The organism is Blautia sp. OF03-13 (assembly GCF_003460685.1).
Classification (GTDB): domain Bacteria; phylum Bacillota; class Clostridia; order Lachnospirales; family Lachnospiraceae; genus Fusicatenibacter; species Fusicatenibacter saccharivorans.
This window is the reverse complement of record NZ_QTVR01000020.1, coordinates 1-56,504: the sequence shown is the minus strand read 5'-3', so window position 1 is coordinate 56,504 and position 56,504 is coordinate 1. Positions and strand designations below refer to the sequence as shown.

Sequence of the window (56,504 nt, the reverse complement as noted above, 5' to 3'; positions counted from 1 at the left end):
AGAGCGCGAATTGCAAGGAACAGATTTGAAGGCGTACCGGGGTACGACGAAAATCTGTGACGCAGTAATTCACGCTCTGCGGTGCTGAATTTTTTGCATTATTTTCGGGTCTTGCTATAAAAACAGGGAAGAAAAAAGCTCTGTCCATTTGGGCAGAGCCTTCTTGTTTTCCTTCTATTCTTCTATCTTCCCTCTCCAACATTTCCGCACCAGTGCAAACACCAGATACCCGATGGCTGCTCCAAGCGTATTCGTCACAACATCATCTAACTGGCAGTAGCCGCGCTCTGTTAAGAGCTGCACTGTTTCCAGCATCATGCTTGTGGAAAACGCCGCATAGACGCAGCACCATCCTTTCCGAAGAGACGGAACCGCCGCCGGCAGCAATACGCCGAACGGGAGAAACAGCAGAATATTTTCCACAAAATACCGGTCCGGCAGCCGCTGGTTTCCCCAGGTTTCAAACAGCTTCACATCCACGCCCGTTCTCGAACCCGGTTCTCTGGAAAACAGCGTAATAGAAAGCATCATCGCAAAATAGACTGCTACCAGAAACCACAGCAGAAGCTGGGTGCCAGGAACCGCATGCGCATGCTCCAGCCGTTTTTGTTTCTTTATCATCTGCTGGTTTTTCCACGCTGCTGCAACCGTCACAAAGCCGACACCGACTGCAACGGCATGCGGCAGATACCGGAATGTATCAAAAATATCCTGTTCAATCGTCGTCAGATAAAGAGGAATTGCCATCTGCATCACCTTCCATATTTTCTCGGCCGGTCTGAAACACCTGCCAGATAGTCGAGACTGCAGTCATACGTCTTCGCCAGCAGCATCAGCGAATCCAGCGGAATCTCACGAATGCCTTTTTCATACCGGTTGTAGGTGTCCGGGTGACTGAAAATCTTCCGCGCCGCCTGCGTCATCGAGTAACCGCGTTCCAGACGGAGCTCTTTCAGCCGGATCAGCATTTTCTCCCGCTCCGGCGTTTCTTCTATTTTTCTGTGCATAGAGTTCCTTCTTTTTATTCCGTCTCCGCCGCCGCTTTTTCTGCCTCCGGCACATACCCCGGATTGTCGTCGTATCCTTCCAGGAAATTGTGGCGGATGCCGTGCTGCTTGTAGCCGACCACGGTGTCAATGTTGACATTTTCGACACTGCGGAAAATATTGCTCTCCACGAACGGATTCACCTTTTTCAGGTTTTTGATCAGTTCCTTGATCTCCACGCGTTTCGAACGATTCTCCTCGTTATTGCAGGTCGTGCAGGTATCGGTAAACTTGCAGGCACACTGGATGAAATGCAGACCGTTATAATCTCTCCACGCCTTGATATCATCCTCGCGCACCAGATACAGCGGGCGGATCAGCTCCATGCCCTCGAAGTGGATGCTGTGAAGCTTCGGCATCATCGTCTGCACCTGCGCACCGTAGAGCATTCCCATGAGGATCGTCTCGATGACATCATCGTAATGATGGCCGAGTGCAATCTTGTTGCAGCCGAGCTGCTGTGCAAAATGATACAGATGGCCGCGGCGCATTCTCGCGCAGAGGTAACACGGCGAATTTTCGACATGGTAAACCGAATCGAAAATATCGGTCTCGAAAATCGTGATCGGAATATGGAGGCTCTTTGCGTTATCCTCGATCACCTTGCGGTTCTCCGGGCTGTATCCCGGGTCCATGACAACGAATTTTACTTCGAAATCAAATTTATTGTGAAGCTTTAACTCCTGAAAGCATTTCGCCATCAACATCGAATCTTTTCCGCCGGAAATACAGACAGCAATTTTATCGCCCGGTTTTACCAGCTCGTATGTGTTGATCGCTTTCGTAAATTTGGACCAGATCGACTTTTTGAATTTTTTGCGGAGACTCTTCTCCACGTCTGCCGCCTTGTCCTGCTCCTCCGGCGCGCTCATCACATCCATCAGCCAGGCGATGTAACCGCCCTCCAGGCTCACAGCGTCCCAGCCCTTTTCCTGTAATTCTTCCGCCGCTGCGACACTGAACCGGCCGCGGCTGCAGCAGATAATCGTCTTTTTGCTCCGGTCAATCGCATCACTTGTCTCGATTTCTTCTGTCTTCATCACAAGCGCTCCCGGAATCGCGCCGTGGGAGATCTCTACCGCATCGCGGATATCGACGATCTGATAGCTTGACGGATCGAGCTCTTTTAGTTCTTTTATTGAAATACTGGTACTCATGTAATTTTTCCTTTTCTAATTTAAAATGCCTTACTTTTCTTCATTCTTTCATTGTATCGTTTTTTCTGTGACTGTCAAGAAAAAACGCGCAAAAACGGGGAGTCTCTGAACATTCGTTTCAAATCCTCCCCCACTTTTTTATTTTTTCCGAATATCCGCCATCGTCTTCTGCAGAAGTTCTTTCTTCCAGAAGACCAGCCCTGCACTTGCGAGCAGAATCGCGTAACGCAGGATTCTGTACGGGAAAATAAGATTGCAGATGATGCTTGCTCCAATCAGAAAAACGGAGCACGCCACAAGAAATCCTGGACTCATCAGATTTTCCTGGATTCCTTCGTTCACCAGAATCCGTTTGCTCACAATATAATGGCCGACCGAATACAGCATATAGCATGCCAGCGTCGTGTAACCGGCCGCGATGTAACCGAACAGGCGGATAAAAATAAAGTTCAGCACCACATTCGCTCCAGCCGCCGCCATGGATGCAGCCATCAGAAACTGTGTTTTTTCATAATAAAACTGCGGCATCGAGAGAATATTATAAATGAAGATAAAGAACACACTCGCTGCCACCGGCGGAATGACGTACACCGCCTCGCGGTACTTCGGTGATCCGAAAATCAGCACCAGCTCCGGGCTGATCAGCATCAGCGCCACGGCTATACCGACCACTACAACACTAAGAAGCTGCAGCACCTTCCGCATTGAACGGATGTCGCCCTTTTTGATCTTGCTGTACATCCACGGTGTCAATGCACTGTTCATACCACTGATGAAAAGCTGCACCAGCATACCAATGCTGTACGCCAGCCCGTACAGCGCAACCTCCGTCTTTCCGACCATCTTGTCGATCATGATGCGGTCGCCCTGATTCAGGATAATACCGGACAGATAATGCGGCACAATCGGAATTCCGATCCGCAGTGCGTAGCCCCAGTATTCCTTCGAAAAGAACTCTTTTCCTTTGCAGAACTGGAACACAATAATCGGCACGCAGATACAGATCTGCACTCCGACGATACCCAGGATCCTCATCATGGCCGTACCGCCATTCATGCGGATCAGCACCAAGCTCGCAATCGGGTTCATCAGCGCCTGCAGAATCGTCACACAGACCAGAATCCGGTACCGATACTCAAACCGCTGCCGCCCCGACCAGTAAGAAAGCGCCGGACTCAGCAGCGCTTCCAAAAACATCAGCAGAATCATGGATTTCGGCAGATTTAAAATCTTCTCCCAGAAACCCGATGTAAAACAATACAATGCAAAAACCGCACCCGTAATCACAAGCGTCAGTCCCTGCATTGCAGATGTATATTCATCCCGCTGCTTCTCGTACTTTGCCATCGCATTGTCATAAACACCATTAAATAAATACAGCGATGTCATAATCGTCAAAATCTGCAGCCAGGACAGATAAACCGTATAGGTTCCGTACTCCTCGGTGCTCATCAGACGCGTGAAAATCGGAACTGTGATGAACGAAATGCCTTTCTGTAAAAAACTGCAGATCGTAAACCAAAGCGCCGCCTTCGCCTGGACGGAGAGAGAACGGTATTTTGAGGTAATGTTCATGTAAAATAGAACTCCTTGCTGTTGGTTATTTGCGTGTTTTATGGTAACACAAAATGGGGGGGACTGCAAGAGGAACATCCATTAAAATCCCCCATGTGAACGCTTCCATTCAACCATGGGGGATTCTCACTGCTTTATGTGTTTCGATTCCCAAATGTCATAGGTATCCCTTCTTATTTTTAAATCTTTAATGGATACCCATTCATTTCCAGCCAGCATCGCTTCTTTCACACGATTCTCCAGAACCGTATACAATTCATACTCCGTTCCGCTGAACTCATCGCCTTCATCGGCCCCGTATGTATCGATCCCGGACTCATCCTGCTGTGGTTCCATGGGTTTAATATCGCCCGTCGGCAATGTAACATCCTCATTTTCGTCCGCAAACGCCTTTTGCGGCATCACAAAAATGGATGCCGCAAGCAGAAACAAAAATGCTGTCAGTTTAACGATTCTCTTTTTTCTCCTCTCCATGCGCTTTTCCTCCCTGCAATTCTTCTAAATACAGTTTTGCATCTTTTAAGAAGCTGACCGCAATCATCACGATCACAATGCCGATCGGAAATGCCGCTACGATACTGACAGACTGCAGACTGTTCATGGAACTCTCTGCAAAAAGAAGTGCAATCGGAAGCAGGATCAGCAGGATACACCACATCAGCTGAATTCCTTTTGCCGGCTCTTCGCCGTCTTCCAGTTTCCGGTAGCTGTAGCACGATGCCGTCAATGCGATCGAGTCGAACGATGTCGCATAAAATGCAACCATCGTAACTAATACAACAACCATAATCAGCGGTGCACACGGCATGGTTTTGATCATCGACACGATCAGATGATATAAATCCCCATTTTCATTATACTGCGAAATGAAATCAATTGCACCTGAAATCTGCTTTCCCATCGAATAATTTCCAAGAATAATAAAGCTGACAAGCGTGGAACCCACACCAAAACCGTATCCGCCGAGAATTGTCTGGCGCACGGTTCTTCCGCGGGAAATGCTGCCAATGAAGAACGGTGCTGCCACACACCATACCATCCAGTATGCCCAGTAATAAATGGTCCAGTTCTGTGGGAAGTTTGTCGTACGCATCGGGTCCGTATACGTCGATAAGCCGATAAAGTTCTGAATCATTTTTCCAAGAGAAGAAAATCCAGTTTCAATAATATACCGCGTCTCTCCCCCAAACAGCAGGACGAAGGCAAGAAGTCCGAAAAACAGATAAATGCACACCTTGGCCAGAATGCTGATTCCTTTGAATCCATGCAGAAGAGAATAGGTATAAACACAGCAGGTGATCAGAAGAATGATAATATTAATCACAGTTCTGCTGACTTCCATATGGAACAGCTCACCGATGATTTCCGCCATCAGAGGAGTTGCCACACTAAAAGTGGTAGCAGTTCCGGCCAGCAGTGCAAAGACAGCCAGAAGGTCAATCAGACGGCCGCCAATTCCATCTGTCTGTTTTCCCAGAATCGGACGGCACGCCTCGCTGTATTTCTGACGGTTTCGTTTTCTTACATGAAGCATAAAGCCAAACGCAACAGCCAGTACCAGATAGAATCCCCACGGGATAAAGCTCCAGTGAAACAGTGGAAATACGCCTGCCCAGTCCTGAATGCTGCCAAGTTCTGCGATGTGAGGATCTGTTGCGTACAAAATCCACTCAGAGAACGAATAAAACAGAATATCTGCTGCCAGACCACAGGTAAACATCATGCATCCCCATGCAAAAAAGGAATATTTTGGCTTCTCATCCGGCTTTCCAAGCACAATATTTCCGTATTTGGAGCCTGCCAGAAACAGAGACAGAAAGAAAATGCCAAGTCCGATGACCAGGTAATACGTTCCAAAGGTGTCTCCAAACAGAAATCGAATCTGGCCAAGTACCTGATTCGACTGCTCCGGTGCAAAGAAAAATACGATACATAGAGCAACGATCAGCGCCAGAGGCACCAGCGTGATCATCCAGTCGATTTCTTTTTTCTTCTGTTGGTTTTTACTGTTCATTTTCTTCCCTTTCTGCGTAATCCGCATACGATGCATCCAGTGCAACGAGTTCGCTGAAATTATCTACCTCTATGATATCATCCGCCTTCATTGGCCGGATGCCAAGCTGATACTCTTTCGGGTAGCAGAACATTGCCACATCGTCCCAGTAAATCTGACGGTTTTTCTTTACTTCAAACTCCTGCTCCAGATGGCCTTTTAACCGCTTTCCATCTTCTGCTGTCCATCGGGAAATGCTGTAGAGCTGCCAGCCGCCCTTTCCGCCGGTTCTGCTGCAGCCTGTCACAATGCCGTTTTCCACGGTCTGCAGCCACTCGTCGGTCTCATCATCCGTCCACACGCTGTTGTAACCGGATCGCTCAAACTCCGGTGCCAGAATTTCCGGATGATAGATGATCTGGTCACCGTCAAGAATAAACGCATTTTCCAGATGTTCCCGCGCCACATACAGCGATGCGATGTTGTTGCAGGTATCGTACCACGGATTGTCGATCAGCTTCAGACCCGGGTACTCCTCTTCCAGTGTCTGGAACTGTTCCTTGAGGTAACCGACTACCACGTAAATTTCTGTGATTCCGTTTTTGTGCAGTCCATTGATGACGGTATCAATCATCCGCACACCGTTTACCCGGACCAGCGGTTTTGGTGTTTTTAACGTTACCGGCTTCATCCGGTTTCCGAGGCCTGCCGCCATAATAATGGCGCGCTCTACTTTGTACATATTTCTTTTCCTTCCTCTCCCAGTTCCTGCTGGACAATTTTGTAATAATCTTTTGCGTAACGGTACTGCCGCAGGGAATATTCTCCGAATTCCACGCCTAATTTCCGTTTATATTCGCACCAGTTGCTCCAGAGCAGACCGCAGACTGCGATGTAGCAGTAGATTTTTATGCGTGTTCTGTCGTCACAGTTTCCTTCAAAATAAAGATCAATCAGATGGTCCACCTGCTCTTTTTTGTAAAGAGAATAGATACAGAACATCGCAATATCCACATGCGGATCCTGCATTCCGGCGTATTCCCAGTCGATCAGGCGGATCTCCTCTTTTCCGTTTTCTTCCACAAACAGAAAATTGTCCGGCACAGCATCAATGTGAGTGAGCACCCACTCTCCGGCATTTGCTTCGATGTAATCCTTTAACTGAAGCACATGCGCTTTCGTCTTTTCGTAATCTTTATATGCTGACGGAGTTCCTTCCCAGAGGCTTTCATAGTATTCCATCTGTCCGAACAGGTCGAAGGAATGGTCTACTCTTAATTTCTGCCCGTGAAACTCCCGCAGTTTCTTCATGCATTTCTGAAGATCTTCCTCATTTTCTGCATCGCAGACCCGCGCACCTTCGAGATATTCTGTGATTTTGTAGCCGTTCTCCGGGTTAATATAGGCAATCTCATCACAGATCCTGCGGCCGGCGATCGTCTGATATACAGCGGCTTCCTGCCTGCGGTTGATCAACTGATCGGTTCCCTCTCCCGGAATTCGCATAATGTATTTTTTATCTTTACAGGAGAATAAAAAGGATCGGTTTGTCATTCCTTTTTTCAGAACTGTAATGTTTGTCACTTCGTTCTGCTGTGCTCCAAGTGCTTCACAGATTACCTGAATCGCATCCGTCTGCAGCTGGCTGGAATCGCTGTCAATCTCACGCAGCTGCTCATAGGTATTGATTTCTACGGCATCGGCAGCATGTACAACACGGGCCGTCACAATCATTCTGTCTTTCCGGTATAAGGTTTCCTCCCAGAACGCTCCGTCGTATCGGGAATCTCTTCCCAGTTCTTCCAGACGCTCCCGCACGATCTCCGCTTCTGTTTCCAGCAGATAACAGATGCCGATCATCGCGTTTCCGCCTGCCTGTTCTTTCTGTACGACCAGCTCCTGCTTCCGGTTTACGCGGACGGTACTGTCATCATCCACCAGATCGCTGACCATGTACCAGGAATATAATTCGTTTCTGCTGTATGGATTCTTTTCACACCAGATATCACAGGGAATGATGTAGCTGTTTGATAAATGGCTGCCGCCGTTTTCAGGGAATGCAGATTGTTTTTCGACACATAGTCCGGAGCGACGATCAATTCTACGCCGTATTCATCGATCAGATATTCATACTGCTCTTTCATAAATCCGACAACGACGTAAATCTCTGTAATGCCGACTTCATGAAGCTGACGGATTGTGCGCTCTATCAGCCGCTCTCCCTTGATTTCCAGAAGTCCTTTCGGTGTCTCTGTATTAATCGGAACCATCCGCATACCAAATCCGGCGGCAAGGATAATGGCGTTTTTCGGCGCTTTCTCTTTTGCCTCACGCAGTGTCTTTTCCGTCGGACGGATCTCTTCATCCAGGTAACCTTCTGAAATCAGTTCCTTGATCGAACGATTGACGATTCCAAGCGAATGGCCGGTCTGTGCGGCAAGGATACGCTGATTGATGAAGGGTTCTTTTATCAGGTTGTTCAATATATCTTGTTTTGAGTTGTTCATATACTTCCTTCTTTCATTTTTCATGAACTTTTGTTTTCGATTATACCATAACTTTATGACTTTTTCAATCCCCTGTGTGTTAGGATAGTTGTCAGTGAAAGATAATTACTTTTGTGGTAGTATATATGTGAACTTCCTATAAAATTAACTCTCATAAAATTCCTTTTAAAGTATGCTACAACTGGCTTAAAGCAAGAACATGTCGAAACGAGAGTTAATATTTCAGGAAGTTCACATAAAAAGGTCCAAATAATTAACATTATTTGGACCACCTGTCAAAGGAAGCCTTTTTCCTTTTCGCCGTCATCAGGACTTCTTTGCGCTTCCATTCATAAATTTTTCTTAAAATTTACCTTTATTTTACCACACTACTCCCAAAACTACAATATATCTCCATTTTTCATTTTTTTTACATAGAACCTTTCTGGCCTAATACAATCAGTACAGTTTTAAACAAAATCTTAATATCCAGCATAAAGGACCATTCTGAAATGTACTTCGTATCCAGTTTTACAACCTCTTCAAAATCTGTAATCTCGCTTCGTCCGCTTACCTGCCACATACCAGTCAGTCCCGGCTTGATTGCCAGTCTTGCTCTGTGATGGAGCTCATATTTCTCCCACTCATCCACTGTCGGCGGACGGGTTCCTACAAGGCTCATGTCGCCTTTTAACACATTGAAGAACTGCGGGAATTCATCCAGCGAGGTTTTGCGGATAAAGTTTCCGATTCCTTTGCCTGGTCCTTTTTCGCTTCCGATGACACGCGGGTCATTCTCCATTTTGAACATCAGACCATCGCTGACGCGGTTCTGTTTCATCAGTTCTTTTTTCCGCTCTTCCGCATCCATGTACATGCTACGGAACTTGTAAATTTTGAATTTTCTTCCGTTCTTTCCGACACGGTACTGTGAGAAGAAGATCGGGCCCGGAGACTTGATATAAATCGCAGGGGCAACGAACAGGAAGATGATTCCGGTCAGAATACATCCGGCAAGACCGCCGCAGATGTCCATGATTCGTTTCAGCACAAGCTGTCCTGCGCTTGCCATATTGATGCAGGTGGTGACCACGGTATAGTTGCCCATGCGCTCTACAGTCTGATTTTTTCCCTGCATTTCGTTCACGTCCGCAATTTTTACGTGGATCGTAATGCCCATCTCGGCGAATGCGTCGAATACTTTCTGCGGGATTTCTCTGCCTTCCGGCAGAACGATCAGCACTTCGTCGAACCACTCACGGCAGACATACTCAGCTGCATCTGCAAGGTTCGATACCACCGGTACGCCGTGGATTTTGTGTCCGGTTCTGTCCTGGTCTACGAGAACAACGCCAGTCGGACGAACGCCGATGTAATCGAAATCCAGCATGCTCTTTACAACGGACTGTGACTGTTTTTCGGTCGTGATGATCAGAAGCGAACGGCCGCTGTGTTCCCCGCTGCTGCGTTTCTTTACCACAGCCTTCCATCCGATGCGCATCAGATAGGAAAGCATTCCGTACAGAGCACCGGTCAGCATAATGGTTGCTCTGGAGAACTGATCTCCCTCCTGAATCAGGAACAGGTAGAATACACCAAGAACGATGATGTATACCATATTTTTTACAGTCATTCCGATTTCCACGAGGTATCCGCGCTTCATGACGTTTTTGAAGGAATCGTCAAAAAACATGATCATCAGCTGGATCAGAGCGAATACGATAGCCTCATTTCGGTAAATTGGGCTTCCATATGGCTTAAAACTGTGATGTCTTAAGAAATAACCCATGACGAAAGCCAGCTGAAGACAGATAATATCAAGAACCATAAAATCCAGATGCTTCAGCCATCCTGTGGATGATTTTTTGTACATACCTTTCTCCCCTGTCGTATTTTTTTCGCCGTACTCGTAACATTCTCTTGTTTCGCATAGTTTTTCTAGCTTTTATATTACCATTTTCACTAAAACCTTCTCATTTTTTCTGGTACTATGCATTTGCAATATCTTCTGTGACGAATACAGAACCATTTTTTTCTTTATTCCAAATATTCTATCCCATTTCTACTTATTTGTAAAGGTGTGGACACACTTTTGGACATAATTATTTCACATTTTTGCAAATTATTACATTTTATATTATTTCATCACATCCAGAATCTGTAATGTTTTCATCTTCTTTTCGACATAGCGATGGAGATATGCACGCAGCAATCGTTCCAGTTCGTCCAGGATCTCTTCATTTACGGTAAAACCATACAGCTTCGCGAGCGGTGCCGCAATGATATAGCGGCATGCCAGCACGGTGCCCGGCTGCAGCGGCCATGGATCTCTGATGGTTTTTCCACAGTTTGGGCAGTAGATGGCGCTGTCGCGCAGGGAGAAAACGGTCAGATTCTCTTTCGTGCCGCACTCCATGCAGGAGAACATCTGCGGTGCTTCTCCGCTGATTGTGATCGTCCGCAGTTCGAAGATGCACCGGATCAGGCGGAGGTCCTGTTTTCCGCTGCGGATGGCGTTCATCGTCACGTACAGAAGGTTCAGCATCTGGGTTTCATCGTTTCCTTCCTGGCCGAAATATTCGGCCAGTTCCAGAAAATAAAAGCCGTAATAAACGCCGGGCTGCATCTGCGCCAGGTCGAGGAAGTATTCTTTAATGTTTGCGCCGGAGAGGGTGTAGCTGTCACGGCCCTCGTAAACCTGAAACTCGCCGAAGACGAACGGATTGGAGACGGCCATCAGCGGGCTTTTCATGCGGCGGGCGCCGCGCGCGAAGGCGGTGATTTTGCCGAGCTCCCGGGTCAGGATCACGACGCGCTTGTCATACTCTCCGACCGGGGAGGCGGATAATACCATTCCGCTTACATTGATTGGTTCTCGCATGTTTCTTCCTTATTATAATGCAATATTATAAATCGAGTTTCTTTTTATCATATCCGAAGTTCTTCACGAGGAAATCGCTGTCGCGCCAGTCTTTTTTGACTTTGACCCAGAGCTTCAGGTTGACTTTCTGCTCCAGCATCTGCTCCAGCTCATACCGCGCGTTGCTTCCGATCTTCTTGAGCATCGCGCCCTGTTTTCCGATGATGATGCCCTTGTGGGAATCGCGCTCGCAGATGATGGTCGCATCAATATCAACGATTTTTCCGTTCGGGCGGTCTTTCATCTGGTCGATCACAACGGCGATGCCGTGCGGGATCTCTTCGTTTAAGGCGTACAGTGCTTTCTCGCGGATGATCTCAGCCACGATCTGGCGCATCGGCTGATCGGTGATGGTGTCCTCATCGTAGAACTGCGGGCCGTACGGCAGATATTTGAAGATGCTCGGAATGATGTCATCGGTGTTCTGATGGCGGAGTGCCGAGCACGGAATGATCTCGGCAAACTGGAACAGCTTGCGGTACGTATCGATGAATTCCAGGATTTTGTCTTTCTCCACGGTATCGGTCTTGTTGATAATGAGGAGGACCGGCGCATTGACTTTCTCCAGGATCTCTGCGATATGGCGCTCTCCTGCTCCAATGAAGTTGCTCGGCTCTACCAGCCAGAGAATCACATCGACTTCTTTTAACGTTTTCTCGGCTACATCGACCATGTACTCGCCGAGCTTATTTTTCGCCTTGTGGATACCCGGTGTGTCGAGGAACACGATCTGTCCCTCGTCACACGTATAAACGGTCTGGATGCGGTTGCGGGTGGTCTGCGGTTTCTTGGATGTAATCGCAATCTTCTGTCCGATCAGGTGGTTCATCAGCGTGGATTTTCCCACGTTCGGACGGCCGATCAGGGCTACAAAGCCGGATTTATAATTTGCATTGTTTTCCATTGCTGTCTCTTCTCCTCATTTATAAGTTCTCTACGTTCTTAAACAGTTCTTTCTCTTTCTGAATGGCTGCTTCGCTTCCGACAACGCAGATGTTGTTCTGTTTTAAGGCTGCATCTACAAGGTCTGCCAGTGCATGAATGTCATCCAGGGTTGCATCGAGGATCTGATCTCTCTCCTGCTGGAAGTCTGCTTCGGTGATGCCGTTGAACCATGCGCTCTCGGAGGTCTGGCCTTTTGCGGACGGGTTCATCGGGACGTCGAGTTCGCTGATCGTTCCGATGATGTATTTGGTCATCTGGCGCTCGTCTGCTTCGAAATTGCGCACGTAATCGCCGATACCGCGGTATACTTCAAGGGTTCTTCCGACGTTCGGGTCACGGTAGGAAGAAATGCACGCGTTTCCGCCTCTTCCGAAAGCTCCGCCGCAGCCGTAAGCGCCGCCTTTGACACGGATGTTGATCCACAGATAGTCATAGCTCAGCATGACACGCAGGATGCGCAGGGCTCCTGTGTAGTCGTAGCCTTCGCGCTCGAAGTTTCCACAGAGTGCCACGTACTGTACCTGGCCGGAGGTCTGGAAGGCTTCGTTTTTCTGTTCAAAGTCATACACAATGCTGCCCGGCTCCACTTCGTCGGTGTACAGATTCTCTTTGAATGCTGCGATTTTTTCTTCCAGCGGTGCGTAGCCTGTCTCGTCTGCGGTATAGGAGACGGTCAGATTCTCTTTGCGGAAGATGTATTTCATCAGGATCTGCAGATTTTTAATCAGTTCTGCTTTTTTCTCATCGAAGTTCTCGTCCAGATCTTTTAAGAGCTGGCAGAAGCCGATGCCTGCGATGCGGTCCTGGAAATTGCTCATCGGGGAGTAATAGGAAGCTGCACGCATCACAGCCGTTGCATTTCCGGCGGAAGACAGGCGGTTCTGCAGGCCGGATTTCATGCTGGAGATGATCTCGTGAAGACGTTTCTCGTCATCCAGGCGGGAGGTATTCAGGATTTCCTCGATCATTTTCATGACGAAATCCAGTTTGTCGTACAGGAATTTCGCGCGGATGCCGAACATTCTGCGGCAGTCGTCATCATTTTCCGGAATGCGGAATACCTGCAGTCCGCAGTTGATGCCGCCGGTCTGTGCATTGATCTCGTTGAACAGTTCGCCGTAGGTGTAGTGTTCGGTGTCCACATAGCCGAGAACGGATTTTAATACGCCCATGTACGGGATCAGATCGTTCGGCACATTTTTCGTATCAAACAGCAAGCTTAAGTAACCGATGCCGTTCGTGAATACGTTGTGATGAAGAACCGTCGTTCCATCGACTTCATGCTCGTCATTGTAAAGTTTGACAGACTCACGTTTGATATCGCTTCGTTTCAGGAGCGGAATCGTCTCGAGTGCTTCCTCGCTCTCCTCTTCTTCCTGATATGCTGCCAGCTCTTTGGTGTCAGCAATGATTTTCTCGATCTCTTCTTTTGACAGGCTCTCTTTGTATTTCTGCAGTTTTTCTGCGGTCTTTGCATCATTTTCTGCGGCAAGACCGGTCTTTGGAATGAGGGTCACGATGGAGGCATGGGTGTTGTCCAGCAGATACGTCTGGATCAGGTTTTCGAAATAGCCTTCTTTTGCCAGTTTTTTCAGCTCATCGTAGATCGCAAGCTGCTGCAGGTAGGCGAACGGTTTGTTCTCGTCATACAGCCAGCTGTCGAAGACGTCAATGCCGTACATCAGGCCCTTCGGGAAGCTGGAGAAGTCCGCCTCACGGAAACGGAATTCGAAATAGTTGATGCCTGCCTCGATGGCTTTCCGATCCATGCCGTTTTTCACGATATCCTTGAGGGTGCCGCGGATGATGGACAGGAATTTTTCTTTCTCATTTTCATCGGCGTTCTTGGCTACGATGGAGAAGAATGGCTGCAGGATGCCGTCCTCGTAGGAGCCGTAAACATCTTTTCCGATGTGTGCGTCAAGGAGTGCCTGTTTGACCGGGGCTCCCGGTGCGTCAAGGAGTGCATACTCCAGAACAGAAAATGCCACGTTTAATTTTACATCCAGACCGCTGCCGATGACCATGTTGTAGGACAGGTACGCATTGTTTTCAAGCGGATCGCCGTCGAGTACCGGGTACTCGTGTACAATGTCGAGGGTCTCTGCAAATGGTTTCTGATACGGAATTTCGGATTTTACTTCTTTTGCATCAAAATGGGACAGGTATTTTTCATCCATCCATGCCAGTTTTTCTTCCATATCCATGTTTCCGTACAGGTAGATATAGCTGTTGGACGGATGGTAATAGGTCTGATGGAATTTCAGGAAGTTTTCGTAGGTCAGGTTCGGGATGCAGGACGGATCTCCGCCGGATTCTACGCCGTACGGAGTGTCCGGGAACAGGGTGTTGAATGTTTCACGCTCCAGGACATCGTCTGCGGAGGAGAAGGCTCCTTTCATCTCGTTGTATACAACACCGTTGTAGGTCAGCGGGCCGTCTTCGCTTTCCAAATGATAGCTCCAGCCTTCCTGCCGGAAGATTTCGTCGTGTTTGTAAATGTTCGGGTAGAATACGGCGTCCATGTAGACATGCATCAGGTTCTGGAAGTCGGCATCGTTGGTGCTGGCTACCGGGTACATGGTTTTATCCGGGTAGGTCATAGCATTTAAGAAGGTGTTCAGGGATCCTTTGACGAGTTCTACGAAGGGATCCTTTAACGGGAATTCGCGGGAGCCGCAGAGGACGCTGTGCTCGAGGATGTGGGCTACGCCGGTGCTGTCGGACGGCGGGGTACGGAACGCGATGTTGAATACTTTGTTGTCATCCTCCGTCTCGAGAAGCAGCACGCGGGCTCCGCTTTTGTTGTGGCGAAGTAGGTAGCCATGTGCGTGGATATCATCAATCTGCTGTTCCTGCAGCAGGGTATAGGCTTTGCAATGTTCTGCGTTCATTTTTGTATATCCTTTCTTGTTTTTCTTTATTATTTCCGGTTTTATGCAGTCAAAAACGGACCGCAGTGCCCGTTTACTGGGATTTTCTGCGGCCCTGTCGGTTTTATTCTTCGTTGTCGTTTTCTGCTGCGGTGTTCTCTGTCTCGTCGACGTGTTCTTTTACTTCGTCGTTTGCAGCGTTGTTCTGTGCATTTTTCTGTGCCTGTGCTGCAGCGGCCTGTGCCATCATTGCCTCAAGGTTCGGTCGGACGCTCTGTGCCTGGGCTCCCATGATTCTCTGGAGCTGTTCTCTGGTCAACAGAAGGTTGAAGCCGGACGGGTTGATGACGAAGCCTTTGGCCTGTTTCATCAGGTACGGCAGAAGGTGCTGGAACGGGATGGCTGCCAGACGGAGTTTTGCCTGCGGATCCGGACGGAATTTCTGGAATTCACCAATATCGGAAAACAGCGGCTGGAAGATGTCTTCGTTCTGGTTTTTGATGTACGGGATGCGCACGTCTGGTCCCGGGTTGGCCGGATCGAATTCGCCCTGTACCTGGGAAATGTCGATGGCAAGGATGAATTTGCTTCGCATCAGGTTGACAAGCATTTCTTCCTCGAGTTCACGCAGGTGCTGCATGCGCTCGGCATCGTCTCTTCTCTGGTTTGGTTTTCTGAGTTCCTGCAGAAAGTATACGACGGTGAGCTGTACGCCCGGGTTCAGAACCGGGAGGTGCTGTTTGTTCATTTTCTCCATGTCTGGTTTCGGGAAGATCTGCTCCAGCTCGATGCGGCGGGTCTGATCGCCTTCGTGGAAGATGACCATGTTGACACCTTCTGCGTAGAGGCCCATATAGAAGTTCGGCATCTGCTTGCGCAGTACTTTTACGGTAAGCAGCGGGGTATTCTTCTCTACATAGGATTTTGCAAATTCTTTAGCTGCTTCTTCTTCGGTAAACATGTATACCTGATCATCAAAGGTTTCCGGATCGCACTCTACGTATGGGAGTTTCGTGATCTGGGAAAATGTGACATAGATGATTTCCATGCTCTGAAATTTCTTCATTGTGAAGCTGTTGTCTACTGTCATTTGTGGTTGAGTCCTTTCTTCGCTCTTAGAGGATATGGTATCCCCAAAATATCTATGTGACATTATATCATACTTTTGGTGGGTTGCCAAAGGTTTTCTTTGGGGGTAACGGACCGCGCAGACCAAAGCTGTCGAAACGGGGCCTGACTTTGCATGACGGCGGGAGAGGGATTTTTGTAGTCTGTAATTGGGGCGTGCAGACTACGGAAATGTTTTTTAACACATTCTAGTTAATCGCTTTGGCATTGGGGTAGATTTTTTCCATTCGGGCGTCCGGGAAATGGGCATCTATGGTCTGCTCGATGGCATTAGCTGCGGGCTTTTGGTGGGCGCGTTCGTCGTATCGGGCGAGAGCAAGGGTAGATACGAGCATGTTGGCCACCATGAACACGATCAGGATCCAAGTGATGATTTCTCCGAATTTCATCGGGATTTTTTCAATCCAGCGCGAAATGACAGGATAGAATTTTTTGAGCCAGACGACGGCGGCTATTCCCCAGAAGAAACAGTACAGGAGGTTGATACGGCCTCCGAGGTTGAAGGGAATGTCGCTGTAGTCCCAGAAGACTTTTCCGAATACGATTTCGGTGAACACACTGCAGATGTATTCGTAGGCTCCGCCGAGGAAGGTACCAAAGGCAAACAGGAATCCATCGGAGCGGTCGCGGTAGTTGTAGAGGAACCAGGTAGCGAGGGCGATGGCCAGGCCCCAGACGATGCTGAACGGGCCCCAGACAAGGCTGCTGCGGCTCATCCAGACACCGGCGGTGATGCGGCAGAATATGGCTTCTGTAATATCGCCCAAAAATGCGCCGATGATGAAGAGAAGAACGATTTTGTAAAAGCTGCATCCTTCGGCAAATACGCCGGTTTCTGTTTTCTCTTTTTTCTCCGGAACTGGCTGTACGGCCGGATAGGCACGTTCCACACGACGCTCCAGATAGCGGTAAACACGGACAGAAAGGCGTCTGGTGAAGGCGTCGATCTGATCGTTCATAGCGCTGATCCGCGGCATTTTTTTCGTGATGTGGTGCAGAACAGCATAGGAACCGACGGCATCTACTACCAATATACCAAAGAGAATCCAGGATGTGATATGCAGGAAACCGGCCGGAATTAAATGAAGAACTGTAAAGCAGAGGCGATTGCCGATTTTCATGGCAAGCAGTCCTAAAATTCCCCAGAGTACAGAATACTGGAGGCAGATATAGCCGTCCATGTTCCATTTTTTATTGGAATAGTCCCACCATTTGCCATGGCCAATGCGTTCCAGTGCGTGACCGGCCAGCCACTCGACTGCGGTAGCGATAATCATACAGCCAAGGAACAAAAAGACGGGGCTTGACTGCAGTTCATACAGATAACGTGTCATAAAGACAGCTGTGATTCCATAGATGGCGCAGAGCGGACCATTTAAGAATCCTCTGTTTACCATATGTTTTTTCCGGATCGCGGCCACAGAAGTTTCCAGAAGCCATCCAAGGAAGGCGTAAAAGAAAAACAGGCCGAGATAGTCATAAATTGTATAGTTCATGTTCTTCTCTCTATTCTTTCATTATTTTTGCTATTTTAAGGATTTTATTTTCCACTGAATCCCTTGTATACTCTCCAGTATTTTGTTTTTATTTTTATCCTGCAAATAAGATGGATTTAATTTTGCTTTTTTATACTGCAAATATGTTCCTTCTGTTTTCTGAATCAGCAATTTTGTAAAATATTGTTCCCAGCTAAAAAACTCTGTGCTGTCGATATAATCTTCTGGATTTTCCAGAATTTTACGAACCTCTTTGTCCTGTAAAAGATCTGAATTTAAAATCAGCCATTCAAAAGACTCCGGTAAATATAAATGTACGTTCTGTTTTTCCTCTATTTTATTGCTGAGAAGATTCATTTCTGCTCCAATTGCAGCACCGTCCGCAATAATACAGGTTTCTTCTGTTCCTGCCTTGCCGATCATTTCCGGTATTTTTGTTTTTCCACCAGCGCTTTCACATGTAATATTCCTTTCTGCACATACATTTTCAAAAAATTGATACCCAGAATTGGAATCTTCCGTAATTATTTTTTGTACTCTAACAGGAAGCCGTGCTGTTTTGGGATAGATCTGATACATTTTCTGATATATTTTTCTGGTATCTCTGTATTTTCCGGAAACATGCAATCCATAAATCTCTTCTACACTATACGGCAAATTATATAAGTTTTCTCTCGTAATCAATACAAAATAGTTTTCTGAACCCCGTATGGCAGAAGCAAATTCTTCTGTTTTTATAAAATAATTCTCCTCGTCTATGAAAAAGATGCTTTCCCGGCTGTTTTCCAAAATAATTTTCCAATTAACACCTTCCAGCACTCTGCACGGTACTTCACAGGAAACGTTGATTCCGCTGGACTCCCCTAAATTTTCTGCCTGCCGGATCATATTTACCAGTGTTGTTTTTCCTGATGCACTATCCCCCTGGATGATTGTAATATTACGCTTTATCACAAATTCATAATGAACTCTGTTATTTTGAATAATAACTCTTTTCTTTCCCTTCATACATCCACCTATACATAAGCCTCGGCAACATCTACAAATTCGGACATATTCCGCACAATAGTCCCTGTATTTAAAATCAGGATTTCAAAAGGATCTTTGCCAAACCGCATCACATGACGCAGATTAATCGTCAGATCCTTTTGCTCTCCTAATTTTAAAATCCATTTTGCACAATTATCTCCACATACGGAGGCATTAAAGATCTTTCCGTCTGTATCGTATGCCATCAGCAGCAACGTTTTGATTCCTCCGGATAAATCTTTCGGTGGAATCGGACCAAGCACCGGGCTGTCAATCAGATGCGCACTGATTACCTCCGAGCGATCCACATCGCGGATCATTTCTTTTGCCAGTGGCGTGGTCAGCCATTCATCTTCATAACAATTATCAAAATAGGTTGGCGGATGATAGATTGCACCTTTCATTTCTCCAAGATATATTTTCAACATAATAAAATTCCTCTCGCTAACGCTCATTATATCGTGATACGCACATTATACCATATCTCAAAGCCTTCTTGCTCAAAAATGTATCGTTTGTCAACATTTTCCGGGATAAAAATGTTGACAAACGATACAAAACTATTGCCAAATGTCGCTAATTCATTTTTTCTCCCAAAAAGAAAGAAGCCATACTCTCTCAAGTATGACTTCTCTCCTTTTTCAAATTCTTTTTAAGGAAAAAGAATTACTCTTCTTCTGCGCCGTACAGTTTTACGAGTTTGTTCAGGTAAGTGTAACGGTCTTTTGCTTCCTGCTCGTTCTTGCCGAACAGTCTTTCTGCTTTCGCCGGGTTTGCACGTTTCAGAGAGTTGTAACGTACCTCGCCGTTCAGGAATTCCTGATAATCTCCTGACGGAGCCTTGGAATCCAGTGTGAATGCGCTCTTGCCTTCTGCAGCGAGTGCCGGGTTGAAGCGGAAGCAATGCCAGTATCCGGTCTGAACAGCGAGCTGCTCCTCGGTCTGTGCTTTGCTCATACCTTTCTTGATACCATGGTTGATACATGGAGCGTAAGCGATAATGAGGGACGGTCCCGGATATGCCTCTGCCTCTGCGATTGCTTTGACTGCCTGATTGTAATCAGCGCCCATAGCGATCTGTGCTACGTATACATAGCCATAGCTCATTGCGATGCTTGCCATATCTTTCTTCTTGGTTTCTTTACCGCCTGCTGCGAACTGTGCAACTGCACCGGTCGGAGTAGCTTTGGAGGACTGTCCGCCTGTGTTGGAGTAAACCTCGGTATCGAATACCATTACGTTGATATCTTTTCCGCTGGCAAGTACGTGGTCTACGCCGCCGAATCCGATATCGTAAGCCCATCCGTCACCACCGAAGATCCACTGGGATTTCTTAGCGAGGAAGTCTTTGTTCTTAACGATGTCTCTGCAAACGTCGCAGTCAGCGTCTTTGATTGCTTCTACAAGTTTCTCGGTTGCAGTTCCGTTGGTAGCGCCGCAGTCAAAGGTATCCAGATACTCTTTGCATGCTGCTTTTACTTCTTCCGGAGCTTTCTCGGAGTTCATAACATCCTCAACTTTGGCTTTCAGGCCGCCGCGGATTGCTTTCTGAGCGAGAAGCATACCATAACCGAACTCTGCGTTGTCCTCGAACAGGGAGTTGGACCATGCCGGGCCCTGTCCTTTCTCGTTTACAGTGTAAGGAGTGGACGGTGAGGAGTTACCCCAGATAGAGGAGCATCCTGTTGCGTTTGCGATGTACATTCTGTCACCGAACAGCTGGGTGATCAGTTTTGCGTAAGGAGTCTCGCCGCAGCCTGCGCATGCGCCGGAGAACTCAAGCAGCGGTTTCTTGAACTGGCTGCCCTTTACGGTATTCTCTTTGAATTTTGCTACAACGTCTGTCTTCTCTGGAAGAGCTGCTGCATAATCGAAGTATTTCTGCTCTGCTTCGTGTGCTGCAAGGCTTTCCATAGCCAGTGCTTTCACACCCTTCTTGCCCGGGCATACGTTTGCACAGGAACCACATCCGGTACAGTCAAGCTGGGAAATAGCCATTGTGAAGGTGTAGTCCGGCATACCGGTCATCGGCATGGTCTGGATGCCTTCCGGAGCTGCTGCTGCTTCTTCTGCGGTCATGGCAACCGGACGGATAACAGCGTGCGGGCAGACGAAGGAACATCTGTTACACTGGATACAGTTTTCCGGATTCCATACAGGTACGTTTACGGCGATACCACGTTTCTCGTATGCGGATGTGCCGGACGGAGTTGTTCCGTCTACGTAGTCTGCAAATGCGGATACAGGCAGGTTGTTTCCTTCCTGGGAAGTTACTTTTGCCTGGATGGTATTTACGAATTTAACAGCGTCAGCGCGGCCGCTCTCTGCATGAGTTGTGGTCAGACCTTCGTCTTCTGCATTTTTCCAGCTTTCCGGAACTGCAACTTCTTTGATCTGTTTTGCACCCTCATCGATAGCTGCCCAGTTCTTTGCTACGACATCATCACCTTTACGGCCATAGGTAGCTTTTGCTGCTGCTTTCATGAGTTCGATGGCTTTTTCTTCCGGAATGATCTTCGCAAGCTTGAAGAATGCAGACTGAAGAATGGTGTTGATACGGGTCGGTCCCATGCCGGTCTCGATACCGATCTTAACGCCGTCGATCACATAGAATTTGATGTTATGGTTTGCGATGAATGCTTTTACCTGACCTGGCAGATGCTCTTCCAGTCCTGCTTCATCCCATGGACAGTTCAGAAGGAAGGTTCCTCCGTCTACCAGCTCTTCTACCATGTGATATTTGTTCACATAGGAAGGATTGTGGCATGCAACAAAGTTTGCTTTGTGGATCAGGTATGTAGATTTGATCGGTTTCTTTCCGAAACGCAGGTGAGACATGGTTACACCGCCGGACTTCTTGGAGTCATAATCGAAGTAAGCCTGAGCGTACATGTCTGTGTTGTCACCGATGATCTTGATAGAGTTCTTGTTCGCACCTACGGTACCGTCTGCGCCAAGTCCCCAGAATTTGCAGTTGATGGTTCCTTCCGGAGTTGTTACCAGAGGAGCGCCAACCGGCAGAGACAGATTGGTAACATCGTCTACGATACCAATGGTAAATCTTTGTTTCTCTGTATTTTCATATACAGCAACGATCTGAGCCGGTGTGGTGTCCTTGGAACCAAGTCCGTAACGGCCTGTAAATACCGGTGTGCTCTCGAATCTGCTGCCTTTTAATGCTGCTACTACGTCCAGGTACAGAGGCTCGCCAAGAGATCCCGGCTCTTTTGTTCTGTCCAGAACGGAAATCTGTTTTACGGTCTCCGGAATAGCGTTGATGAGTGCTTCTGCGGAGAACGGACGGTACAGACGTACCTTTACAACGCCGACTTTCTTGCCTGCTGCTACGAGGTAATCGATGGTTTCCTCGATGGTATCGCAGACAGAACCCATAGCGATGATTACGTGCTCAGCGTCTGCTGCTCCATAGTAGTTGAACAGTTTGTAATCGGTTCCGATTTTCTCGTTTACTTTGTCCATGTACTCCTGTACGATTGCCGGAAGAGCATCGTAGTACGGGTTACATGCTTCTCTTGCCTGGAAGAAGATATCCGGGTTCTGTGCGGATCCTCTCTGGCACGGATGGTTCGGGTTCAGGGCATGTTTACGGAATTCGTCAACAGCGTCCATATCTACCATATCTTTCAGATCTTCGTAATCCCATGTTTCGATTTTCTGGATCTCGTGGGATGTACGGAATCCGTCGAAGAAGTTGATGAATGGAACTTTGCCTTTCAGTGCTGCACAGTGTGCAACCGGTGTCAGGTCCATAACCTCCTGTACGCTGGATTCGCAGAGCATTGCGACTCCGGTCTGACGACAGGCGTAAACATCTGAATGATCTCCGAAGATGGAAAGTGCGTGGCTTGCAAGGGCACGAGCGGATACGTTGAATACGCCCGGGAGCTGCTCGCCGGCAATTTTATAAAGGTTCGGGATCATCAGAAGAAGTCCCTGGGATGCGGTGTAGGTTGTGGTAAGAGCTCCGGCTGCCAGTGATCCGTGTACTGCACCTGCTGCTCCTGCCTCAGACTGCATCTCAGTTACCTGAACTTCCTGTCCGAAAATGTTCTTTCTTCCCTGGGTTGCCCACTCATCGGTATGCTCCGCCATAACGGATGAAGGGGTAATTGGGTAAATAGCTGCTACGTCGGTATACGCATAAGACGCATGTGCTGCAGCCTGGTTACCATCCATGGTTTTCATCTTTCTAGCCATTTGATTTTATCCTCCTTAAAAAATGATGACCAAAAATTACTTTGGCTTTTCTCAGGTTGGTGTTCTGCCGGGTTTCGGTTGCCTCCGCGCTTCGAAAAACCCGGATAAGGGCATGGCAATGCCACTATGTCCAGTATTTGAATTATAACACCGATTGGGCATTCTGTCCAGATTTTCTGTGGGTGTTCAGGGAAAAATACAAGTTTTTTACAACTTCTGGTAATTCCGCGTCGAATTTCTCGATAAAAAAAAGAAGGAACGGCCCGCATATTTTTTCTCTTCTGCGGACAGTTCCTTTACTTCTTTTATTTCTGATTCTGCGCCTCAATCTGTTCTGCGAGGTCGGTGAGATAAACCCATCTCTCGGTTTTTTCTTCCAGAGCAGCTTCGGTCCTCTCTTTTTCCGCCATCAGTTCGGCGAGCTTTGCAGAGTTGGTGGCGTTTTTGAGCATCTGATCGTCAAGCGATGCAATCTTTTCCTCGAGTGCGGCGATATCGTCATCGATGGTCTCGTACTCGCGCTGTTCTTTGAACGTAAATTTCAGGCGGGTCGGACGGTTCTGCTTCCAGTCATTGTTCTTTGACTTTGCAGGTTCGTCCGCGGACGTTTTGGACGGCGCTGCTTTTGCCGTTTCTTCCGCACTTCCGCCGAAACGGCGTTCTTTTGCTTCGAGGTAATCGGTGTAGCCGCCCTCGTACTGCAGAAGATTTCCGTTTCCGTCGAATTCAAAGATGCGGTCCACGACGTTATCCAGGAAATAGCGGTCGTGGGAAACGGTGATGACGATGCCGACGAACGTGTTCAGGAAATCCTCAAGCACGGTCAGGGTCGGGATATCAACGTTGTTGGACGGCTCGTCGAGGATCAGAACATTGGCGCCGCTCACCAGGACGGATAAGAGATACAGTCTCCGTTTTTCGCCTCCGGAGAGTTTGGAAATCGGGGTGTACTGCATATCCGGTGTGAACAGGAAGCGTTCGAGCATCTGCGATGCGCTGATGCGGCCGTCACGGGTCTGGACATACTCAGCGATATCTTTCACGTAGTCGATCACGCGCTGATTCGTATCCATGTCCGGCTCTTCCTGTGCCAGATAGCCGATGCGGATCGTGTCGCCGATTTCGATGGTTCCCGCATCCGGCAGGACTTCTCCGGTGATCATCCGCAGCATTGTGGATTTTCCGCAGCCGTTCGGGCCAATGATGCCGACACTCTGGTTCCGCAGGAAGATGTATTCGAAATCTTTCATCAGCGTTTTATCGCCGAAGGCTTTGCTGACGTTATGGAATTCAATCGTTTTCTTTCCCATGCGGGTCTCGACAGCATCCATCTCCACGACAGCGTCTGCGGTCGGTGCCGTGCCATTTTTGAGTACTTCGAGACGTTCGAGTCTGGCGCGCTGTTTTGTGCTTCTTGCGCGGCAGCCGCGTTTCGCCCATTCGAGTTCCATGCGCAGGATGCTCTGGCGTTTCCGTTCAGAGGCGAGTTCCATCTCCTCGCGCTCAGCTTTCAGTTCCAGGAAACGGGAATAGTTGGAATCGTAGCTGTACATTTTTCCGTGGCTGATTTCGAGGATGCGGTTCGACACTTTATCCAGGAAATAACGGTCATGGGTGACCATAAAGACGGTTCCGCGGTAATTTTTCAGGTAATTCTCGAGCCAGGAGAGCATCGCATTGTCGAGATGGTTTGTCGGCTCGTCGAGGATCAGGACGTCAAAATCGGACGCAAGCACTTTTGCCAGGGCAACCTTGCGGCGCTGGCCGCCCGAGAGGGTGTCGAGTTTTGCGTCGTATTCGGTGATACCGAGCTGTACAAGGTTGCTCTGCACCTGCCAGTCCTCCTCATCACCGGAAAGGGCGTAGGACAGCACGGTGGCATCCTTTGGAAATTCCGGTGTCTGCGGAAGATAGGCCATTTTGAGGTTGTTCTGGCGGATAATCTGGCCGGAATCCGGGGTCTCCTCTCCTGCTGCCATGCGCAGCAGCGTGGATTTTCCGGTTCCGTTGATTCCGACGATGCCGACCTTGTCGCCCTCCTGCAGGCCGAAGGAAGCATCGTCAAAAATCAGTTTATCGCCGAACAGTTTGCTGATGTGTTCGATGTTGATGATATTCATTTGCACAGTTCTGCAACGGTCTGGTTGATGACTTTTCCGTCTGCTTTACCTTTCATATCTGCCATAACGGCCTTCATGATGGCACCTTTGTTCTTGGTTGCCAGAACGTCTGCGAATTTCTCCTTGATGTAGGCTTTGACTTCGTCTGCACTCATCTGTTTCGGTGCATACTCGCTGATGACGTCATAGCGGAACTGATACTCTGCTTTTAAGTCCTCACGGGATGCCGGGCAGGTATCGATCTGCTCTTTTACGGTCTTCAGCTCTTTTAAGATGACGCGGTCTACCAGCTCCGGTTTGATGTCATCGCGGCAGCCCTCGTCGATGGCTACTTTCTTTGCTGCGGAGATCAGGGAAGAGATGGCCTCTTTTCTCGCTTTGTCTTTGGCTTTCATTGCTGCTATCATATCACTTCTTAAAGTTTCTAATTCCATGGTGTTGTTCCTCCTGTACTAAATTTTGTCCGGTTTCAAGTATAACACTTCTCTTTTTGCTTTTCCAGTCACTTTGTAGGATAGCTCCCTTATTTTTCCCACGGCAGACGGTGTTTCTTTACCTGGATTGCCTGATGCGGGCACATTTCCTGACAGCAGAAACAGCGGATGCACTTTTTATAATCGTAGACCGGCGGATTTCTGCGGCCGTTATCAAAGCGGACGGCTTTCCCTTCCACCGGGCAGTTCTCGACGCAGACGCCGCATTTTTTACATTTTTCTTCTATGATATAGGGGCGGCTCTGGAAGACCCCGAGGATCTCGAGCAGGTCGAGGGCTCCTTTTTTGCGGGCTTTGCGGCGGTCGACGTTGAAGTTTGGATTTCCGTACTTTCTTTTCAGTTCTTTCTCGGATATGGTGCCATCCGCTGTCACGATTTCGATGCGGTCGTCGTGCCACGTTCCAAGGCCGAGCGTTTCCCCGTAGAGATTTGTCGGCACATACGACGGATCAAGGTTCACCAGATGGCAGAACACGGTATCCAGTGCGATCGGATCGGTGGACATAAGAAGAACTCCCATCGAAACCGGGTCGCCGGAAGTCGGACCATTGCCTTCCATTGCTACGATGCCGTCGCAGATATAGAGGCGCGGGGCGACTTTCTGGTTCAGCTCGATCAGCATGTGTGCGAAGCTCTCAGCGTTCGGATACTGCGTGTGGCCGAGTTTTTTGTAGACGCCGCTGATGCAGCCGTACTGGTTCTTGACAGCTCCGGTGATGCGTTCCAGCGCGTGGGTTTTCATTTTGCTGACGCTGATGAGGGCGTCGCAGTCGAGTGCATCTTTCGCAATCATCAGAAATTTGCCATCGGCGGTTTCTACGCGCTCGCTCGTAAGGAAATCTTTCAGCGGAACGTTGTGTTTTTCCAGCACCTCTTTCAGCCCGGCTTCCTTTGCAATGCCCTCCGGGGTGCCAAGGCCGCAGGAATCGCCGCAGGAAATATTCTCATAGCCATTTTCCTGCAAAATCGTGATCAGGGCATCCATGACTTCCGGGTCGGTCACGACGGCGCGTTCGCGTTTTGCGGAGCGGACGAGGTTTGGTTTTAATAAGATATTCTCTTCTTTTCCGATCAGAGATTCCAGGCCGCCAATTGCTTCCAATCCCTTTTGCAGGCTTTCCTTTACGCGCGCCGGCTCATAGTCGGGACAGGCAACCACTGCCACTTTGCTTTTTTCCATATTCACCTCATATTTTTCTATATTTCAAAAGAAGCTGCGATCCCCTTACCGGTTCTCACAGCTTCTTCGTATATTCACACAGAATATGTTTTTACTTATGCTACTTTGCTTTTTGCAAGCTCAGCCAGTGTTGCAAATCCTTCTGCATCGTTAACTGCCATGTCAGCCAGAACTTTACGGTTCAGCTCAACGCCTGCCAGTTTCAGACCATACATAAATTTGCTGTAGGACAGACCGTTCATTCTTGCTGCTGCGTTGATACGAGCGATCCACAGCTGACGGAACTGACGTTTTTTCTGTTTTCTTCCTGCGTAGGAGCTGGTCAGTGCGCGCATTACGGACTGTTTTGCTACTCTATACTGTTTGCTTCTGGCTCCTCTGTAACCTTTAGCCAGTTTTAATACTCTGTTATGTTTTTTCTTAGCGTTCATGCCGCCTTTAATTCTTGCCATTTCTTATTTTCCTCCTTGATCTGTTGGGCGTAACTCTACCTTGCAAAAATTACATGTAAGGTAAGATTTTCTTCATGTTCTTTACGTTTGTTGCATCAACAGTAGTCTGTTTTCTCAGGTTTCTTTTTCTCTTCTGAGATTTCTTGGTTAAGATATGGCTCTTGTAAGCTTTATTTCTTACTAATTTTCCTGTTCCTGTTGTTTTAAAACGCTTTGCAGCTGCTCTGCTTGTTTTTACCTTTGGCATTTTAATTTCCTCCTTGATATTGATTCAAATGTATTTTAACGTTTAGCCGTCAAAAACATGGTCATGCTTCTGCCTTCCACCTTCGGCGCTTTGTCAACCGTTGCAATATCGGACAGACTCTCTGCAAATTCATCGAGGATGTATTTGCTGCTGTTCATATGTGCCATCTCACGGCCGCGGAAACGAAGTGTTACTTTTACTTTGTCTCCCTTTGTAATGAACTTGCGGGCTGCACCTACTTTGGTATTAAGATCATTGGTGTCAATGTTTGGAGAAAGGCGAACTTCCTTGATTTCAATTGTTTTCTGTTTTTTCTTTGCTTCTTTTTCCTTGCGGGCCAGTTCATATCTGTACTTTCCGTAGTCGATAATTTTGCAAACCGGCGGTTTCGCTGTCGGAGCAATTTTCACAAGATCCAGACCTGCTTCCTGTGCTTTCAGGTACGCATCTCTGGCAGACATAATTCCAAGCTGTTCTCCGTTCTGACCGATCAGACGAATTTCTCTGTCTCTGATCTGCTCATTAATCATTAATTCGCTAATTGTAGTGCACCTCCATCATTATAAAAGACTGTGTTCCCGCTTTTGCGGTGTAACGAAATCAAACTCGGCTCACCGGACCGGATTTGACTGATAACGCAAGAAAAGTGGATAGACAGACTATCCACTTAACATTGTACATAAATCTCTACACAAAGAGAACTTAAGATCAATATTGGACCGTAGTCGCGTGTTTGCGCTAGGGTGAGAGTGGATACTCTACTTTCTTTTTCTCAGACTATTGCAGTATAGCACTCTCCCATCCTGTTGTCAATACTGATTTTCGCATTTTTTCGTATTTATTTCCCGCAGCCACAGCGGAAGGAGCTGCACTCGGTTTCCTGGCAGCTGCATGCGCTGTCTCCGGCGATATGGATATCTCCGGCTTCGCATTTACAGTTGTCGTTAAAGGTACAGTTCTGCGCCTTGCAGTCGACACCGATTTTCGTACAGCCGCAGCCGGTGGAGTTGGACATCGTGCCCTCACCGCGCTCCTTGAAGCTCTCGCAGCACGTTTCCATGGAGCTTTTGGCTCCGCTTCCGCCTACGCGGATATCTCCTTTGGAACAGAGCTCGTTCTGGTTGTAAACACAGGTCATAGCGGAACAACTTAATGCTGGCATAATAAATTACCTCCTGAAATTTAGTTTTCTGCGGTTTCGCCCGCATAGAAACCATTATTTCCAAGAGGTAATTTTTTATGCTTTATTATTTATTTTCTTTTGTTTCAACAGTAACCGGGCGGTTAACGCGGCCTGCGATTTCTTCTTTGATATCTGCGATAAACTGCTCCAGGCTTCTCTGGCCTTCATCACCTGCAAAACGGCTTCTGACAGATACAAGACCTGCCTCTTCCTCTTTTGCTCCGGCGATCAGCATGTATGGAATCTTCTGTCCCTGTGCCTCACGGATCTTATATCCGATCTTCTCGGAACGGGTATCCATCTCTGCGCGGATGCCTGCCTCGTGAAGGGCGTCCAGAACCTTCTTGCCGTAATCTGCGTATTTGTCGGAGATTGGCAGAACCTTTACCTGTACCGGTGCAAGCCAGGTTGGGAATGCACCTGCAAAATGCTCGATCAGGATACCGATGAAACGCTCAACAGAACCGTAAACAACACGGTGGATCATAATCGGACGATGTTTCTCGCCGTCTGCTCCTGTGTATTCCAGTTCGAATCTCTGCGGCAGCTGGAAGTCAAGCTGGATGGTACCGCACTGCCACGTTCTTCCGATGGAGTCTTCCAGATGGAAGTCGATCTTCGGGCCATAGAATGCGCCGTCGCCTTCGTTGACTACATAGTCAAGGCCAAGATCATCGAGTGCGCCACGGAGACCTTCGGTTGCTACCTCCCAGTCCTCATCGCTTCCCATGCTGTTTTCCGGACGGGTGGACAGCTCTACGTGATATTTGAATCCGAACAGTTTGTAAACCTGGTCAATCAGGTTTGCAACGCCTTTGATTTCATCTTTGATCTGCTCCGGTGTCATGAAGATATGGGCATCGTCCTGGTTGAAGCAGCGTACACGCATCAGGCCGTGCAGCTGGCCGGATTTCTCATGACGATGTACCAGGCCAACCTCTGCCAGACGCAGCGGCAGATCACGGTAGGAACGAGGCTCGGATTTGTAAACGAGAACGCCGCCCGGGCAGTTCATCGGTTTGATTGCATAATCTTCATCGTCGATGACGGTGGTATACATGTTTTCTTTGTAGTGATCCCAATGACCGGAGGTCTCCCACAGGCGACGGTTCAGGATGATCGGTGTGGAGATTTCTACGTATCCTGCTTTTCTGTGGATTTCACGCCAGTAATCCATCAGTGCATTTTTCAGATCCATTCCTTTTGGAAGGAAGAACGGGAATCCCGGGCCGTCCTCACTCATCATAAACAGGCCGAGCTCTTTTCCGAGTTTTCTGTGGTCACGTTTCTTTGCTTCCTCGATCATGTGGAGGTACTCTTCGAGCTCTGCTTTCTTTGTGAATGCAGTTCCGTAGATTCTCTGCAGCATCTTGTTTTTCTCGCTGCCTCTCCAGTATGCACCTGCAAGGCTGGTCAGTTTGAAGGCTTTGACCGGCTTTGTGCTCATCAGATGAGGGCCTGCGCACAGGTCCGTGAATTCACCCTGGCGATAGAAGCTGATGACTGCGTCTTCCGGCAGATCTTCGATCAGTTCTACTTTATATGGCTCTTCTTTTTCTTTCATGAAGGCGATGGCTTCTGCTCTCGGCAGCTCAAAACGCTCCAGTTTCAGATCCTCTTTTACAATTTTCTTCATTTCTGCTTCGATTTTTTCAAGGTCTTCGCTGGTGAGTGGAGTTTCTCTGTCTATATCGTAGTAGAATCCGTCTGCGATGGACGGTCCGATTGCAAGCTTGGTCTCCGGGTACAGTCTCTTGATTGCCTGTGCCATGATATGGGATGTGGTGTGACGGAATGCTGCTTTTCCGCCTTCATCGTTGAAGGTCAGAATGGAAAGATTGCAGTCCTTGTCGATGACGGTACGAAGATCTTCTACTTCACCGTTTACTTCACCTGCACAGGCCATTCTTGCAAGGCCTTCGCTGATGTCTGCTGCGATCTCAATGATGGATTTCGGTTCGGAGTACTCTTTGGTACTTCCATCTTTCAGTGTGATGATCATTTGCTTTACCTCTTTCTTTGTATATTTTTCGCAAGCGTGTTTCAGAATTTTTATACTTTTTACAGCAACAAAAAAGTCCCTTCTGACACGCTTATGCTGTCAAAAGGGACGATGTATTTTCATTCACCGCGGTTCCACCCATTTTGTTTTTTCAAACCACTTCATTTGACGATAACGGAATCACCGGGCCGGATTGGGGCCGCTCAGAGCTGGTCTTCGATCACGTTCCTGTTAAAACCCTTGCACCACAAAACGGGGTTTCTCTCTGTCACATTCGCTGTGATTTACTCGTCTCTTCTACGCTTTGTTTTTTGTGTTCGGTGCTTTTTGGCTCCCGATAGTTTTAGATTATATCACCCAATGCGTGGTTGTCAAGACCTACATGGGCGGAAAATTTATTTTTCCGGCGATTTTTGTCCTGCTGTCTGCAGAGCAATTTTTTCTTTTGCTTTTTCCGGCATTTCCAGCAGGGCAAACTCGTAAAAGATGCCGTAAATATACGTGATTCCACGGATATCGCCCAGCGCTTTCGGGCGCTCGACAACCGGTCTTTCGCTCTCCTGCTGTAATTCCAGCACTTTCTGATATGCACTCCGGACGGAGCTCCAGACAAGACTTTTGCTTTTTTCTCTGCGGTTGATCCAGAGCTCTTTTGTATAGGTGCCGCTTCTGCCGTATTTCATATGGTAGGAATACGGCAGGCCGGAATAGGTATGAAATTCAAAATCCTGGAATGTGAGTAAGCACTCCCACAGGGCTTCTTCTGTCCGCTCCTTGCGGAGCCGCTGCAGGGCCTGTTCTCTTTTTCGCTGTAATCTTTCCTGTGTTTCTTTCGTTTCTTCCATCTTGTTTGTCTTCTCCATCCTGTTTTTAATCCACCAGAAATTTATCCAGCTCCGCCGTCACGACCGGATTACGTTTTACCTGCGGATGGTCGATTTTTCTTCCCTTCGCGACAACCATTTCGATCTGGCGCAGAGCACGGAGATCTTCGAGCGGATTCTTTGCGGTGACGATGAAGTCTGCACATTTTCCCGGCTCGATCGTTCCGGTTTCGGCTCCGATTCCTGCCATCTCGGCGGCGCGGGCGGTTGCGGATGCTTATTTTTCGAGGATTTCCCGCATCTGCTGTATAATTTTTTTGATTTCATAAACCGATACGCTGTTTACGACTTCAAAATTGATCTGCTTTTCTTTTCCACTGTATTTCGCTTCATACTCTCTGGCTCTTTCTTCGTCATGGTCTTTGTACCGTGCTTTGCCGATCAGATAGGCATCTGAATTGGCCGTATCGGGGTAGCCTGGGCCTTTTTCCAGTTCAAACAGTTCTTTCTCTTCTTTCAGATCATTTTCCAGTCTGCTTAAGTCTTCCAGAAATGCGGCGCAGACCTCGGATAATGTTTTCTGATGTATACCAGATTTTTGTGCAGACATGTCGCACTTTTTTCCATCAGATGACGCTCTGTTTCTTTTGTCAGATAGTCAAATTCCCCCCGCTGCACTTCATCCCCCTGAATGGACCGCGCAAGCTGTTCGAACCAGTACATCTGCCGCGGCATGCTGTCCGGGAACATGAAATACGTAGAAAACTCGTGATCGATCATCGGCGCCAGACGCAGAATCTTGTCATCCTCATCGCAGACAAACGCAATATTTTCATAGTGATAATTTTGATCCCCTTTCAAAATCGAAACCAGAATCTGCATTACCAACTCCTCCGCCATCGCCGTGTTGTTCTGGAAGTAGTCCGATTCGAGGATTTCGGTATAATCGTAGAACATCTGGCAGTAATTGACGTAATCATCGATGTGAACTTTGGGATCTGGATATTTTCGAAAAAATTCCAACAGATTCAGCAGATGCTCTCCCTTGTTATAAATCATCGGCGAAACGGTTCCATAGTCATAATACTTTTCCACCTCCGCCTCATACCCTTCACAAAACGCAAGCCGATACTGCGGTGCCGGCATAAAATACGCCCCAATCACCCACGACCAGAAAACTTCCGCATAAGCAAAAAGCGGCGTAGACAGCGGTTTCGATTTTGTGAGCGGTTTGAAAACAACAGCCCCCTCGAAAACCGGAAAATGCTTCTCCCCTTTCACAACTCCAACCGCCTCCGCCTTCAGATTTCCGGTGCGGGCGACGTAGATATATTTCTTCGGTATATACGATGGTTTCTGCATCGTGTTTCGCCCCCTTAATTTTTTGCTGAAAACATTACGTCATTTTTTGAAAGAAGATACACGCAATACTGATTCATACTGATGCCTTCCCGTTTCGAATGTTCTGCCAGTGCTCTGTGCAGACTTCGCGGCACTCTCAGCTTAAATTGACCGGAATACGCTTCCAGACCATCCGGCTCGGAGATTTCGATTCCTTCCTCCAAAGCTGCCTCCAGCCATGCCTTTTTTGCATCCGCCGCATTTGCCACTGCACTTTCTATGGTCTCCCCGCAGGTAATACAGCCTGGCAAATCCGGATAAGACACTACAAATCCGCCTTCATCCTGATCTTCTACAATCTCCATACGATAGGACATTTTCATATAATCATTCAACGTTTTCATGTTTCTTTTCCTCACGTTCTATCACCTGTCTTACCATTTCCACATACACTTTTCGCAGTTCATCAAATCGTAGATCCTTTGATAATCCACAGATACGTGCAATCATTTTATCCCATTCTGACATACGATTTCTACCTGCTTTATTTTTCTTCCTGCAACGCCGCCAGATACCCCAGAACTCTCTCTTTCTGTCTGCCCGGCAGATTGCGGAAGCCTTCCAGAATTACTTTTTCCTCGGAATTTACTGCGCGCAGTTCCAGATCTACCGCGTTTTGTTCTGTTTCGCTCTCTCCCAGAAGTTCATACGGCGTAACCTTCAGCACTTCGCAGATTTTTAATATTTTATCCGCCGACGGATTCGTGCCCTTTCTTTTCCAGTCGCTGATGGTGCTCTGGGAGATTCCGGTTTCTTCAGAGAATTCCTTCTGCGACATGCCGTTTTTGAGAATTAATTCAAAAATTTTTTCACTAATCATTTTTCATTCCTCTTTATTTTTTCATATATTTAAAAAATATCCTCTTCTTCTAGCTCCATATCTGATTCTTCCCATGGCGTACCATATAGAAATCCTCCTGCCGTATATCCTGCAATGAAACTGAAATTTTCATCCTGGCATCCCTGTCCCTTTTCAAGTCCTTCTTTTGCCAGCTTCAGCGCCTGCTTCTCATTTTTTGCAGTATTCAAGAAATGCCTTCTGTGCCATTATATTTTTTTCAACCAACAGACAGATCAATTCTCTTAATTGCTTATCTTGATATTTTGAAATTAACTTTCTAATTTCTGCTTTATTCATATCTTCTCCTGCTTTCTCATGCAGCTCACGACTTTATTATAACGGTTCTTTCTTCTAACCACAAATGTTTTCTGAATCCCGTAAAATTTCATCACTTCCTCCAATGCTGAAAAAACGCCTCTTCCTGCCCGGTGCGGATACCGTATTTTCTTCTTGCAATGTAGAATTTTGATTTCCAGCTTGAGGTCTGCACCGGGATTGCAGTGATGTGGTGGAGGCGGACGATGTCCATGTAGGGGAGGATGGAAATGCCGAAGCCGTTTTCCACGATGCCGATTGTCCCGACCGATATTTTTCCGCGCGATCTGTCTGAACTGCTGCACAAAAAGTACCACTGGATCAAGACAACGTTCGACCTCACCTGTCTGACAACGACCGTACTTCTTTCCCTTTTGATCCTTCATCATCTTTATGGAATCGGCATCGGTACTTTCTTCTGTGCCTTTATAACAGGACGAACCGTTGCTCTGGTTCAGAAATTTATTGGAAATCATGTGGAATTTTACCGTCTGACCCCCAAAAATATGGTAACGTCTGGAAAAAAATGCGCCATGCATAATCTGCTAAACTGTTTCTTTCCTCTGGACCAATTATTGATATGCTTGGCAACGCAGAAACTGCCCGAATTCCAGTTTTTGTACTGAAACTCGGGCAGTTTTCCTGCCAACATTGATGCAATGGTTCCATGTTGATTTCCGCGCACTGAACCGTCCTTCTCTTTTTTATGCGTTCTGTTCCGCTTCCACTTCCCGGTTGATCTCATCCTCGCTGTCGGCCATTGCCTGCAGGGTCATGGTCAGTAATTTTTCCAGCGGCCAGCCAAGCTGATCGGCGCCCCTCTCAATGACCTCTCTCGAACATCCTGCTGCAAAGCCTTTGCTCTTATATTTCTTCTTTAAGGATTTCAGTTCCATGTCTTTTGTGCTCTTCGAAGGCCGCATCAACGCAGCTGCCCAGATCAGTCCCGTCAGCTCATCTGCTGCAAACAGAACTTTTTCCATCTCATGCACCGGCTCCACATCCAGTGTGACGCCGCACTCAATGGTAATGCCGCAGCCATGGGAAACGACACCATGAATGATATCTTCCGACACGCCGCCTTCCCGCAGAAGCTCCGGTGCTTTCAGGCAGTGCTCTGCCGGATACAGCTCAAAATCAATGTCATGCAGCAGTCCGACAATACCCCAGTGCTCCTCTTCTGCCCCATAGCCAAGCTCTCTTGCATACCATTTCATCACGGCCTCTACGGTAAGCGCATGCTGAATATGGAAGGGATCTTTGTTGTATTTTTTTAATAAAGTAAATGCCTCATCTCTTGTAATTTCACTCATGCTTAATTTTCTCCTTCCCTTTTCTCTTTCCAGAATCACCTGGATTGGATTTGAATTATAATTTCGTTCATTATAATTCTATATTCATAGCAACTCAATAGGTTTATCAAGACTTTTTTGTACATCATATAAAAAGGCGCCGTTCCCTCACCTTTCAGAGAGAGGGCACAGCGCTTTTCTTATTTTTCAAATTCTACACTTTACAGCAGTTCCGGTTTCAGCCGCACATCGAAGCTGATTTCGGTTTCTTTCAGCTGATATTTTTCCAGCAGCATCGGTCCGCAGCTTGCCGATCCGATCCCGGCCTGGCGGTAGTCGATGCAGAAAACAGTGCTTCCGCACGGCCGAAGCTCATAGTTGTGGGCTTTCGCGGTCAGCTCCTCCTGCGTGTAAATAGATGCCTGGAATGAGAAGGTTTTCTCGCCCACTGCCGTCAATACCGCACGATCACTGGCAAGACTTGCATAATCGCAGTCGTAGTGGCTGCCGTTCTCCTGCGGGCGGATATAGTCTTCCTGCTGTTCTGCCGGTGTGCTGTGGAAAACGCCGTGATAGCTTGCCTGGTGCTTATCCACGTAGCTCTCCACCGGACCGAGACCGCAGTAGGTCAGTTTTGCAAACGATTTCGGCAGGAACAGGCGCAGGCCAAAACGCGGCAGAACCGAGAATACCGGGTCTTTCTTTGCTTCTACATGGACATCGGTCGTTCCGTCGCTATAAATTGTCCATTTGATCACACCTGCAAGGATCCGCTGCAGAGCCGGCGACGAAATCGAATAGCTTGTCTCGATCTCCACGCAGCCGTTTTCTTCTTTTGCCGTTGTCTCATACGCCCGCGTCACGGTGCGGTCATACTGAGCACGCATCCAGGTATTCTTGATATTGCGGTCATTGTCTGTCGGCGCACGCCAGATGTTCAGCTCCATCGGGCGGTCGAGCAGATTCTGGTTGGCATAGCACATTTCCTCGAACAGGCCGGTGAACTTATTATAGGTATAGCTGAACTGTTCCGTCGATACCGTCAGATAATGATCGTCCTCTTTCCATCCAAACGAAGCCGTTCCATCCGGGCGCTTCATCATCTCTTTTGCCTTCTGGTTCTGATTATCTTTCGTTTTCACCGGAACTTCTTCAAATCCCAGTTCGAACTGCTCCGGCAGCACCTCAGTGGCCTGTTTCTGATACCAGGTAACCTTCAGCGCACATTTTCCCTGCTCCGACACGGAAATGGCAAGCGGAATCGTCTTCTCACAGCCTGCCGCAAGCTCCAGCAGTGCTTCATCTGTAATCTTGCCGCTCTCCGTCACTTCACCGTCCACAAGCACTTCATAGCCGAGCACAGCGTAATCTTTCAGATTCACAAAATTCATATAGTTTTTGATGGTCAGTGTACCCTTTTCGGCATCATATCCCGTCACGCGCACCGGACGATACACGTTTTTAAATTCCATCAGACCCGTATGCGGTGTGCGGTCCGGATAAACAAGTCCGTCCATGCAGAAGTTGCCGTCGTGCGGATACTCGTTGTGGTCGCCGCCGTACGCGTACATCTTCTTTCCCTCGATCGTTTTTCCCATATCAATCGCGTGGTCGCACCACTCCCAGATAAAGCCGCCGCACATCTTCTCCTCGCTGTGGATCAGTTCAAAGTAATCTTCAAGATCTCCCGGGCCGTTGCCCATCGCATGGCAGTATTCGCACATGATATACGGCTTATCCCCGTACTCCACCAGCTCTTTTTTGATCTCCTCGAGTGATGGATACATGCGGCTGTAGAGGTCGAGGTTGCTGTAATCGTATTTCTTCGGATCATCCACATACCGTGCCGACTCATAGTGCGTCAGACGCGTCGGATCAAATTCCTTCGTCCACTTTAAGGCCGCCTCGAAGGTACAGCCGTATGCGCACTCATTTCCCATCGACCAGATGACAACGCTCGGGCGGTTTTTATCGCGCTCTACGCAACGCTGTGTGCGGTCTACGGTTGCCTCGGTAAATACCGGATTGTTCGCAATTAGTTTATTCCAGTTCTTCGCATACTCTTCCCAGCTCGTGTAATTCGCATAAATTTCCTCTGTGCCGTGACTCTCATTGTCCGCCTCATCGATGACATAAAACCGAGACGGTCATAAAGCTGATAACAGTACGGCGCATTCGGGTAATGGCTGGTCCGGATCGCATTGATGTTGTGCTCTTTCATTACCTTCAGATCTTTTTTGATCTGTGCAAGGCTGATTGCAAATCCCGTCACCGGATCGCTGTCGTGGCGGTTTGTTCCGTGGAATTTGATCTTCACGCCGTTCAGGTACAGCACACCGTCCTTCGCGTGGATCTCACGGATGCCGACATGATCATTGATCACCTCACCCGCCGTCTCCAGCACCAGCGTATACAGATACGGCTCCTCGGCATTCCACAGATGTGCATCTTTTACATGCATCTGAACCGTATCGCCGTCAAACGCTGCCTCTGCCACAAGATGATTTTCTGCATCAAACAGCTTTGCCGTTCCTTCCTGCGGTTCCCCGTCATTCCAGGTAATCGCAATCGAAACTTCTCCATTCTGGTACGATGCATCCGGCGCTGCCTTTACAAAGTAATCGCGGATGCCTTTTTCTGGTCTTGCAAGCAGATAGACATCGCGGAAAATGCCGCTCATGCGAAATTTGTCCTGATCCTCGAGATAGCTTCCATCGCACCATTTCAGCACCAGTACGGCGATGGTGTTGGTGCCATCTTTTAAGAAGTCTGTTACATCAAATTCACTCGTAGAATGAGACACCTGGCTGTAGCCGACGAAGCTGCCGTTCATCCACACGTAGAAACAGGAATCCACGCCCTCAAAATTCAGGAATGCCCTCGGTGCTTCCTCCTGTTTTTTCCACTCGAACGTTCTCACGTACGCACCGCACGGGTTCTCATACGGCACATACGGCGGATCCACCGGGAACGGGTAGCGGACGTTCGTATACTGATGGTGGTCATGGCCATAATTCTGCCAGACGGACGGCACCGGAATCGTCTCGAATGCAGAAGTGTCGTATCCTTCTGCGAAAAACTCCTCTTTTACATCGTAAACACTGGTAAAATAGCGAAATTTCCAGTCGCCGGAAAGCAGGAAAAAGCGGTCCGACGCCTCCCGGTTCTCCACCAGATCCTCCATGCGGCGGGATGCCGGAATGTAGTAGGCACGGTTCGGCATGGTATTCACATGCAGGTGATCGAAATCTTCGAAATATTTTGGAACAATCATCTCTTTTTAAGTCCTCCTTATTCTGTCTTTTGTTTCCAATATCGGCACCGAAACACACGCGGTCCCGGTGCCGATCAGGTTTTCTGTTATTCTTTTACTTTTTCCATGCAGGAAGAACGCCTTCGTAATTCATGCCATAACCGTAGTCATAGTTATGTCCTTCGCTGTCAATATAGGTTTCCATATCCAACGCACGGTCCTCGCTCTGCTCCTCAACCGCATCCATATCCTTCGGCATCTGGATCGGCAGACGGCCGGTCGGGTTGTAACCGCCGAAGACAACGTCGAGCACAGCGGCTCTCGAAACACCGAACTCTGCGACGATCGCATCGGCTTCGGCTTCAAATTCATGCATCACCATCGGGTTGTTGACGGTTGCGCAGACGATCACCGGCTTGTCGCCCATCGCGCGGCGGCATTCGAGAATATTGTCGAGATCAGCCTCGTTGTAGGCAGTGTTTGTCTTTCCAAAATAGCTGCGGTTCGTGAAATTCTCGCGGAAATCACCGCCGGCAATGCTCACCTCACGCGCTTTTTTCGCCGTATACGGGCGGTACTGCAGTGTAATCGGCAGATAGCCGTTGCCGCCGTTCGCAAGATCTTCGGTGGAATACGGGTTGCATGCCGGGCTTTCGACAAATACCAGCGCCACATCGGCCTCCTCCGGTGATGATACGCGTGTACCGTACTTGGACGGCAGTCCATCCGGCAGCGGATCTTCGGTTTTTGCCGGCAGATCGATGCGGAAGAACGCTTTGGACGGTCCGATCTTTCTCTCCGGAATATAAACCTTCAAACCTTTCTTCAGCGGAAGCACACCCTTCTGTCCTTCCGGTGCGCGTTTCGCACTGTTTTTCAGCAGGACGATGGATTTCTGCTGTGCCTCATAGCCATGGCGGCAGAACTCTTCGCATCCTACAATCTTTGCGGATTCTTCCGGATCAAGATACGGGTCCTCAAACAAGCCGCAGTGGAAAATGTTGATCAGAAGACGTTTGGCGGACAGCTCCATGCGCTCACGCATCGCTTTCTCGCCGTATTTCTCACAGCCGATCTTATACGCCTCGACAATCGGACCGGACTCGCTGTTTCCGCCGAACTGGTCAACGCCGTTTGTGATCGCCAGCAGACACCGTTCTGCCTCGGTCATATCCTGCACGCCGTAGCAGCGGCTTCCAAATCCCTCAATCGTCTTCTCCGGATCCTGGGTGATGCCCCAGTCGGTGCAGACAATGCCTTTAAATTCATATTTTCCGCGCAGCAGATCCTTGATCAGGTACTCGCTGTAGGAGTTTCCGACGTTCTTGCCGTTTTTCTTGTCCACGCCGTAGGATACGGTGTAGTACGGCATAACCGCGGATGCGCAGTCGGTCGGTCCGTCCAGGTGGAAGGCTGCCTCGGTAAACGGTTTTAAATGCTCCTCAAAATTTCCGGTCGGATAAACGGCAAACTGTCCGAATGCATAGTGTGCATCGCGTCCGGCCTCTCCGGTGCCGCCGCCCGGCCAGTGTTTGACCATCGTGTTGACGCTGTCTTTTCCCCAGCCGTCTGCTTCCCCTTCCGTTGTCTGCATACCGTCACAGTACGCTTTGGTAAGCTTTTTGGACATCTCCACTTCTTCGCCTAACGTATCGACAAAGCGCATCCATCTCGGCTCGGTGCAGAGGTCGATCTGCGGTCCGAGTGCCGTTGTGATGCCGAGTGCCCGGTACTCACGGGAGGCATCCTTTGCAAACTGTCCGGCTACTTCCGGGTCAAAGCATGCTGCAAAGCCGACACCCTCCGGCCATTTGCTGATCTCGTTTCCGCCGCTCTTGAACTCTGCGCCAGAATCCTTTGCTCCATTCCGCGGATCAGAGGAGAGGTTGATCGGAATACCATACGGCAGTGTCTCTGCCCGTTTCTGCAGCTCATTGCTCCATTTTGCGGAAATCTCCGGGCTTTCCACGTTCGTCAGCAGGATATGGCGGATATGCTCGTCCTCCAGAAATTCTTTCTGCTGATCTGAAATCGCATACGGTTCTTTGCCGGATTCCAGATACGTTTTTCCGTCAAACGTTCCCTGGAACGGACCGCCCGGCATCGGCGGTACGGCCTGGTGCGGTGAGTACAGCATAAGGCCAGCGATCTCCTCGATGGAAAGACGGCCCGCAAGGTCTGCGGCTCTCTCCTCATCGGAGAGGCGCCAGTTCTCATACGGCAGCAGTTCGCCGGTTTTTGCCAGGTCTTTAAAGTAATACCCGTCTTTTTCCAGTACCTTAACTCCGGACTCCTCTGCCCAGGCGATCGTTTTTCCGCCCTCCTGGCGGATCCGGTGGATTCCGTTTTTCGTTGTTTTCTCCATAAATTTCACCCTTCTTTTCCCAATTTATTTTGTTTCAACTCACAGTAGGTATTTTCACGGAGTCTGACATGTCGAGAATAGTTCGACTGTGATTTGCCTCATGTCAGTGGAGGATACCGATTTCTCTCCGCCTGCCACTGCCGTTATGTTTCTTTTAACAATTCATCCCACCGCTTTAGAAGCGGGGGACTTCTTGTCTACTGGTGTTAAAGTAAATACTGCACTGTTTTCCGTCGTGCTGCTGTTGCCGATCATCACCGTAAAGGTACCCGGCTCGCTGCCGAAGGTTCCGTCGAGCCGGTAGTAGCGCAGATCCTCTTCGGTAATATAGAACGTAACCTCCTGCTCCTCACCCGGGGCAAGCTCTACTTTCCGGAAACCTTTCAGCTCTTTCACCGGACGAACCACATCGGAATAATCATCGCGGATGTACAGCTGAACAACCTCGCAGCCTGCAGCATCACCGGTATTCTTCACGGTTACTTTTGCTGCAATTCTGCCATTCTTATCCATCTCGTTCTGGTCAAGCACGACATCCGAAACGGCAAATGTCGTGTAGGAAAGACCATAGCCGAACGGATACAGCGGTGCATTCGGAATGTCAAGATATTTGGAACGGAACCGCTCTTTCATGCCCGGCAGATTCGGTCTTCCGGTGGAATACTCGTTGTAGCTGACCGGTGCCTGGCCCACGCAGTATGGGAAGCTCATCGGCAGCTTGCCAGACGGATTTTTCTTTCCGGTCAGGACATCCACAACAGCGCTTCCGCCCTCGGTTCCCGGGAACCATACCTCGAGAATGGCTTTTGCTTTAGCGCTGATTTCCCGCAGATCCAGCGGGCGGCCGTTGAACAGAACGACAACCACATTCGGGTTAACGGCCAGCACTTTGTGGAACAGCTCCATCTGGATTTCCGGCACATCGATCATGGCACGGCTGGTCGCCTCGCCGCTCTGCAGATAATGCTCACCCATCGGCATTACCACGAGATCGGCCTCTTTTGCTGCCTGTAGTGCGCTCTGCTCCATGGCAGCAAGCTCTTCCTCACTGTATTTTTTCGGTGTCGTCTCGGTAAATCCGATCAGCTCCACATCGTTTCCGATAACCGGGCATCCTTCTGCATACGTGGTGCGTGATGCGTCGAAGACTTTCTCGGCTGCTTTCTGAATCGTCACGCAGTCCTTGCTGTCGCCGGTGAAGGACCAGCTGCTCTTGATTTCATGATTGTTGGTATACGGGCCGACAAATGCGATTTTTTTCGAAGTGTCAAGCGGCAGTACGCCGTCGTTTTTCAGCAGGACGAAGGATTCCTCCGCTGCTTTTTTCGCCAGTGCACGGTGCTCCGGGCAGAGGTTGTATGCTTTCTCTTTCTCGGCATCTGCATCTTTATATGGATTTTCAAACAGTCCCAGTTTGTTTTTCAGCTCCAGAATCCGCAGGCAGCACTCGTCAATCAGATGCTCGTCCACTTCACCTTCTTCTACGAGACGGCAGAGGTTTGCGGCGTAAACGGATGTCATCATATCAATATCCACGCCTGCCTCCAGCGCTTTTTTCGCTGCATCGGCGGCATCTTTCGAGCTTCTGTGGGCAACGGTTTCCAGAATGGCTGCAAAGTCAGAAATCAGCACGCCGTCAAATCCCATCTCGCCGCGCAGGATATCGCGCATCAGCCATTTGTTGGTGCTCGCCGGAACGCCGTTGATCGTGTTGAATGATGTCATCACCATCGCTGCGCCCGCATCGATGCCTGCTTTGTATGCCGGAAGATAGAATTCACGGAAGGTATGCTCTGAGAGCTCTACGGTGTTGTAATCTCTTCCTGCGACTGCTCCGCCGTAGCCTGCAAAGTGTTTGATGCAGGAGGCAACTTTTCCCGGTGTTTTTAAATCATCTCCCTGGAAGCCTTTTACGATCGCCTCGGAAAAGCGGCTGTTCAGGTACGGATCTTCGCCTGTGGATTCCACAACGCGGCCCCATCTCGCATCGCGCACAAGGTCAACCATCGGAGAAAAGGTAACGTGAAGTCCGGCCGCGGATGCTTCTTTTGCGGCTGCAGACGCGCACTCGCCGGAGAGCTCCGGATCAAAAGTGGCTCCCTGCGCCAGCGGCGCCGGGAAAATGGTCTTCATGCCGTGAATGACATCCATCATGAACAGCATCGGGATGTGATGCGGCTGTTTTGCCATGTAGTCATCCTGCAGTTTTTTCATCGTATCGGCACCGGCTGCACCGAGAATGGAACCGGCCATCTCCAGGTCCTCTTTTCCGATTCCCATGTCATTTGCCGGGCCGGTCAGGACGCTGTTTTCATCCCCGAGGTAAAATGCTCCGCTTAACTGAAGCATCTGATCTACTTTCTCTTTCAGCGACATATCCGCCAGCAGTTTTTCCAGATCCGTCTGTTTCATTGAAAAACCTCCCTGTTGTTATTTTCAGAATTTTCCTGTTTCTTATATCATTTGTTTCTATTTTACGGCATAACTCTGCATAAAACAATCACTTTTTTTGACCTTTTCCTCAACGATTTTAACAAAAGAAGCGGGTTCCGCCGTTTTTTGATTTTCGGCAGAACTCGCTCCCTTTTTTATAATTTAATTCCTTTTAATGCCGCGGCAAACGCATTGTTCACCGGCTCTTCGGCCTCTTTTTTCTGTTTCTTCATATAAGCTGCCACATCGCGCTTCGTCACGCCGCCGCCCTCTTTTTTGCGGCGCTCCTGGAATTTTGTCATGCGCTCTTTGTGGCCGCAGGCGCAGACAAACGTCGCATCCTCGCCCTTTCCGATCATCTCCATGCGCTTATGGCAGACCGGGCATCTCGCATTCGTCGTGCGGGAAACCGTCTCGCGGTAGCCGCACTCTCTGTCCTGGCAGACGAGCAGTTTTGCGTTCTTTCCATTCACCGCAAGCAGCCGTTTTCCGCAGTTCGGGCACTTCTTGTTCGTCAGGTTGTCGTGGCGGAACGTTCCCTCTTCCGTCTTGATCTCATCGATCAGTTCCACCGTGTAGCTGCGGATCTCCTCCATAAACACATCGCGCCGCTTCTTTCCCTTTGCAATGTCGTTTAACTGCATCTCCCAGCTTGCCGTCAGCTCCGGCTTTTTCAAATCCGCCGGAACCAGCTTCAGAAGCTGGCGTGCTTTCGAGGTCAGATAGATCTCATTGCCTTTTTTCTCCAGCAGAAAGCTGCGGAACAGCTTCTCGATGATATCCGCACGGGTCGCAACCGTTCCAAGGCCGCCCGCCTCACCGATCGTTTTTACCAGGCTGCTGTCGCGGTTTTCCATGTAGCGGACCGGATTTTCCATCGCGGAGAGCAGCGTGCCTTCCGTGAAGCGTGCCGGAGGTTTTGTCTTTCCTTCGCGGAGACTGATCTTCGGCTGCCCGATCTTCATGCCTGCCTCCAGAAGCGGCAGATTCTGCTCCCGCACCTCTTCTTTCGCCTCATCCTCTTCGTCGTACCGGTTATCCTCGTACGCCTCCTGCCAGCCTTTCTCGACCATGCGCTTTCCGCGCGCAGTAAAGCATTCCTTTTCGATGGAAGCCTGGATCACCGTCTCTTCATATACACACGGCGGCAGCAGTACCGCAAGAAAGCGGCGCACAACAAGATCATAAATGCGGCGCTCCTCGTTCGAGAGTGCGGATAACTGCACGTACTGCTCCGTCGGGATAATGGCATGGTGATCGGAAACCTTCGCATCATTGACAAAGAAGAGCTTTCCGTTCAGCGGACTGCGCTTCGCCTGCTGGGCCAGTGCTTTGTACGGGCCGATGCTGACCGCATCCAGCCGCTCTTTTAACGTCGGCACAATATCTTTCGTCAGATACCGTGAATCTGTCCGCGGATACGTAAGGACTTTATGGGTCTCATAGAGGCTCTGCATCAGATTCAGCGTCTGTTTTGCCGAATAGCCGAACCGTGCGCTCGCATCGCGCTGCAGCTCCGTCAGATCGTAGAGCAATGGCGCTTCTTTCTGCTTTTTCTTCTTTTCTACGTTCTGTAAGACAAGCGGATACCGTTTTGCCTTCTCTGCGATCTGCTTTGCCTTTTCCGGATCGGAGATTCTTGTGCCGCCCGATTTTTCATCTTTCCAGGTGTAGACCACACCGCCCGCCGCGGCCGTCACCGTGTAATACGGTTTCGGGACAAATTCACGGATTTCCTGCTCGCGCTGTGCGATCATGGCAAGTGTCGGCGTCTGCACACGGCCGCAGGAAAGCTGTGCATTGTATTTACAGGTCAGCGCTCGCGTCGCATTGATGCCGACGAGCCAGTCCGCCTCGGCACGGGAAACGGCAGCGCGGTAGAGATTGTCGTACTCTTTCGCATCCTTCAGATTGGCAAAACCCTCACGGATCGCCTTGTCCGTCACAGAGGAAATCCAGAGACGCTTACACGGCTTCTGGTTATGTGCTTTGTCGAGAATCCACCGCGCCACCAGCTCACCCTCGCGTCCGGCATCGGTTGCAATGACAATCTCATTCACGTCCTTCCGCGCAAGCTGTGTCGTCACCGCATGGTACTGTTTTCCCGTCTGCGGAATGACCTTGATCTGCAGTTTTTCCGGCATCATCGGCAGAACTGCCATATTCCATTCCTTATACTTTTTGTCATAGTCTTCCGGATCTTTTAACGTCACCAGATGGCCGAGCGCCCAGGTAACGATATACTTGTTTCCCTCCAGCGCTCCGTTTTCTTTTTTGCTGCACCCCAGTACGCGCGCAATGTCGCGTGCCACGGATGGTTTTTCTGCAATTACCAGAGTTTTCATAAAATGTCTGCTCCTTTTATAGCTCTTTATACTGTTTTACAATTTCCTCCCGGTCTTTTCCGAGAATGAAGTAATAATCAATCTGTCCGTCCCCTGCGGTGTGAAGATACGTTCCAAACGTCCGTACATTGCACAGCAGTGCCGTCCGGGACGCGGCGGCCGCAATGCCGTAGCCGCGGTTCGAAACAAGCAGCGGCATCCGCGCCTGCTTTCCGCCAAAAGAGACGTAGCGCGCCCTCGCGGTCAGATCCAGCCACTCGGTCGAAAGAATGCCTTTTGCTTTCAGCTTTTCGGAACCGCTCCAGTCGAAGAACGTCCATGTCATGCCGCCGTCGATCATGCGCGGCTCGTCACGCTTCTCGGAAAGGATTGGTTTGTTGTCCGGCGTCAGGAACTGCACCGCGCCGTCCTTTTTTTCTACCATGACGCGCAGCTTTTCCGTCTCGACCAGAACCGCCGTCTTCGATTCTTTCGCACTCCACGAAAACGCGGTGTCTGCCTCGGCTTCCAGTACGTGTCCTGCACTTTTGCGGTCACACTCTTTACGAAACTGATGCGGATCACCTCCGGCGCGATCGGGGTGATGCGTAAGATGCCGTACATGCTGGCAATCTCAACCGCCGATTTTCCTTTCTTCGCCCATTTCACCGCACACTTGATCTTCGAATGGCCCTTGATGCGCAGCAGCTCGTTTTCCGGGATTGCACCGAAAGCGTAAGGTGAGGTATTCAGGCGCTCCGTCTTCTCGGCTTCTCCTGGTACCATACCTGCTCCGCCCGGTCTTTTTGCACTCTGCACTCCGGCCGTGCCCATTCCATATTGCATTCCTGCCTGTGTTCCTGCACTCCGTCTGCTTCCCGGCGCTTTGCCGCCTGCCTTTCCATGATAAGCCGCACCAGCAAAAATAGATGACACCCCTTCCGGTGCACGCTGCTGCATTGTCTTTGCGGCAATTTCTTCTCCCGTTTCTACCGCAGCCCTCCGCGTTGCCGTACTGCCTTTTGCCATCACCGCTGTTCCGGTCGTGCTTGTATTTCCAAGCGCCATTCCCGGCCTCTGCTCCGGCTTGATCACAATCCGTTTCGGTCCATGGCTGTTCCGCTCGTCCATCTCCTGAATGCCGATCGCGCGGTTCTCCTCACGCACCTCCTTCTGCGTCAGCGAAACCTTCTCATACTCTTTCGCCTTCGTCAGCGTCTCCATGGCAAATTCCTGATTGTGACGGCCCTTCGGCGCTTCTTTGGCAAGGATTCCCGTCAGTTCTCCTGTATACAGCACCGCCAGCTCATGCAGTGCCCGCGTCGCCGCCACGTAAAGCAGCTTCACCTGCCCGTCATTTTCAGGATATTTTTCTTCCGTCGGATCAAGAAGCAGCACCGCATCGAACTCAAGACCTTTCGTATATGCCACCGGGAGCACCATCACGCCCTCGCCGAACTCTGCCGTCTCGAGATCCTCCTCCACAACCGGCACGTATTGTTTCAGCTTCCGCGCCGTATCCGCCGCTTCTGCCTCATCCCGGCATACAACGGCAATCGTCTCATATCCCTGCGCCTGCCATGTCTTGATTGTCTGAACACCCGCGGCGAGCAGCGCCTCTTCATCGTCAAATGCTTCTTTCCGCACCGCCGTTCCGTGCCGCAGCACCGGCTCCACCGGATAGATCGCAAAGTCCCCATGCCGCAGAATCTCGTTTGCAAAATCGGAGATCTCCACCGTATTCCGGTAACTCTTCCGCAGAACGCCGAACGCATCGTACGTGCCGGTCAGAATCAGCTTTTTCAGCTCCTCCCAGTCGTTCAGGCCGTAGGAAAAATGGATATTCTGCGACGTATCTCCCATAATGGTATACGTACAGTCACGCAGACAGTAATGAAGCACCTGGTACGCCATCATCCCGAAATCCTGCGCCTCGTCGATGACCACATGGCTCGCCTCGCGCACGGGATCGTTTTCCTTGATCCGCTTATAGAGGTATGCCAGCGCCGCCAGATCATAGACATCAAAGGAGTTTTCCGGCACTTCCACCGCTTTTCCTTTCTCCTCCTGCTGCTCCAGAAACTGTAAATAGAGATCAAAAATGGATCCCCGCCATTTTCCATCTCCAAAATATTTCTCGTATTTCCGCTTCAGCGCCTTTTTTTCGCGCGCCGGAAACGTCACTTCTTTTCCCGAAACCTCGTTCTCAAATTTTGCCAGCAGGATCTCGTTCAGCATGCACATCTTTCCTTCCATGGAAAGTGTGGACTGCTCCCTGCAATAGTTATCAATATACTCGGCGTCCAGAAGCAATGTTCCCGTTTTTTCCAGCCGCACCGGCTCCCGCGGAATCTGCTCTGCCTCGTACGTACGGCAGAAATTTTCCAGATCGAAAAACCAGCCGCTTCCGCCCTTTATGCTGTTTTTCTCATCCGCGCGGTCGATGGTGTGTACCGTGTACTTTTCTTCGTCCCAGTCCTCGTACAGAAGCCGGATAAAAAGCTGCTCCATCGTCATCTGACGGATGCCGTACACATCGAGTTCCGGCAGAACGCTGGTAATGTAGTTCAGCAGAATGCGGTTGCTTCCAATGATATAGAAATCCTCCGGCCGGAAGTCCTCCTCGTAATTATAGAGGATGTACGAAATCCGGTGCATCGCCACCGTCGTCTTTCCGGAACCAGCCACGCCCTGTACGATCAGATTCGTCTTCGGGGATCTGCGGATAATGAGGTTCTGCTCCTGCTGGATCGTCGCAATGATCTCACCGAGCACCGCTTTTTTGTTCTTCGCCAGATACTTTGTCAGCAGCTCATCGTTCGCTACCACATCGGAATCAAAAAAGTCTTTCAGATGGTCATTTTCAATCTCATACGTCCGCTTTCTTTTCAGATCAATCGAAAAAGTACCCTCTGAACTCACCGTATAGCTGCACGGCCCGGTGCTGTTCTCATAATAGACGGAGGAAATCGGCGCCCGCCAGTCCAGCACAACCGGTTCCGCCTTCTCATCGGAAATGCCGACGCGCCCGATGTAATAGGACTCTAAAAACGAAAGCCGCGGATCCTGAAAATCAATCCGCCCGAAATACGGCTTCTTTCTCGCTTTTTCCAGCCGCGCCATGCCGTGCTGGTACGCATTCAGCTTCGCCGTCGCGTTGTTCCAGAGCGCCAGGCCTTCCGCCTCTTTTGCGTCATACGTCTCCATCAGATCCGCCAGATCCTCATTCGCCGACCGGATATCCGCCTTCGCCTGTTCCAGATTCTGCTCGGCAATCCCGATCACCTTCGCAAGCTGTGCTTCCTCCTCTTCCCTCGTAAGTCCGGGAATCTCTGATTTTCTGATGCTTCTTTCCAGTTTCTCTTCTTCCACTTTGTGCCTCCTTTTTTACGAAAAACTTCTTCTACATCAGCCCGTTCTTTTGATTCTCTTATTTCCATCCCAATAGACTTTATTTTACCATGCACACGTCTCCCCGGCAAGATACTTCACCCGCTTTTTCGTGCATCAAAAAAGACACCATGCATCTTACACACAGTGCCTTTCCGACTTTTTTTCTTACTGAAGGTAATCCTTAAATTTCTTTTTAAATGCTTCGATATCGTTCGTATGGGCTTCCACAACCGCATCCGGGTTTCCGGCGATCATCAGGACACTCATCAGGGATTTCGCATCAAAGACGCATCGTCCTATTTTTACGTCAACGTCGTAATCCAGGCGTTTCACCATATTTACAAATTCTTCTACACTCTCTACTTCATCAAACTTTAACGGTAACGAAATCATATTTTCTGCATCCTTTCTGCTTTTTGGTCTTTTTTTCATGATTTTGAATTCTTTCTTTTATTTCCTTCAAAATCGGTCAAAAGCTTACACGATATTCCTTTTTTGCTGTTTTTTCTGAAAGTAGTAATGAAATCGCCTTCATTTTCGACTGACACTAAAATAGCATACATCTGTCTCACTGCAAATATCCGTTTTAGACAAAATTCGACGTAGTTTTACAGCAATTTGCTCATATGTTCCGTCTGATTCGTTAAGTTGTTTCTTTTCCGGCACTTTTTTCGTCTGATCTGACGGGCCGGAAGGCCTTACTTGAGAATCACTCTCATGAAAAGTTATTCGCTGAAAATAATATTTCGGATCTTCCGGGACAGGGTGTACGTTCCGGCATCTTTTTTCTGGGTCATCATCAGAAATGTCATATTCTGCTCCGGCACGACTTCCATGTAGCATCCAAGCCAGCCGTCCCAGCCGAACTCGCCCTTGCTTCCCAGCGTTACCGCACGCGTCGGATCTACCAGAACACGCATCAGATTTCCGTAGGAAAATCCTTCCAGGCCGATCCAGTTATCAAAGCCTGCCTGCTGTACTGCGCTTAATGTGTGGCCTCCCAGAAATTTTACCGTCGCCGGACGGAGAATCTGTACACCGTTGTAGGTGCCGCCGTTCAGCAGCATCTGCGTAAATTTCGCATAATCGTCGATGGTAGATGCAAGGCCTGCTCCGCCTGCCTCATATGCCGGGCGGTACGCCATATCGTTCTGAATGCCAAGGTTATTGTCCAGATAACGGACAGACGGCTGTCCCTCCCTGCAGTCATACACCTTCGCCAGACGATCCTGCTTTTCTGCCGGAACCCAGAAATCGGTATCGTTCATGCCGAGCGGCTCGAAAATTTCTTTTTTCAGAAAATCCCCAAAGCGCATGCCGCTTGCCACCTCAATCACCGCACCTACGACATCCGCCGACGTTCCATAACTCCAGGACTGGCCCGGCTGATACAGAAGCGGGACTTTTCCAAGACGGTTTGCAAATTCTACTGTACTGATCGTTCCGCCGTTTTCTTCCTTAAGTCCGTGGATCACCTCCTGAAAAAGTGCATCGGTCTGCCGTCCCGTCTCATCCGTTCCGCCGTACGTCAGCCCGGATGTCATATTCATAATATCCTCCAGAAGGATCTCCCGCTCCGCTTTTTCTATCTTCTCATCCGCTGTACATACAACCGGGTTCCGGAAGCCCGGCAGATACTTGCTGACCGGATCCGCCAGATCGACGATTCCGCGCTCTACCAGAATCATCATGGCCGTCGCGGTAATCGGCTTGCTCATGGAGTAGAGACGGAAAATATTATCGCGGGAAACCGGCTTTTTCGCTTCGATATCCGCATATCCGCTCTCCAGATAAACCTGCTCTTCTCCGTCTTTGATCACCATCAGAAGACAGCCCGGTGTCTCTCCTTTTGCAACGGACGCATCCATCACCTGCTGCAGTCTTTTCTTTATCACCTGTTCCATGGTATGCTCTAACCTCCATCTAAATTTCATTGTTTTTTCCTATTTTACCTCTCTTTTTGCCCCCTGTCATCTTTTATCTTGCTTTTCTTCTTCTATCCTCATTGTCTTTTTTCTGAAATCTTACAACTTTTCTGAAATTAAGAAAAACCATCAAAAACCATCATTGCCCTATTCTGAAAAATATGCTATTCTATATGTATATATATTTATGAATCTTCAGCTATTTAGAAAAACGAGGTGAACATCTTGCTGAAAACGAACGAATCCGCAGAAAATTATTTGGAAACTATTTTAGTCTTAAGTCAGAAAAAACCCGTTGTACGCGGTGTTGATATTGCAGAAGAACTTGGCTTTAAAAAATCAAGTGTCAGCGTTGCCATGAAAAACTTAAGAGAAAAAGAGCAGATCCGCGTAACGCCGGAAGGCTACATCTACCTGACCGACAGCGGACGCGCGATCGCAGAGATGATCTATGAGCGCCACCAGCTCCTCTCCCGCGGCCTGATGAGCCTTGGTGTTGATGAGCAGACCGCCACGGAAGATGCCTGCCGCATCGAGCATGTCATCAGCCAGGAAAGCTTTGAAGCGATCAAACGTCATCTGCACATGACTGCCGAAAAATAAACATGACAAAGAAAACGCTGCCGGAGTTCTCTTCTCTCCGACAGCGTTTCTCTTTCCGCCCGAAAGTCTCCCATTTCTTTGCCGGAGCCTTTCGGGTTTTCTTTTTACAGCATAAAAGTATACGTTCCGCTTCCCAGTTCCACGGTATCCGCCGGATCCTGCGTGTTTTTAAACAGGGTTGCCGTTGTATTGACCGGAATCGTAACCTGATACTCTATTTTGTCACCTTTCCGCTCCCATCCGGCAGAAATCACGCCGTACGGGCTGTTTACGGAACCTTTCATAAACTCGAGCGGGCCCGGCTGCGGTTTCAGCAGAATGTGCTGATAACCCGGTTTTGTCTCGTCTCTCTGGATACCAAGTCCCGTGTGATACAGCCAGGAAAGAACGCTTCCGAGAGAATAATGATTGAACGAGTTCATCGCATTCTGTCCGCCGAAGCCTTTTTCCTTCGTGTAGGAATCCCAGTGCTCCCAGATCGTCGTCGCTCCCTGGGTCACCGGATACAGCCACGATGGGAATGCCGTCTGCAGCATCATCTTCCAGGCATCCTCCACAGCGCCCTGCTCGGTCAGCATCTGGTTCAGAATACCCGTTCCAAAGAATCCCGTTCCGACCGTATGGCCGATCGCTCTCGTCTTTCGGATCAGATGCTCTCCTATTCTCTTTCTGTCTTCTGCCACACCATAAGACAGTGCAATTGCATACGAGCACTGCGTATCACACAGCGTTCCGTCCGCATTGCAGGTCTTTCCGGAATCCGGAAGTACAAATGTCTCATTCCAGAATTTCTTCACCTTCGCAGCAAGCGCCTCATACTGATGCTGCTCCTCTGTTCTTCCGAGCGCACCGGCAATCCGGCTCATCAGATCGGCTTCTTTATAATAGAATGCATTCCATAAAAGCAGCAGATCCGTCTCTTCCGGTGCCAGCCAGTCGCCAAGCGGTCCGATCGCCGGATTTACCTTCGTTCCCGGCAGACCCTTATCCTTCATATAGTCCATATATTTCTGCATGCCAGGATAAAATTTCTCCAGTGTGCGGATATCCCCATACTGCTCATACAGTTCCCACGCCATAAAAATACTCGCACACTCATACGTAATGCCGCCGAATCCGCCGCCCACCGGTGCAATCTCCGGGTACTGGCCTTCCGGTGTCTGCAGATCACGCATCGCCTGCAGGTTCCGCTCATAGAATTTCTTCAGGCTGCTGTTGTTGAGCGCCGTATGGCAGAAAATATGCGTATCGCCCGCCCAGCCCATGCGCTCATTTCTCTGCGGCAGTCGGTCGGAATGTTGATAAAGTTGCATTTCTGTGACCAGGAAACATTCTCGGCAAACCGATTCAGCAGTTTATGGCTACTCGTAAGGCTTCCATGGAATTCCGTCACAGAAGAATACTGAAGACTCTCTACTTCTTCCAGCTCCGGCGCATGCTCCACACCGCTGATCTCAATATAGCGGTAGCCGTGGAAGGTAAACTTCGGCTGGAACACCTCTTCCCCGCCGCGGCAGATATAAACATCCGTACTCGTCGCATCCCGGTAATTTTCCAGCATCATCGTGCCTTCTTTTCCGGCATACTCCGGCAGATCCGGATAAAGCACCTCCGCATAGCGGATGATGATCTTTGTGCCCGCCTTCTCATGCAGTGTAATCCGCGGTACACCGGCCATCTCCTGTTCCAGATCGTAGAGATACACACCCGGGAACAGCTCTTTTCTCGTCTTTGCCGTTCTCCGGTCTACAATCCGCACCGGCGCATCGTACTCACCGATATATTCCGGCTTCTGCTCATGAACCGCCGGCCAGGACCGTCCAAAGCCCGGCATCGTGCAGAACTCTTCGATCATGACGGTATCCACAACAACTGGCTTTTCCCAGGTGCTGTCATCAAACTCCGGCAGAGAATAAGTTTCGTAAACCTCTGCCCGGCGCGCATCGTACTGCTCTCCGGCAAAGTAGCTGGAAAACAGGTAAGGACCTTCTCCGAAATACTTCCAATCCTCGGTATTTGTTCCAAAGACCTCGCGGCTGCCGTCCTCGTACTTCATGACAACCTTGGCAAGCAGACTCTCCTTGTCTCCAAAGTAATTGAAGTTCTTCACCACAAAGGTCTGTGCCTCGCTCCACCAGCCCGATGCCAGCGCCACGCCGATTCCGTTTCGGCCCGGTTTCATCAGCCCTGTGATATCGTATGTCTGATAGTTCATTCTGTGGTCATACTGTGTCAGACCCGGACGCAGCAGATCTTCCGTGATCTCCTGTCCGTTGATCCGGCAGTCGTAGATACCGCGCGCAGTAATATAAAGGCGTGCCGATGCCAGTTTTTTCTCTTTCTGGCAGGAAATACACGACCGCAGCATTGGAATTGAATGATGGGACGGATCTGCCGTAATCTGGCTGTCTTCTACTTTAAAGTATCCGTTTTCCACCGGAATCTGATCCGCAAAGATACTTTTTCCCCCATCCAGCCGTCCTTCCGGCGTCTCACGAACAATTTCCGCGGATGGTTTTCTTACGTTTCTTACGGTCAGATTCTTAAAATATCCTGTCGTCCCTTTTCCTGCATAAAATCCGATCTCATTCAGTCTCGGATACGGCAGCACATCGTTATTTCCTCTCGGATTCAGCTGGCGGCCTGATACTTTCGTTCCAAAAAATCCATGCTCTTCAATGGCATCCACGAGAATGCCGTCGACATAGGCGTATGCCACATTGCCGTCAACCTCTACGGTCAGCTTATGAAAGGCATCGGCATTCTCTGGTGTCAGGATTTCCTGTGTTTTCTCTTTCCAGTTGACCAGTTTTGTAACGGCAAACGGTTTTTCCGCTGTATCCTCCGGCGCATAGCCCACGCGGTAAATTGCGAGGCGTGCATCTCCATCCTCAAGGCACACAGCATAACGGATATAGTTCTCCCCTTCCATGCCAAGCTCATTTTTCGTATGATCGTTCAGACGGAAGTCATTGGCTCCAAAGACGATACCCGCTTCTCCCTTCCCGCCTTCCATCCGAAATTCACTCTCGATCGTAAAAACACCGCGGTTTTCCGCGCATACCGTCGCATGCGGTGCGCCGATCCACTCAGCTCCCTCCCATGCTGCATACAAAGAATCCATAAGGCCTGTCTCGAAGGAACTTTCTGCTTCTGCTTTTCCGCCGTGGTTATCCCACACCTCTGCTTTTACCTCATATTTGGTACAGGGCTGCAGTGCTTCTCCTTCATAACCAATCCCTGTTGATACGCCGGTTTCCATTTTTCCGCTGTCCCACACAGTATCTTCTCCGGTGCGCACAACGATCCGGCATGCGCTCTGCATCAGATTCTGTTCTCCTTCTTCTGCCGTCAGCAGCCAGGAAAATGCCGGTTTTTTCTCATCCAGCCCGATCGGTGCCATCTGATCTTCAATCAGAATTCTCTCTATCTTCATTTGGTAACCTCCCATTGCAAGTTTTGCCTTCTTTGCTGATTGTATTATACCGTCCAGCAGCTATTTCTGTTAAGATCAGTTTTTGCCCAAAAAAGCGTCTTTATTTGCATCTTTTCCGGTGTTATAATAAAGGAAATTACGAAAGAGAGGTACCATCAAATGAAAGTATTATTAATCAACGGAAGTCCTCACGCAAAAGGTAGCACTTATACTGCCCTGCACGAAATGGAAAAAGTCTTTACAGAAAATGGTATTGAGGCGGAAATCGTACATATCGGAAATAAAGATATCCGCGGCTGTGTTGCCTGCGGTGCCTGTTCCAAGCTCGGAAAATGTGCTTTTTCCGATATGGTAAATGAGGTTGCTCCGAAATTTGAAGAGGCTGACGGCCTTGTTGTCGGAAGTCCGGTTTATTATGCATCTGCAAATGCAACACTTATTGCTTTTCTTGACCGTCTGTTCTACAGCACACACTTTGACAAGACCATGAAAGTCGGCGCTTCGGTTGTCTCTGCACGCCGCGGCGGTCTTTCCGCTACCTTTGATGAGCTGAACAAATACTTCACCATCTCCGGCATGCCGGTTGCTTCCGGCCAGTATTGGAACAGTATCCATGGAAATAATGCGGACGAGGCACAGCAAGATCTCGAAGGCCTGCAGATCATGCGTACCCTTGCACGGAATATGAGTTTTCTGATGAAGAGCATCCAGCTCGGAAAAGAATCCTTTGGTCTTCCGGAAAAGGAACCGCGCGTCGGCACAAACTTTATCCGTTAATTTATCTGTTAAGCAAGATGCCGTCTTTCAGACTTTTTTCTATGTCTGGAATACGGCATCTTTTATAGCTGGAAGAAATTTTATACACGAAAAAAGCCTGCTTCCGCAGACTTTTTAAAGCGACCCGGATCGGGATCGAACCGACGACCTCCGCCGTGACAGGGCGGCGCTCTAACCAGCTGAGCCACCGGGCCAGACATATACAGAATATAAAATATGGAACTAAAGTGGACCTTCAGGGACTCGAACCCGGGACCGACCGGTTATGAGCCGGTTGCTCTAACCAACTGAGCTAAAGGTCCAAAGAGCCGATGATCGGACTCGAACCGATAACCTGCTGATTACAAATCAGCTGCTCTGCCAATTGAGCCACATCGGCATACATAACAAATATTTTATATTCAGTGACTCCGACGGGAATCGAACCCGTGTTACCGCCGTGAAAGGGCGATGTCTTAACCGCTTGACCACGGAGCCATATTTACTTTTTGAAAGAACTGACCTGTAAGAAACTCTTACAGGTCGCATTCACTCCCCGAGTTGGGCTCGAACCAACAACCCTTCGGTTAACAGCCGAATGCTCTACCATTGAGCTATCGAGGATTATTTAATTGAAGATATTTGATATACCTTCAAAACCGCATACACTACACATCTATCATTCCATCTTGTGAACACAACCATTCAGGTCAAGCCCTCGACCGATTAGTAACAGTCAGCTCCATGCCTTACGGCACTTCCACCCCTGCCCTATCTACCTCGTCGTCTTCAAGGGGT

47 protein-coding genes, 5 tRNA genes, 1 rRNA gene and 2 pseudogenes are annotated in these 56,504 nt (G+C 49.1%); 3 read left to right on the top strand and 52 right to left on the bottom strand.

Annotated elements, in window-relative coordinates; genetic code table 11:
- Window positions 1-174: 174 nt before the first annotated feature.
- The 35 genes and pseudogenes from DXA55_RS13830 to DXA55_RS18145 form a co-directional block, all read right to left on the bottom strand.
- Complete coding sequence (locus DXA55_RS13830) at window positions 175-747, bottom strand: VanZ family protein (RefSeq protein WP_117760622.1); 573 nt, start codon at window positions 745-747, stop codon at window positions 175-177.
- A gap of 5 nt (window positions 748-752) precedes the next feature.
- Window positions 753-1,007 (bottom strand): helix-turn-helix domain-containing protein, encoded by a 255-nt coding sequence (locus DXA55_RS13825; protein WP_117804762.1) that lies wholly within the window; start codon window positions 1,005-1,007, stop codon window positions 753-755.
- Between the two features lie 14 nt (window positions 1,008-1,021).
- Window positions 1,022-2,203: an ATP-binding protein gene (locus DXA55_RS13820; RefSeq protein WP_055220425.1), complete on the bottom strand. Its 1,182-nt coding sequence runs from the start codon at window positions 2,201-2,203 to the stop codon at window positions 1,022-1,024.
- Between the two features lie 138 nt (window positions 2,204-2,341).
- Complete coding sequence (locus tag DXA55_RS13815; RefSeq protein WP_158565092.1) at window positions 2,342-3,778, bottom strand: lipopolysaccharide biosynthesis protein; 1,437 nt, start codon at window positions 3,776-3,778, stop codon at window positions 2,342-2,344.
- 126 nt (window positions 3,779-3,904) lie between these two features.
- Complete coding sequence (locus tag DXA55_RS13810; protein ID WP_055227906.1) at window positions 3,905-4,252, bottom strand: hypothetical protein; 348 nt, start codon at window positions 4,250-4,252, stop codon at window positions 3,905-3,907.
- The gene (locus DXA55_RS13805) at window positions 4,224-5,792 is read right to left on the bottom strand and encodes a BCCT family transporter (RefSeq protein WP_055266487.1); all 1,569 of its coding nucleotides are present in this window, start codon (window positions 5,790-5,792) and stop codon (window positions 4,224-4,226) included. Before DXA55_RS13805 ends, DXA55_RS13810 begins: the two co-directional genes overlap by 29 nt.
- Complete coding sequence (locus DXA55_RS13800) at window positions 5,782-6,513, bottom strand: NTP transferase domain-containing protein (protein WP_117814463.1); 732 nt, start codon at window positions 6,511-6,513, stop codon at window positions 5,782-5,784. The genes DXA55_RS13805 and DXA55_RS13800 overlap by 11 nt, the downstream gene beginning before the upstream one ends.
- The gene (locus DXA55_RS13795) at window positions 6,501-7,724 is read right to left on the bottom strand and encodes a choline/ethanolamine kinase family protein (protein ID WP_330415311.1); all 1,224 of its coding nucleotides are present in this window, start codon (window positions 7,722-7,724) and stop codon (window positions 6,501-6,503) included. The genes DXA55_RS13800 and DXA55_RS13795 overlap by 13 nt, the downstream gene beginning before the upstream one ends.
- Complete coding sequence (locus DXA55_RS18965) at window positions 7,682-8,278, bottom strand: NTP transferase domain-containing protein (RefSeq protein WP_330415310.1); 597 nt, start codon at window positions 8,276-8,278, stop codon at window positions 7,682-7,684. The genes DXA55_RS13795 and DXA55_RS18965 overlap by 43 nt, the downstream gene beginning before the upstream one ends.
- Before the next feature lie 409 nt (window positions 8,279-8,687).
- A complete protein-coding gene (locus DXA55_RS13790; protein ID WP_117509402.1) occupies window positions 8,688-10,130 on the bottom strand; it encodes a sugar transferase in 1,443 nt (480 codons plus the stop codon).
- Between the two features lie 264 nt (window positions 10,131-10,394).
- Window positions 10,395-11,138, bottom strand: a complete 744-nt coding sequence (recO, locus tag DXA55_RS13785) for a DNA repair protein RecO (protein ID WP_117509403.1) — start codon at window positions 11,136-11,138, stop codon at window positions 10,395-10,397.
- Between the two features lie 25 nt (window positions 11,139-11,163).
- Window positions 11,164-12,081 carry a GTPase Era gene (gene era / locus DXA55_RS13780; RefSeq protein ID WP_117509404.1) on the bottom strand — a complete coding sequence of 306 codons (918 nt, stop codon included), beginning with the start codon at window positions 12,079-12,081 and terminating at the stop codon, window positions 11,164-11,166.
- Window positions 12,082-12,100: 19 nt separating this feature from the next.
- The gene (locus tag DXA55_RS13775; RefSeq protein WP_117804764.1) at window positions 12,101-15,016 is read right to left on the bottom strand and encodes an insulinase family protein; all 2,916 of its coding nucleotides are present in this window, start codon (window positions 15,014-15,016) and stop codon (window positions 12,101-12,103) included.
- A 103-nt stretch (window positions 15,017-15,119) separates the two neighbouring features.
- Window positions 15,120-16,085: an SseB family protein gene (locus DXA55_RS13770; protein WP_022461182.1), complete on the bottom strand. Its 966-nt coding sequence runs from the start codon at window positions 16,083-16,085 to the stop codon at window positions 15,120-15,122.
- 226 nt (window positions 16,086-16,311) lie between these two features.
- Window positions 16,312-17,619, bottom strand: a complete 1,308-nt coding sequence (locus DXA55_RS13765; protein WP_117760615.1) for a putative ABC transporter permease — start codon at window positions 17,617-17,619, stop codon at window positions 16,312-16,314.
- Window positions 17,620-17,649: 30 nt separating this feature from the next.
- A complete protein-coding gene (locus DXA55_RS13760; RefSeq protein ID WP_055227896.1) occupies window positions 17,650-18,627 on the bottom strand; it encodes a hypothetical protein in 978 nt (325 codons plus the stop codon).
- Between the two features lie 8 nt (window positions 18,628-18,635).
- Complete coding sequence (locus tag DXA55_RS13755) at window positions 18,636-19,076, bottom strand: DUF4869 domain-containing protein (RefSeq protein ID WP_055227895.1); 441 nt, start codon at window positions 19,074-19,076, stop codon at window positions 18,636-18,638.
- Window positions 19,077-19,314: 238 nt separating this feature from the next.
- Window positions 19,315-22,866 carry a pyruvate:ferredoxin (flavodoxin) oxidoreductase gene (gene nifJ, locus DXA55_RS13750; protein ID WP_117814462.1) on the bottom strand — a complete coding sequence of 1,184 codons (3,552 nt, stop codon included), beginning with the start codon at window positions 22,864-22,866 and terminating at the stop codon, window positions 19,315-19,317.
- A 305-nt stretch (window positions 22,867-23,171) separates the two neighbouring features.
- A complete protein-coding gene (locus DXA55_RS13740) occupies window positions 23,172-24,986 on the bottom strand; it encodes an ABC-F family ATP-binding cassette domain-containing protein (RefSeq protein WP_117814461.1) in 1,815 nt (604 codons plus the stop codon).
- Entirely contained in the window at window positions 24,983-25,420 is a 438-nt protein-coding gene (locus DXA55_RS13735) for a GatB/YqeY domain-containing protein (RefSeq protein WP_117814460.1), read from the bottom strand. The genes DXA55_RS13740 and DXA55_RS13735 overlap by 4 nt, the downstream gene beginning before the upstream one ends.
- Window positions 25,421-25,509: 89 nt before the next feature.
- A complete protein-coding gene (locus tag DXA55_RS13730; protein WP_117814459.1) occupies window positions 25,510-26,661 on the bottom strand; it encodes a DUF362 domain-containing protein in 1,152 nt (383 codons plus the stop codon).
- A gap of 95 nt (window positions 26,662-26,756) precedes the next feature.
- Complete coding sequence (gene rplT / locus DXA55_RS13725; RefSeq protein WP_022461741.1) at window positions 26,757-27,113, bottom strand: 50S ribosomal protein L20; 357 nt, start codon at window positions 27,111-27,113, stop codon at window positions 26,757-26,759.
- Between the two features lie 49 nt (window positions 27,114-27,162).
- Window positions 27,163-27,360 carry a 50S ribosomal protein L35 gene (rpmI, locus tag DXA55_RS13720; protein ID WP_022461742.1) on the bottom strand — a complete coding sequence of 66 codons (198 nt, stop codon included), beginning with the start codon at window positions 27,358-27,360 and terminating at the stop codon, window positions 27,163-27,165.
- Between the two features lie 35 nt (window positions 27,361-27,395).
- Window positions 27,396-27,890 (bottom strand): translation initiation factor IF-3, encoded by a 495-nt coding sequence (gene infC, locus DXA55_RS13715; RefSeq protein ID WP_022461743.1) that lies wholly within the window; start codon window positions 27,888-27,890, stop codon window positions 27,396-27,398.
- A 308-nt stretch (window positions 27,891-28,198) separates the two neighbouring features.
- A complete protein-coding gene (locus tag DXA55_RS13710; RefSeq protein WP_055221693.1) occupies window positions 28,199-28,522 on the bottom strand; it encodes a DUF1540 domain-containing protein in 324 nt (107 codons plus the stop codon).
- A gap of 85 nt (window positions 28,523-28,607) precedes the next feature.
- A complete protein-coding gene (gene thrS, locus DXA55_RS13705; RefSeq protein ID WP_117814458.1) occupies window positions 28,608-30,545 on the bottom strand; it encodes a threonine--tRNA ligase in 1,938 nt (645 codons plus the stop codon).
- A 395-nt stretch (window positions 30,546-30,940) separates the two neighbouring features.
- Window positions 30,941-31,390: a hypothetical protein gene (locus DXA55_RS13700; RefSeq protein WP_117814457.1), complete on the bottom strand. Its 450-nt coding sequence runs from the start codon at window positions 31,388-31,390 to the stop codon at window positions 30,941-30,943.
- A 25-nt stretch (window positions 31,391-31,415) separates the two neighbouring features.
- Window positions 31,416-31,631, bottom strand: a pseudogene (locus DXA55_RS13695) (amidohydrolase family protein); the annotation flags it as partial.
- A 15-nt stretch (window positions 31,632-31,646) separates the two neighbouring features.
- Window positions 31,647-31,979 carry a hypothetical protein gene (locus tag DXA55_RS17885; protein ID WP_242998554.1) on the bottom strand — a complete coding sequence of 111 codons (333 nt, stop codon included), beginning with the start codon at window positions 31,977-31,979 and terminating at the stop codon, window positions 31,647-31,649.
- Window positions 31,907-32,731 (bottom strand): hypothetical protein, encoded by an 825-nt coding sequence (locus DXA55_RS13685; protein ID WP_117814455.1) that lies wholly within the window; start codon window positions 32,729-32,731, stop codon window positions 31,907-31,909. The genes DXA55_RS17885 and DXA55_RS13685 overlap by 73 nt, the downstream gene beginning before the upstream one ends.
- Window positions 32,732-32,745: 14 nt before the next feature.
- Window positions 32,746-33,114, bottom strand: coding sequence for a type II toxin-antitoxin system HicB family antitoxin (locus DXA55_RS13680; protein WP_117814454.1), 369 nt, complete (start codon window positions 33,112-33,114; stop codon window positions 32,746-32,748).
- On the bottom strand, window positions 33,098-33,238 hold the full coding sequence (locus tag DXA55_RS17360) for a hypothetical protein (RefSeq protein ID WP_199605835.1): 141 nt from the start codon (window positions 33,236-33,238) through the stop codon (window positions 33,098-33,100). The genes DXA55_RS13680 and DXA55_RS17360 overlap by 17 nt, the downstream gene beginning before the upstream one ends.
- A 16-nt stretch (window positions 33,239-33,254) precedes the next feature.
- Complete coding sequence (locus DXA55_RS13675) at window positions 33,255-33,590, bottom strand: helix-turn-helix domain-containing protein (RefSeq protein WP_117814453.1); 336 nt, start codon at window positions 33,588-33,590, stop codon at window positions 33,255-33,257.
- 29 nt (window positions 33,591-33,619) lie between these two features.
- A complete protein-coding gene (locus DXA55_RS13670) occupies window positions 33,620-33,799 on the bottom strand; it encodes a hypothetical protein (protein WP_117814452.1) in 180 nt (59 codons plus the stop codon).
- On the bottom strand, window positions 33,780-33,908 hold the full coding sequence (locus DXA55_RS18145) for a hypothetical protein (RefSeq protein ID WP_278309025.1): 129 nt from the start codon (window positions 33,906-33,908) through the stop codon (window positions 33,780-33,782). The genes DXA55_RS13670 and DXA55_RS18145 overlap by 20 nt, the downstream gene beginning before the upstream one ends.
- 248 nt (window positions 33,909-34,156) lie before the next feature.
- Between DXA55_RS18145 and DXA55_RS17355 the strand changes: the two genes are divergently transcribed.
- On the top strand, window positions 34,157-34,552 hold the full coding sequence (locus tag DXA55_RS17355; protein WP_199605833.1) for a DUF6198 family protein: 396 nt from the start codon (window positions 34,157-34,159) through the stop codon (window positions 34,550-34,552).
- Window positions 34,553-34,630: 78 nt separating this feature from the next.
- Here the strand turns inward: DXA55_RS17355 and DXA55_RS13655 are convergent, their stop codons facing one another.
- The 9 genes and pseudogenes from DXA55_RS13655 to DXA55_RS13615 form a co-directional block, all read right to left on the bottom strand.
- The gene (locus DXA55_RS13655) at window positions 34,631-35,239 is read right to left on the bottom strand and encodes a hydrolase (protein ID WP_117509411.1); all 609 of its coding nucleotides are present in this window, start codon (window positions 35,237-35,239) and stop codon (window positions 34,631-34,633) included.
- 200 nt (window positions 35,240-35,439) lie between these two features.
- Window positions 35,440-38,492: pseudogene (locus tag DXA55_RS13650) on the bottom strand (glycoside hydrolase family 2 TIM barrel-domain containing protein).
- 94 nt (window positions 38,493-38,586) lie between these two features.
- A complete protein-coding gene (locus tag DXA55_RS13645; protein ID WP_117814451.1) occupies window positions 38,587-40,836 on the bottom strand; it encodes a glycoside hydrolase family 3 protein in 2,250 nt (749 codons plus the stop codon).
- A 162-nt stretch (window positions 40,837-40,998) separates the two neighbouring features.
- On the bottom strand, window positions 40,999-43,248 hold the full coding sequence (gene bglX / locus DXA55_RS13640; protein ID WP_117814450.1) for a beta-glucosidase BglX: 2,250 nt from the start codon (window positions 43,246-43,248) through the stop codon (window positions 40,999-41,001).
- Window positions 43,249-43,424: 176 nt separating this feature from the next.
- Window positions 43,425-45,614 (bottom strand): DNA topoisomerase III, encoded by a 2,190-nt coding sequence (locus DXA55_RS13635; protein WP_022461978.1) that lies wholly within the window; start codon window positions 45,612-45,614, stop codon window positions 43,425-43,427.
- Between the two features lie 16 nt (window positions 45,615-45,630).
- Complete coding sequence (locus DXA55_RS13630; protein ID WP_158565091.1) at window positions 45,631-46,038, bottom strand: hypothetical protein; 408 nt, start codon at window positions 46,036-46,038, stop codon at window positions 45,631-45,633.
- Window positions 46,032-48,965, bottom strand: coding sequence for a HelD family protein (locus DXA55_RS13625; RefSeq protein ID WP_117814448.1), 2,934 nt, complete (start codon window positions 48,963-48,965; stop codon window positions 46,032-46,034). The genes DXA55_RS13630 and DXA55_RS13625 overlap by 7 nt, the downstream gene beginning before the upstream one ends.
- Window positions 48,966-49,151: 186 nt before the next feature.
- Window positions 49,152-49,379 carry an HPr family phosphocarrier protein gene (locus DXA55_RS13620; RefSeq protein ID WP_147326098.1) on the bottom strand — a complete coding sequence of 76 codons (228 nt, stop codon included), beginning with the start codon at window positions 49,377-49,379 and terminating at the stop codon, window positions 49,152-49,154.
- A gap of 332 nt (window positions 49,380-49,711) precedes the next feature.
- Window positions 49,712-50,920, bottom strand: a complete 1,209-nt coding sequence (locus tag DXA55_RS13615; RefSeq protein WP_242998552.1) for a serine hydrolase domain-containing protein — start codon at window positions 50,918-50,920, stop codon at window positions 49,712-49,714.
- Between the two features lie 219 nt (window positions 50,921-51,139).
- Here DXA55_RS13615 and DXA55_RS13610 point away from each other — a divergent pair, with 219 nt between their 5' ends.
- On the top strand, window positions 51,140-51,514 hold the full coding sequence (locus DXA55_RS13610) for a metal-dependent transcriptional regulator (protein ID WP_055221737.1): 375 nt from the start codon (window positions 51,140-51,142) through the stop codon (window positions 51,512-51,514).
- Between the two features lie 104 nt (window positions 51,515-51,618).
- Here DXA55_RS13610 and DXA55_RS18140 read toward each other — a convergent pair whose 3' ends face one another.
- Complete coding sequence (locus DXA55_RS18140) at window positions 51,619-52,779, bottom strand: alpha-L-rhamnosidase-related protein (RefSeq protein ID WP_158565090.1); 1,161 nt, start codon at window positions 52,777-52,779, stop codon at window positions 51,619-51,621.
- Window positions 52,719-54,950, bottom strand: coding sequence for a family 78 glycoside hydrolase catalytic domain (locus tag DXA55_RS18135; RefSeq protein ID WP_158565089.1), 2,232 nt, complete (start codon window positions 54,948-54,950; stop codon window positions 52,719-52,721). Before DXA55_RS18135 ends, DXA55_RS18140 begins: the two co-directional genes overlap by 61 nt.
- A 159-nt stretch (window positions 54,951-55,109) precedes the next feature.
- Here DXA55_RS18135 and DXA55_RS13595 point away from each other — a divergent pair, with 159 nt between their 5' ends.
- Complete coding sequence (locus DXA55_RS13595; protein WP_022461984.1) at window positions 55,110-55,727, top strand: flavodoxin family protein; 618 nt, start codon at window positions 55,110-55,112, stop codon at window positions 55,725-55,727.
- Between the two features lie 120 nt (window positions 55,728-55,847).
- Here the strand turns inward: DXA55_RS13595 and DXA55_RS13590 are convergent.
- The 6 genes from DXA55_RS13590 to DXA55_RS13565 form a co-directional block, all read right to left on the bottom strand.
- Window positions 55,848-55,921 (bottom strand) — tRNA-Asp (locus DXA55_RS13590).
- A gap of 34 nt (window positions 55,922-55,955) precedes the next feature.
- Window positions 55,956-56,029 (bottom strand) — tRNA-Ile (locus tag DXA55_RS13585).
- A 4-nt stretch (window positions 56,030-56,033) separates the two neighbouring features.
- Window positions 56,034-56,106 (bottom strand) — tRNA-Thr (locus tag DXA55_RS13580).
- A gap of 26 nt (window positions 56,107-56,132) precedes the next feature.
- Window positions 56,133-56,204, bottom strand: a tRNA-Glu gene (locus DXA55_RS13575).
- 54 nt (window positions 56,205-56,258) lie between these two features.
- A tRNA-Asn gene (locus tag DXA55_RS13570) sits at window positions 56,259-56,330 on the bottom strand.
- Window positions 56,331-56,412: 82 nt separating this feature from the next.
- Window positions 56,413-56,504: ribosomal RNA gene (locus DXA55_RS13565) — 23S ribosomal RNA — on the bottom strand; the annotation flags it as partial.

What these genes read in the sequence shown, in the direction of transcription:
- DXA55_RS13830 (WP_117760622.1), bottom strand. Translation starts at nt 747, where the DNA reads ATGGCAATTCCTCTTTATCTGACGACGATTGAACAGGATATTTTTGAT.
- DXA55_RS13825 (WP_117804762.1), bottom strand. Translation starts at nt 1,007, where the DNA reads ATGCACAGAAAAATAGAAGAAACGCCGGAGCGGGAGAAAATGCTGATC.
- DXA55_RS13820 (WP_055220425.1), bottom strand. Translation starts at nt 2,203, where the DNA reads ATGAGTACCAGTATTTCAATAAAAGAACTAAAAGAGCTCGATCCGTCA.
- DXA55_RS13815 (WP_158565092.1), bottom strand. Translation starts at nt 3,778, where the DNA reads ATGAACATTACCTCAAAATACCGTTCTCTCTCCGTCCAGGCGAAGGCG.
- DXA55_RS13810 (WP_055227906.1), bottom strand. Translation starts at nt 4,252, where the DNA reads ATGGAGAGGAGAAAAAAGAGAATCGTTAAACTGACAGCATTTTTGTTT.
- DXA55_RS13805 (WP_055266487.1), bottom strand. Translation starts at nt 5,792, where the DNA reads ATGAACAGTAAAAACCAACAGAAGAAAAAAGAAATCGACTGGATGATC.
- DXA55_RS13800 (WP_117814463.1), bottom strand. Translation starts at nt 6,513, where the DNA reads ATGTACAAAGTAGAGCGCGCCATTATTATGGCGGCAGGCCTCGGAAAC.
- DXA55_RS13795 (WP_330415311.1), bottom strand. Translation starts at nt 7,724, where the DNA reads ATGGTCAGCGATCTGGTGGATGATGACAGTACCGTCCGCGTAAACCGG.
- DXA55_RS18965 (WP_330415310.1), bottom strand. Translation starts at nt 8,278, where the DNA reads ATGAACAACTCAAAACAAGATATATTGAACAACCTGATAAAAGAACCC.
- DXA55_RS13790 (WP_117509402.1), bottom strand. Translation starts at nt 10,130, where the DNA reads ATGTACAAAAAATCATCCACAGGATGGCTGAAGCATCTGGATTTTATG.
- recO (WP_117509403.1), bottom strand. Translation starts at nt 11,138, where the DNA reads ATGCGAGAACCAATCAATGTAAGCGGAATGGTATTATCCGCCTCCCCG.
- era (WP_117509404.1), bottom strand. Translation starts at nt 12,081, where the DNA reads ATGGAAAACAATGCAAATTATAAATCCGGCTTTGTAGCCCTGATCGGC.
- DXA55_RS13775 (WP_117804764.1), bottom strand. Translation starts at nt 15,016, where the DNA reads ATGAACGCAGAACATTGCAAAGCCTATACCCTGCTGCAGGAACAGCAG.
- DXA55_RS13770 (WP_022461182.1), bottom strand. Translation starts at nt 16,085, where the DNA reads ATGACAGTAGACAACAGCTTCACAATGAAGAAATTTCAGAGCATGGAA.
- DXA55_RS13765 (WP_117760615.1), bottom strand. Translation starts at nt 17,619, where the DNA reads ATGAACTATACAATTTATGACTATCTCGGCCTGTTTTTCTTTTACGCC.
- DXA55_RS13760 (WP_055227896.1), bottom strand. Translation starts at nt 18,627, where the DNA reads ATGAAGGGAAAGAAAAGAGTTATTATTCAAAATAACAGAGTTCATTAT.
- DXA55_RS13755 (WP_055227895.1), bottom strand. Translation starts at nt 19,076, where the DNA reads ATGTTGAAAATATATCTTGGAGAAATGAAAGGTGCAATCTATCATCCG.
- nifJ (WP_117814462.1), bottom strand. Translation starts at nt 22,866, where the DNA reads ATGGCTAGAAAGATGAAAACCATGGATGGTAACCAGGCTGCAGCACAT.
- DXA55_RS13740 (WP_117814461.1), bottom strand. Translation starts at nt 24,986, where the DNA reads ATGAATATCATCAACATCGAACACATCAGCAAACTGTTCGGCGATAAA.
- DXA55_RS13735 (WP_117814460.1), bottom strand. Translation starts at nt 25,420, where the DNA reads ATGGAATTAGAAACTTTAAGAAGTGATATGATAGCAGCAATGAAAGCC.
- DXA55_RS13730 (WP_117814459.1), bottom strand. Translation starts at nt 26,661, where the DNA reads ATGGAAAAAAGCAAAGTGGCAGTGGTTGCCTGTCCCGACTATGAGCCG.
- rplT (WP_022461741.1), bottom strand. Translation starts at nt 27,113, where the DNA reads ATGGCAAGAATTAAAGGCGGCATGAACGCTAAGAAAAAACATAACAGA.
- rpmI (WP_022461742.1), bottom strand. Translation starts at nt 27,360, where the DNA reads ATGCCAAAGGTAAAAACAAGCAGAGCAGCTGCAAAGCGTTTTAAAACA.
- infC (WP_022461743.1), bottom strand. Translation starts at nt 27,890, where the DNA reads ATGATTAATGAGCAGATCAGAGACAGAGAAATTCGTCTGATCGGTCAG.
- DXA55_RS13710 (WP_055221693.1), bottom strand. Translation starts at nt 28,522, where the DNA reads ATGCCAGCATTAAGTTGTTCCGCTATGACCTGTGTTTACAACCAGAAC.
- thrS (WP_117814458.1), bottom strand. Translation starts at nt 30,545, where the DNA reads ATGATCATCACACTGAAAGATGGAAGTACCAAAGAGTACTCCGAACCG.
- DXA55_RS13700 (WP_117814457.1), bottom strand. Translation starts at nt 31,390, where the DNA reads ATGGAAGAAACGAAAGAAACACAGGAAAGATTACAGCGAAAAAGAGAA.
- DXA55_RS17885 (WP_242998554.1), bottom strand. Translation starts at nt 31,979, where the DNA reads ATGTCTGCACAAAAATCTGGTATACATCAGAAAACATTATCCGAGGTC.
- DXA55_RS13685 (WP_117814455.1), bottom strand. Translation starts at nt 32,731, where the DNA reads ATGCAGAAACCATCGTATATACCGAAGAAATATATCTACGTCGCCCGC.
- DXA55_RS13680 (WP_117814454.1), bottom strand. Translation starts at nt 33,114, where the DNA reads ATGAAAACGTTGAATGATTATATGAAAATGTCCTATCGTATGGAGATT.
- DXA55_RS17360 (WP_199605835.1), bottom strand. Translation starts at nt 33,238, where the DNA reads ATGTCAGAATGGGATAAAATGATTGCACGTATCTGTGGATTATCAAAG.
- DXA55_RS13675 (WP_117814453.1), bottom strand. Translation starts at nt 33,590, where the DNA reads ATGATTAGTGAAAAAATTTTTGAATTAATTCTCAAAAACGGCATGTCG.
- DXA55_RS18145 (WP_278309025.1), bottom strand. Translation starts at nt 33,908, where the DNA reads ATGAATAAAGCAGAAATTAGAAAGTTAATTTCAAAATATCAAGATAAG.
- DXA55_RS17355 (WP_199605833.1), top strand. Translation starts at nt 34,157, where the DNA reads ATGCCGAAGCCGTTTTCCACGATGCCGATTGTCCCGACCGATATTTTT.
- DXA55_RS13655 (WP_117509411.1), bottom strand. Translation starts at nt 35,239, where the DNA reads ATGAGTGAAATTACAAGAGATGAGGCATTTACTTTATTAAAAAAATAC.
- DXA55_RS13645 (WP_117814451.1), bottom strand. Translation starts at nt 40,836, where the DNA reads ATGGAGAAAACAACGAAAAACGGAATCCACCGGATCCGCCAGGAGGGC.
- bglX (WP_117814450.1), bottom strand. Translation starts at nt 43,248, where the DNA reads ATGAAACAGACGGATCTGGAAAAACTGCTGGCGGATATGTCGCTGAAA.
- DXA55_RS13635 (WP_022461978.1), bottom strand. Translation starts at nt 45,614, where the DNA reads ATGAAAACTCTGGTAATTGCAGAAAAACCATCCGTGGCACGCGACATT.
- DXA55_RS13630 (WP_158565091.1), bottom strand. Translation starts at nt 46,038, where the DNA reads ATGGTAGAAAAAAAGGACGGCGCGGTGCAGTTCCTGACGCCGGACAAC.
- DXA55_RS13620 (WP_147326098.1), bottom strand. Translation starts at nt 49,379, where the DNA reads ATGATTTCGTTACCGTTAAAGTTTGATGAAGTAGAGAGTGTAGAAGAA.
- DXA55_RS13615 (WP_242998552.1), bottom strand. Translation starts at nt 50,920, where the DNA reads ATGAAATTTAGATGGAGGTTAGAGCATACCATGGAACAGGTGATAAAG.
- DXA55_RS18140 (WP_158565090.1), bottom strand. Translation starts at nt 52,779, where the DNA reads ATGGGCTGGGCGGGCGATACGCATATTTTCTGCCATACGGCGCTCAAC.
- DXA55_RS18135 (WP_158565089.1), bottom strand. Translation starts at nt 54,950, where the DNA reads ATGAAGATAGAGAGAATTCTGATTGAAGATCAGATGGCACCGATCGGG.
- DXA55_RS13595 (WP_022461984.1), top strand. Translation starts at nt 55,110, where the DNA reads ATGAAAGTATTATTAATCAACGGAAGTCCTCACGCAAAAGGTAGCACT.